Here is a 41,195-nt window from a genome sequence, read left to right on the forward strand (position 1 = left end):
AGCTTTACAACCAAGTACTTACTCTAATTCTGGGTTCCAGCATCGTATTTACAGCATTGCTTATACTTGCTTCAGGAGCTTTAGCTGATTATAAGGACTATACCCCGCAACAGCAGAACTACATCATCTGGCTAGCAATTATATTGGCTATCGATGCCATTGTAGCCATACCTTTTGCTTGGCTCCGACTGCAGAACAAGGCTATTAAATTTGCCTCGATTAAGCTGGCAAACATCCTCATCACCGTGGGCGCCAACCTGATTTTTTTAGTTGTTTTCCAAAACATCTATGAGGGGGAATACCTACAGGGTCTCAGGCCGCTAGTGGCGCAGATCTATAACCCCGACCTAGGTATAGGCTACATCTTCCTGATTAACCTAGTGGCCAATGCTATGCTCATACCTATGCTTTGGCGCGAATTCAGCATCTTCCGTTATGAGTTTAACAAGGAGCTAATTGGCCCGATGTTTACTTATGCTTACCCCCTCCTATTTATGGGGCTGGCAGGCGTGGTAAACGAGGTCGTAGACCGTATACTATTGGAGGAGTGGCTACCAGAGAGCTTCTACCCGCAGCATAGCAACGAGGCAGTGGTTGGTATCTACAGTGCCTGCTACAAACTTGCCATTTTCATGACACTGGCCATACAGGCTTTCCGCTATGCCGCCGAGCCCTTCTTCTTCTCCCAAGCTGATAACAAAGACTCGCCGCAAGCCTTTGCCCTCATCATGAAGTGGTTCGTCATCACCTGTGCCTTTATCTTCCTCTTCATATCGGCTAACCTAGAGGACTTTGCCTTATTCCTGCGAAATCCAGCGTACCGAGAGGGCATTATGATTGTGCCCGTGCTACTGCTGGCCAACCTGTTCTTAGGCGTATACTATAATCTATCGGTGTGGTATAAGCTGACCGACAAAACAAAGTACGGCACCTACATCAGCTTTGGCGGTGCGGCCATTACCATTGTTTTCAACCTGCTGCTTATACCTGTGCTCGGGTATATGGGCTCGGCCATTGCCACGTTTGTCTGCTACTTCAGCATGGCGCTTGCCTCTTACATTTTGGGCAATGTGCATTACCCGATTCCCTACCCTGTCAAGACCATTATGGGCTATATAGTTTTTGCCGCTGCGCTTGTCATAGCGGCGCTCTTCGTACCCATCGAAGACTTCTGGCTGCGCCATGTATACCATTTGGCAATATGCGCCGTTTTCCTGCTGGTGGTCTGGTTCAGGGAGCGGGCCTACTTCCTATCTAAAAAATAATCTTTATCTTTAATAGATGAACAACTCGACTTTACCGGTTAATGTGATTAACCAATCCAAGCATGCGCTTCCGTCATACCAAACCGAGCACTCGGCAGGTATGGATTTGCGCGCAAACCTAGAGGCACCTGTTACGCTGAAGCCACTACAGCGCGCCCTTATACCTACCGGGCTTTTTATTGCCCTTCCTGAAGGCCACGAAGCGCAGATCAGACCCCGCAGCGGACTGGCCTACAAGTACGGCATTTCCATCGTGAACAGCCCGGGCACCATCGACGCCGATTACCGCGGCGAGATCAAAGTGCTGCTGGTGAACTTGTCGGACCAAGACTTTGTGGTGGAGGATGGCGAGCGCGTGGCCCAGATGGTAGTGGCCCGCTATGAGCGCGTGGAGTGGTCAGAGGCGGAAGCGCTAACCGACACCGAGCGCGGAGCTGGCGGCTACGGCAGCACAGGCACCAAATAGCCTCTTGTCTGTCAGGTATAGCCTGTGCTTTCCTTCTTTTTTCAAGGGGCTAAAACCAAACATTCAAAATCCAGTATTAAACAAAACCAATTTTGCCGGGCAGCATGTCCGCGCAATATTTTTCAATCAATAAACAAATAGCTATGAGGATTATCGTACCTATGGCAGGTATGGGCAAGCGTATGCGCCCGCACACACTCACTGTTCCTAAACCACTTATACCTATCGCAGGCAAGCCAATCGTGCAGCGTTTAGTCGAAGACATCGCCAAAGTATGCCACGAGCCGATCGAAGAGGTGGCTTTCATTATCGGTCACTTCGGTGAAGCCGTTGAGCGCGACTTAAAGGCCATCGCCGAGTCAGTAGGCGCCAAGGGCAGCATTTACTATCAGGAAGAAGCACTGGGAACGGCACATGCCATTATGTGCGCACAGGACTCCTTGGAGGGTAAAGTAGTAGTCGCTTTCGCTGACACGCTTTTCAAAGCCGACTTCCAGCTCGACACCAACGCTGACGGTACCATCTGGGTGCAGCGTGTGGAAGACCCGCGTCCGTTTGGCGTGGTTAAGCTTAACGACAACGGCGAAATCACCGACTTTGTGGAGAAACCACAGGAGTTTGTTTCAGACATGGCGATCATCGGCATTTACTACTTTAAAGACGGCGCCTACCTGCGCAGCGAACTGCAGTACCTGCTCGACAACGACATCAAAGACAAGGGCGAGTACCAGTTGACGAACGCGCTGGAGAACATGAAAAACAAAGGCACGAAATTTATTCCTGCCGTTATCTCAGAATGGCTCGATTGTGGCAACAAAAACGCAACTGTTTTCACCAATCAACGCTATTTAGAGTATATAAAAGATGAGAAGGATCTGGTAGCCGCTTCAGCCAATATCCAGAACTCTGTTATCATTCCGCCGGTGTATATCGGAGAGAATGCTGTTATCCACAATTCGGTAGTAGGACCGCACGTTTCCATTGGAGACAACACAAGCGTAAACGACTCTATTTTGAGCAATTCCATCGTTCAGAAGGACTCGGCCATTAAAAACGGGAACATAGCAAACTCAATGATAGGTAATTTTGTTTCCTATGAAGGACGCCAGTCGGACCTGAGCCTTGGCGACTACAATACGCTTACAGAATAGCATACCCCATTTTATGACCCGATTCAGAAACATTGTTCTCGCCACCTGCTGCCTTGCCTTGGTTGCCACCGGCGAAAGCCAAGCGCAGTCTAAGAAAAAGAAGGCCAAGGCTAAGAGTGAGGCGGCGCAGGTAGCGGCACCCACTCCGCAGCCCGAGCCTACCGAGCAGGAAAAGCAGTTGAGCGAAGCATTGTTTCTGGACGGCATGAAATATTTTATGTTGGAAGACTACAAGCAAGCGCTCAGTCAGTTCCAGAAGGCATATACCGTTACCCCTAACAATGCAGCGCTGAATTTTAAGCTGGCCGAAACCCACCTGCTGCTTGAAAATCCACAGGCAGGGCTTTCTTTTGCCAAGGCCGCCATCGCACAGGATCCAAAGAACGCTTACTATTATCTGATACTGGCGCAACTGCATACTGAACAAAAGCAGTATACCGAAGCAGCTCAGGTATATAACGACCTGATGCGCAACGTGCCGGACACGGAGCAGTACCTGTTCAATTTGGCGGATCTATACCTTTCGCAGTCCAAGTACGATGATGCGCTCAAAACTTATGACCGCATCGAGAAAAAATACGGGGTGCTGGAGCAACTCTCCATGAACCGGCAGCAGATATACCTGCGCCAGAAGAACATCGGCAAAGCCATAGCCGAAGGAGAGAAACTGATCGCCACCAATCCAACTGAGATTCGCTATCTGCTAGCGCAGGCCGAGCTGTACAACGCCAGCAAGAAGCCTGATACGGCGATTGAAACCATCAACCGTGCGCTGCGCATAGAGCCGAACAATCCATTTGCACGCCTGATGCTCTCCGATCTGCATCGTCAGAAAGGTGAACTGACTGAATCTGAAGAACAGGTAAAAATTGCTTTCGCCAGTACCGATCTGGACATCGACACCAAGGTGCGCATACTAGTGGACTTCATCCGCCAGATGCCCAACCCGGCTATAGAGGATATAGCACTGGAACTGGCTGACCTGACTATAGCGTCGCACCCTGAGGAGGCCAAGGCCTACGCAGTAGCCGGCGACCTGCAAACCATAACAGGCAAAAAGGAAACAGCCCGAGGCAACTACCTGAAAGCCGTAAAATTAGATGATTCGCATTTTAAGATCTGGCAGCAGATTGTGCTGCTTGACGCCGAACTGGGAGAGTCTGCCGATTTGGTTAAACATTCAGAGGAGGCACTGGAGCTATTCCCGAACCAAGCAGTGTTTTGGTTCTACAACGGAACCGGCCACTTAATTGAGAAAAACTTCGACAGGGCCGTGAAATCATTGGAGCATGGCAAGCGCCTATCGGCCAGTGAGCCGGAACTGATTGCGCAGTTCAATGCCCAGTTGGGTGATGGGTACAACTCTCTGAAAGAATACAAAAAGTCAGACGAAGCCTACGAAGAGGTACTGACGCATGACCCTGATAATGAGCATGTGCTCAACAACTACAGCTACTTTCTGTCGTTGCGCGGGGAACAGCTGCCTAAAGCAAAAGCCATGGCCAAACGCCTAGTAGATCGTCACCCGGACAATCCAACTTATCTAGATACCTACGCTTGGGTTCTCTACAAGATGGAAGACTACAACGGGGCGCTAACTTATTTGGAGCGGGCTATTGCCTTTTCAGAGGAAGCCACCATTGTAGAGCACTATGGCGATGTCTTGTTTAAGCTAGGAAAACGTGATGAGGCTGTCAGACAGTGGCAAAAGGCGAAGCTCAAAGGTGAGGCTTCCGCTTTTATCGACAGAAAAATAAAAGAACAAAAACTTTATGAATAAACAGCTCCTGCTTTGCCTGCTGGGCATGCTCCTGTTTTCTGCGTGTAAAAAAGAAACCATCCCTTCTGCCGCCTCCACTACTAACGAAACTGTCGGCAACGTTACTGTCCAAAATCTGGAATTTACTTACCTGAATGCTCGAGGCCAACTCAAGCTGGAGGACAAAGGCGAAACTACCTCGTCCGGATATGCCCTGCGTATGAAAAAAGACAGCATCATCTGGGTATCAGTTCTGCCTGGGCTAGGCATAGAGGCCGCCCGTTTCAAGATGACGCCGGACTCCGTGTATGTGATGAACCGTATTCACAAAGAATACACCGCTACCACTTACGAATTCCTGAGCAGTCGTTTTAACGTAGACCTTAATTTCGAAGTGGTGCAGGCCATCCTGCTCGGCAACTACCAAGCCAATGGTTCTGAAAAGGCCACCACCCAAGGTCAGATGCAGCATGTGCAACAGCTTCGCGAAAATCTGCTGTTCGACTACTTCATCAGCGACCAAAACCTTAAGCTGCAGCAACTCAACGTAAAAGACCAAGGCAGCGGCAATAGCATTACGGTGCAGTACAACAGTTTTCAGCCAATCGGAAAAGTGCCTTTCGCGCACGAACTGGTTGCTCAAGTGCTACAGGCCGGCCAAGTTTCCGACTTCAGTCTGAACCATAGCAAAGTGGTTGTTTCTGATGAGGTGCTGGAGTTTCCTTTCGGCATTCCTTCTGGTTACAAGCGCCTTTAGCCGAATAAAATCCACGGGGTTCTGGTTCCGGCCATTTAGTTTTGCCATATTTGTAGGCTAAGAAGTGTAGTAGAACCCGTTACTGATGAAGGCCCTTTACAAATCCGCCTTTTTCTTTCTTATCCTGATACTGCCGCTGGCAACGCTCGCCCAAAAACAAAAGTCTAAGGCGCAGCTCGAGAAGGAAAAAAAGGAAAACCTGAACCGTATTAAAGAAGCAAACCGCATTCTGCAACAGACCAAGGTGCAGAAGGAGGCTTCTATTGGCCAACTTAACGCTATACAGGAAAAAATAGCAGTACAGAAAGGTGTTATCAATACCATTTCGCGCGAAATACAGCTACTCGAGTCGGGTATGAAGGAGACCGAGGGTATAGTGGGTGAACTGCAGTCCGACCTCGAGAACCTGAAAGCAGAGTATGCTACTATGGTATACGCCGCCTCTAAAACCGCCAACAGCTACAACAAACTCATGTTCGTGTTTGCGGCCGACTCTTTTAACCAGATGGTGCGCCGCTTGCGCTACCTGCAGCAGTACTCCGAAGCCCGCAAAAAGCAGGTAGAGCAGATCAACAAAGTACAGGTTGCTCTCACCGGCCAGTTGCGCACGCTCGAGTCGCAGCGTGAAGAGAAAAGAAGCCTGCTAGACAAACAGGTGCTCGAGAACAAGAACCTGCTTTCGCTACGTTCGCAGCAGGATAGCATGATCCAGAAACTGAGCAAGCAGGAGCAAACACTGAAAAAAGAGGTGGCCCAGCGCCAGCAGGCGATTAAAAAACTCGACAACCTGATTGCCGACATTGTAAAAGAAGAAATGGCTCGCGCGGCCCGTGAGGCACGTAAAGCAGGCCGAGCCACCAGTGGAAGCGCCAATAAGATCACCCTCACCCCAGAGGCGGCGCTCATTTCATCATCGTTTGCCGGTAACCGGGGCCGCTTGGCGTGGCCAGTGGACCGCGGCTTTATCTCACAGAAGTTCGGCCGACACAACCACCCGGTACTGAAAGGCGTTGTGATCGAGAACCGCGGTATAGACATACAGACGAGCCAAGGGGAGGCAGCCCGAGCTATTTTTGAAGGCAAGGTGCTTACCGTAGCCAGCGTGCCGGGTATGAACAACATTGTGATGGTTCAGCATGGTGAGTACTTTGTGGTATACGCCAAGCTGCGTACGGTCAATGTTAAAGAGGGACAGGATGTGAAGCAGAAGGACGTGATCGGGACGGTGTATACAGATGCGAATGGCACTACAGAGCTTCAGTTCCAAATCTGGAAAAACAACAACAACCTCAACCCGGAAAGCTGGATCAGGCCAAAGTAAGTCTCTTGTTATTTCGGTTATCAAAAAGAGCAGGCTGCACCTTACGACGCAGCCTGCTCTTTTTGATTAATGCCTCTGCCTTAGCTGTTCCCATACCCACTTAGGGCCCATACAGAACCTAAACCCCTATAAAAGAAAAAACACCCTACAAAGCAGGGTGCCTTTCCAAGCTATGAAAACAAACTTAAAATTATATTTATACACTTGCTCCGGTGTAGGAGTGCTGTGTTAAATTTCTAGGATTAAATTACAACGTTTTAATGAGACTTGCAAATAGAAGATTAAAAAAACTGAATATTTATTTTATCTCTATCTTTGCGATTTGCCTGACAAATCTCTCAGGCTTCTTAGCCTCATTCGGCTGTATATGGCATATTACAAGTAGCTTGCCAAAAATATAGAAAGAACCAACACACTGATTATCAATACAAAAATCAACAAGAGGTACATGTATTTTTCCCTATATTGGAAACTTTTTTTCCATTTTGGGAAAACATCAAAAAAAATCAGTTATTCAATCGCTAACCTACTTAGCTCGCGGCTCAAGTACTAAAGGGGGGCCTTTGCGCTACTATACGCCACCCATACTACGAAGTTACACCCCATGCGTGCCAATTCAAGAGCCTAGCGACTAAGTTTGTCCTTTTGGTCTGGAACTGCTTTGCGAACATAATATTCACCCATTAAACTAAAGTGACCAAATGTGGGTTTTATTAAAATATAAGCTTTATTTTTGCAGCAATTCATCTTAAAATTTTAAGACTATGGTACTTACCAACACACTAGCATTTATCCAGAACATTGGGGGCGGTTCGCTTATCCTAATCCTTGTGGTAATTCTGCTTCTTTTTGGAGCGAAGCGCATTCCAGAGCTTGCAAGAGGTCTGGGCCGTGGTATTCGTGAATTCAAAGATGCCACCAACGAGATCAAAGACGATCTGGAAAAGTCAACAAAGGATACTCCTGTAAAGTAATTCCCGGCATAACGTTCTATGATACTTAGTGCAATTCTCCTCTTCCTGGCAGACCTGGGAGGAGGAGAAATTCTTGTTGTACTAACCGCAGTACTCCTGCTTTTTGGTGCCGATAAACTCCCTAGCATGGCACGTTCTGCCGGCCGAGGCCTCCGTAGCTTTAACGATGCCAAAAACGAAATCCAGAACGAGCTTGAGCGTTCCATCAAGGACATAAAAAAGCCTGAATAGTTTGAAACCATACCATTCGCTTCGTGACATTCGAGCCGACATCGCCTCCGGGCAGTTGTCGTGCAGACAATTGGTAGAGCACTACCTGTATAATATTAAGCAAAAGCCTGAGTTGAACGCTTTCTTGGAAACGTTTGACAAGGAAGCGCTGGCCCAAGCCGAAGCCGTTGATAAAAAACTGGCTTCTGGCCATGCTGGCAAACTAGCAGGCATGGTGATCGGTTTGAAAGATGTGCTGGCTTATGAGGGGCATCACCTGCAGGCGTCGAGCCAAATCCTAAATGGCTTTGAGTCACTTTACACGGCCACTGCCGTGCAGCGCCTGCTTGCTGAGGATGCCATTATCATCGGCCGTCAGAACTGTGACGAATTTGCGATGGGAGCTTCCAATGAAAACTCCTCCATGGGTCCTGTACTCAACGCAGATGACTCTACCCGCGTACCGGGTGGTTCTTCCGGCGGATCGGCGGTAGCCGTGCAGGCTGACCTGTGCCTTGCCTCTATCGGCTCCGATACGGGCGGCTCTGTGCGCCAGCCAGCCTCTTTCTGCGGCGTGGTGGGACTCAAGCCAACTTATTCGCGCATTTCCCGCTACGGCCTTATCGCCTATGCCTCTTCATTTGACCAAATCGGTGTTCTCTCTAAAAGCGTAGAAGATGCGGCCCTCTTGTTAGAGGTAATGGCCGGCAGCGACGAGTACGACAGCACCGTGAGCCATCGACCTGTGCCGGCTTACAGCCAGATGCTGCAGACCGATAAAAAGTACAAAATTGGCTATATCCGCGACTGCTTTGAGAGCGAAGGCTTGGATTCTGAGGTGAAAGAAAGCATCCTCGGTGTAAAAGACATGCTTAAATCTGCCGGCCATGAGGTGGAAGCTGTGGAGTTCCCATATCTGGACTACATGGTGCCTACCTATTATATCCTCACCACGGCGGAGGCTAGTTCCAACTTGGGCCGCTTTGATGGCGTGAAATACGGTTTCCGCAGCGAAAACGCTACCGACCTGACCTCGCTTTACAAAAAAACGCGTGCTGAGGGCTTTGGTCCGGAAGTGCAGCGCCGCATTATGCTGGGCACCTTCGTGCTGAGCGCCGACTACTACGACGCCTACTATACTAAGGCACAGCGCGTTCGCCGTCTCATAAAAGAGAAGACAGATGAGTTGCTACAACATTATGATTTTCTTATATTGCCTACCGCTCCCACTACAGCCTTTAAGCTAGGGGAGAATACGGCGAATCCGTTGGCCATGTATTTGGCCGACATCTTTACGGTTCAGGCCTCGCTTGCAGGTGTTCCAGCTATTTCTATTCCGGTTGGGCGTGATGCGAACGGCCTTTCCATCGGGTTACAGTTAATGACCCGCTCATTTGAGGAGCCGCAATTGCTCGCTTTCTCGAATTACATACTGGACAAGCTAACCGTTGAAGCATAAATTATAATGACGCACTTTAGACTCTTTACAGTACTTGCAGCACTGGTTGGAAGTATATGGGCAATCCACGCCCAAGCTTCTGACTTTAGTTTCTCGCTCGACAGACTGGCAACACTGGAGGACTCCCTTAAAAAACCGAAGGCAGACACTACTTTTCTTTCAGAAGAGGAGCTTGCCTTAATGGTGGAGTACATCCCTTACGAGCCGGACGAGGTGATCCAAGACAGACTGAGCTGTATAGAGGCCGACATTCCGCTTGTGTTCAACAAGTTTGTGCGCAATCACATCGACTATTTCACGGTTCGTAACAGGAAGTACACTCGTACAATGATTTCCCGTGAGAACGTATACTTCCCCATTTATGAGAAGTATCTGAAGAAGTATAACATGCCGCAGGACATTAAGTACCTCTCCATTGTGGAGTCAGGGCTTAATCCGAAGGCAGCCTCGTGGGCGGGCGCTGTTGGTCCTTGGCAGTTCATCAAGTCAACCGGTAAGGAGTATGGCTTGAGCCAAGACAACTACATTGATGAGCGCATGGACGTAGAAAAGTCGACAGACGCCGCTATGCGATTCCTAAGTCGTTTGTACCGCTCTTATGGCGACTGGGAACTGGCAATGGCTGCCTACAACTGCGGCCCGGGCAATGTGAACAAGGCGATCAGAAGAGCAGGTGGTGGCAAAAAGACTTTCTGGGAGATTTACCCCTACCTGCCAAGGGAAACCCGCAACTACATACCTTCTATGACGGCAGTAATCTACGCCATGAAGTATGCTCCGGATCACAACATTTTCTCTGACTCGATCCTATACGCAGCTGATTATACCCACTTGGAGGTTAACCAAGCGCTGGATCTAAACAAACTAGCCGCCGAGCTGCATGTGGACACACTGGCCCTTTTGGCACTTAACCCGGAGATCAAACAGGCCAAGCTGCCAGAAAGCACCCGAAATTATAAACTGCGTGTACCTGCGCGCACGGCTGGCCTGCTAGCTGTAGACCAAAGCTGCATTTTATTGGCAGCCGCCCCTACACTGCCACCTGCCAAACAACCTATACCTACCGAGTCTCCTGTTATGCTGGCTGCTAACACCACTGTTACCAAAGACAGCCTGACGCAAAAAACTTACATCGTGCAGCGTGGTGACAACCTGTTTGGCATTGCTCGCAAGTTCGGAGTAAGCGTTGATGATATAAAGGAATGGAACCAACTGGCAAGTTCTGATATCAGAATACAGGACAAACTTCTTGTCTGGCAGGCTGCTCCGGAGGCGGCTCCAGTTCTGTTGGCATCTGCTCAAAGCACTACTTCTAAGGCTGGCGGCACGCCAACTAAAAAAACTACGCCTGTTCAAAGCAAGATTCAGCAGGAAAAGGTGTACCATGTACAACCGGGCGACACGCTCTGGACAATTTCCCAACGCCACGAAGGGATGACGGTTGAAAAGATAAAGAAGCTGAACAAACTCAAGAACAGCGCAATTAAGCCGGGCCAGCAGCTCATCCTTGGATAAGTTGCAGCCAACAAACAACGAAGCACTCTTTCCTCAAGGAGTGCTTCGTTGTTTTAGATGAAATTGATTTATATGATTATTACTATACTTTACCGCTTCAAGTGCATCCATCTTCCCTGCCAAATAAAAAACGGAATATTCTGTCACAACTAGAATTACATGCGTGTATCTTTGTCGGTTACGACTTTGATAAACCATAAAATCTTATCAAATTGGCTTTTATCTTCATGAGGCAACACATATTGACAAAAGCGTAGCGAAACACTACACCTGATTTAACACAACATCGCATACAATGATTAAAGTAAACAAAGAAGACGCACTTAACTATCACATGCAGGGGCAGCCCGGCAAGATTGAAGTAGTGCCGACTAAAATGCTGAGCACACAGCATGACTTGGCCTTGGCTTACTCTCCTGGAGTGGCCGAACCCTGCAAAGAAATAGCCGCTGACAAAGAGAACGTATATAAATACACTGCCAAAGGAAACCTCGTAGGTGTTATCTCAAACGGAACTGCCGTACTCGGCCTTGGCAATATCGGGCCGGATGCATCTAAGCCTGTAATGGAAGGGAAAGGCGTCCTTTTCAAGAAATTCGCAGGTATAGACGTATTCGACATTGAGATCGACTGCACCGACCCAGAGGAATTCATCCGCATCGTAAAATCACTGGAGCCTACCTTTGGTGGCATCAACCTAGAAGACATCAAAGCCCCGGAGAGCTTCAAGATTGAGAATGCACTGAAAGAGCAGATGAATATTCCACTCATGCACGACGACCAGCATGGCACGGCTATCATTTCGGCTGCCGCGCTGCTCAATGCACTGGAGTTAGCTCATAAGAGAATTGACGAAGTAAAAATTGTGATGAACGGTGCTGGTGCCGCCGCCATTGCCTGTGCTAAGCTTTATGTGGCATTAGGTGCCAAGATGGACAACATCGTCATGTTTGACAAGGAGGGCATCATTCGCCCGGAGCGCAACGATTTGGATATCTACAGAGCTCAGTTCGTGACCTTGCGCAAAATCAACACACTGGCCGAGGCCATGGAAGGTGCTGATGTGTTCATCGGCCTATCTGCAGGCAATGTGCTTAATCCTGATTTTGTGAAGCTCATGGCGGCAGACCCGATTATTTTCGCGTTGGCCAATCCGGATCCGGAAATCCCTTATGCCGTGGCGATGGAAACGCGCGAAGACCTGATCATGGCAACCGGCCGCTCAGATCATCCTAACCAAGTAAACAATGTGCTTGGTTTCCCTTACATTTTCAGAGGAGCACTTGACGTGCGTGCCACGGAGATAAACGAAGCCATGAAGCTAGCCGCGGTGCATGCATTGGCTAAACTTGCGAAAGACACAGTGCCGGATATTGTGCACAAAGCCTATGGCGATAACACCATTACTTTCGGCCGTACCTACCTCATTCCGAAGCCGCTTGACCCACGTTTGATCACAACAATATCACCGGCCGTGGCGAAGGCTGCCATGGAGAGTGGCGTAGCCAAATACCCGATCACCAATTGGGAGGCATATGAGCAAGAGCTGCAGGAGCGCATCGGCATCGACCAAAAGTTGATGACTCGTATCACGAACCAAGCGAAGAAGAATCCGAAAACGGTAGTGTTTGCTGAGGCAGACCATTACAAGATTCTGAAAGCAGCCCAGATCGTAAAAGAGCAGCGTATCGCGAACCCTATCCTGTTGGGTAACAAAGCACGCATCGCCGCCATCATCGAAGAGACCAACCTCGATTTGCAGGACTGTGTGATCATTGACCCATACGAGGAGGATGCCAAGCGCGAGGAGTTTGCCCAGTTGCTGTATAAGAAACGTCAGCGCAAAGGCCTTACCTTGTTTGATAGTCGCCGACAGATGCGCGACCGCAACTACTTCGGCAGCATGATGCTCGAAACCGGCGAAGCGGATGCATTAATCTCCGGCCTGACCCGCGACTACTCTAAAACCATTCTACCTTCGCTCCAGATAATCGGTGTGGAAGAAGGCATCAACAAGGTGGCGGGTATGTACATCATTCTGAACAAAAAAGAACCTTATTTCTTTGCTGACACGACTGTTAACGTAAATCCGACCGCCGACGAATTGGTGGATATCATTGGCCTGACCGCCCGTGCCGTTCGCTTCTTCGACACAGAGCCACGTATGGCAGTGCTCTCCTACTCCAACTTCGGTTCGGTGCAGGGCGATATACCTAACAAGGGAGCCGAGGCAGTGCGCAAAGCCAAGGAGCGTTATCCTAACTTATTGATAGACGGCGAGATGCAGGCCAACACCGCCATGAACCGCCACCTACTGCGTGAGCATTACCCATTTAGCGAGTTGGCGGACAAAGGGGCGAACACGCTCATATTCCCTACCCTGACCTCCGGTAACATCGCCTATAAGCTGCTGCAGGAGATAGGCGGAGCCGAGGCAATCGGTCCGGTACTGATGGGTATGCGCAAGCCAGTGCATATCCTGCAGTTGGGTAGCTCTATTCGAGAAATTGTTAACATGGTAGCCATTGCTGTCGTAGATGCACAAAACTATAACAATCAACATATATAGATGATCGCATACATTGACGGTAAGCTGGCCGTGAAGGATCCGACCTATGTCATTGTAGACGTCAATGGCATAGGTTACCAGATCAGGATATCGCTGAGCACGTATTCGACGCTGCCCGACGGGGAGCGCTGTAAGCTGCATACCTACCTGCACATCAAGGAAGATGCCCATACTTTGTATGGCTTCACAACGGCGGCTGAGAAAGAGACTTTCCTGCACTTGATCTCTATTTCGGGGGTTGGACCTAATACCGGGCTCATGATTTTGTCGTCGCTTTCAGTGGACGAGATTCAACAGGCTATTGTGCGGGAGGATGTGCGCACAATACAGCATGTGAAAGGTATAGGAGCCAAAACCGCCCAGCGCATCATATTGGAATTAAAAGATAAAATAAAGAAAGAAACAATGCTTGCTGGTAGCACCGCAGTTCCTGTTTCTGCGCACAATACGGCACGTGCAGAAGCGTTATCAGCATTAGTTACACTAGGCTTTGCCAAGAATGTGGCAGAGAAAACGCTTGATGCCATCATTAAGCGGGAGGACAGAAGCCTTAGCGTAGAGGAACTTATAAAATTTGCCTTAAAGTCTTCTTAATCGGTAGAGCCCAACTTGATCTGGAAAAGTAAAAAAAACAGCCTGCTGTTTGCAACGGTTGCTGCTATCACTATGCTGGCATGGTGGTCGCAAGCTGCAGCATTGCGCTCGGGCGGCAGATTTTACCAGATCATCCTTCCGGGGCTTCTGGCGCAGGATACCATTCCGCAGGACACTGCCAAACTGCAGCCTTATATTCCTAGCCGACGTCCCACTTTCACGCCAAGCGATAGGCTCGGAAGCCCTTTTGGCACCCGTTCCAGTTCATCCCCGCTCCTGTTAGGCCAGCCATCGAATGTCGAGCTGGAAATACAGCTCGACGACAGCCTGCAACAGTACAATATCAATGAGCGCATCGGTGGCATCGACTACCGCTTGCCTTCGACTATGTCGTGGGAAGAGTACTCCCGCTACCAACGCCAAGAAGCCATACGCGATTACTGGCGAAGCAAGTCTGCCGGGTTAGATGGCGAGAGTGTGGTGAGCGGCCGCCGCTTGGTGCCTAAAATCTACATCAGTCCGATGTTCGACCGCGTATTCGGCGGCAACTTCGTAGACATCCAGCCAAACGGCAATGTCAACTTGAAATTCGGAGCACGCTTCAACCGAAACGAAAACCCCTCTATACCGCTTCGTCAGCAGCGTACCGGCGACTTCGACTTTGACCAGAACATCTCCCTCAACCTAGTGGGCAAGATCGGAGAGAAAATGCGCCTGAACTTTAACTGGGACAACAACGCCAACTTCGAGTTCGAGAACAACATGAAGCTGGACTATACCGGCTTTGAGGAGGAAATCATCCGTAAGATAGAGGCCGGTAATGTGAGCCTGCCGCTCAACAACTCCCTTATCACTGGTGCCCAGAACCTGTTTGGCGTGAAAACCCAGCTGCAGTTCGGCCGACTGGGTGTTACGACTATTGCCGCCAACGTGCGCGGCCGCAACGATGAGGTAGTGATTCAGAATGGTGCGCAGAACAAGCCTTTTGAGATCCGGGTAGACAACTACGACCGCGACCGTCACTTCTTCCTGTCACAGTTCTTCCGGGGCCGCTATGACCGTACGCTCCAGAACCTGCCGTTGGTAAACTCTGGCATCGTAATCCGTCGACTGGAGCTATACGTGACCAACAATAACCGCGACACCGAGAACCTGCGCAACATGGTGGCCTACATGGACTTGGGTGAGGCCGACCCGTATAGAGACCAGTTTGAGCGCAACCCGCTGGCTCCTGCCGCTAATAATGCAAACGCACTCTACAGCCTGATTTCCAGTAACCCTCAAGCCCGTAACAACGACCAAGTAGACTCCTATCTCAGAAGTCTGGGTCTGCAGAAGGCTATTGACTTTGAGCATGTGCGTGCCCGCCGACTGGACCCGCGCGAGTATAAGTTCAACCCGCAACTGGGCTATATATCCCTCACCACGGCCCTGTTGCCGGACCAAGTGCTGGGTGTGGCTTTTGAGTATACCTACAATGGCCAGACTTACAAGGTAGGTGAGCTAATGGAGGACTACCAGAACCTGCGCGACGATCAGGTAATCCACATGAAGTTGCTAAAGGCAACCAACCCGGCACTTGAATACCCGACGTGGGACCTGATGATGAAAAACGTGTATAGCTTGGATGCGACGCAGGTGAATCGTCAGAATTTCCAGATGCAGATCGTTTACAAAGACGATGAAACAGGCGTCGACATCACGAGCTTAAAAGAGCCTAGTCCGATCCAGAACATTCCGCTGATCGAGGTATTCAACCTCGACAACGTAAACACCAACAACGACAAACCGCGCGACGGCAACTTTGACTTCTTAGAGGGCCTCACCATCGACCCGGAGACGGGGCGCATCATCTTCCCGGTGGTGGAACCATTCGGCTCCTACCTAGCCGACAAATTTGAGGGCCGACAGGATTTGATCGAGCGCTATGTGTTCCAAGAGCTCTACGAACAGACCCAAACCGACGCACAGCAAAACACACTGAAGGCCAAGTTCTACCTGAAAGGGCGTTTTCAAGCCAGTTCGACGGACGAGATTATGCTACCGGGCTTCCGGATTGCGGAAGGCTCTGTAGCGGTATATTCGGGTGGCACCCGTTTGGAAGAGGGCACGGACTACCAAGTGTTCTATGACTTGGGCCGCATCAAAATACTAAACCCAAGCTACATCGCCTCGGCAAGCGACCTGCGCGTGACTTATGAAAAGGCCGAGCTTCTCAACATACAGCCCCGCTCCCTGTTAGGCGCCCGCTTCGACTACCAAGTGAACAACGACCTTGTCCTCGGAGGTACAGTGCTGCACCTGAACGAGCGACCGTACATCAACCGCGTGAGCATCGGCGACGAACCTACCAACAACACCATCTACGGTCTGGACGTGAACTTTAACCGTGAGTCGCGCTTCCTGACCAAAATGACGGACATGATTCCGTTCATCCAGACTAAAGTACCTTCCAGCGTTACCTTCAATGGCGAGTTTGCGCACCTAGTGCCAGCCAATTCCAAATCGCCGGTGAATGAGGATGGCACCTCTTACCTCGATGACTTTGAGGGAGCTGAGACACCATTCAGTCTGGGTGGCTTTAACAACACGACGTGGCGCTTAGCGGCCACTCCTGCCCCACTGGCTCAAGGTGATGACCTGAGCTACGGCTACAACCGCGCTCGGGTGGCATGGTACACCATTGATCAAATCTTCTACCGCGACAGCGAGGGGCTTCGACCGAGCAATATCACCAGCGAGGAACTAGAGAACCACTATGTGCGGCCTGTCCCAAGGTATGAGGTGTTTCCGGGACGTGATCGCGAGATCGCCAACGCTTTTGAGTATACCTTCGACATGGCTTACTACCCGCGTGATCGTGGGCAGTACAACTACAATACGAACCTCGATACAGAAGGCAAATTGCAGGGCGACCCGCGTAAGAACTGGGGCGGTATTAGCCGAGAAATCACGTTTGACACAGACTTTGACAATGCTAACGTAGAGTATGTGGAGTTCTGGCTGATGGACCCATTCCTGCCCGGTCCCAACGGTCGCAAGGACGAGTTCGGCAACCAGATCGTGAGCAATGAGGGCGGTGAACTGGTGATTAACCTAGGTAACGTGTCAGAGGACCTCCTGAAGGACAACCGTTACTCTTTTGAGAATGGCTTGCCCACATCGGCCACCGACAACCAGAACCTACAGACAACTGAGTGGGGGCGCGTAACAACCCAGCAATTTCTGACCGATGCCTTCTCGGCGGTACCGGGAGCCCGTGCTTTCCAAGACATTGGCTTGGATGGGTTGGGGGATGCAGCCGAGCGGGAATTTTTCCAGCGCGATTTTCTGAGCCGCATACCCGGCGGTGCGCCGCAGACTGTACTGTCCGACCCATCGGCTGACAACTTCCTGCACCACCTAGATGAGTCATACGATCAACAAAGTGCAGGTATACTGGCCCGCTACAAGCGTTTCAACGGCATGGAGAATAACTCTCCTGAGCAAAGCCGCTTCTCTAACTATGCCTTCCCGGACAAAGAAGACCTGAACCGCGACAACGTGATCAGCGATCTGGAGCAATACTACGAGTACAAGATCAAGCTGGAGCCGGACATGGGCGTGGGCCAGAACTACATCGTGGACAAGATTGTGGACAACAGAACCGGCGAGAACGTGACGTGGTACCAGTTCCGGGTGCCGGTTCGCCAGCCGACGGGTAATGTGGGCAACATCAACGGTTTCAAGTCTATCCGTTTCATGCGTATGTACATGACCGAGTTCGCCGATCCGGTCGTGCTCCGTTTCGTACAGTTCCAGTTTGTGGCCAACCAGTGGCGCACCTTCCTGCAGCCGCTCACCGACGGCAACCCTTGCCTGAACTGTACCGACGACGCCCGCGCCTTTACCGTATCTACGGTGAACGTGGAGGAGAACGGCGAGACTGGTGATGACGAAACGATTATACCTTATGTGATGCCGCCGGGCATTGAGCGTCTTCGTGACTACGCCGCCACCAACAACCGCCGCCAGAACGAGCAAGCGCTGCAGCTGTGCGTGGACGATCTGAAAGATTCCTTCTCGAAGGCCGTCTATAAGAACCTGTCCATTGACATGCTCATTTACAAGCGTCTGAAGCTCTTCCTGCACGCGCAGTCCCGCGACCCGAATACCCGTGATGACGATGTGCAGGCCTTCATCCGCATTGGCACCGACTATACCCAGAACTACTACGAGTACGTGGTGCCCCTCAAACTCACGCCACTGGGCACGACCAGCCAAGATGGTATATGGCTGGCCGAAAACCAAGTGGACGTGGCGCTCGAAGACTTTGTGAATGCCAAGGTGGCGCGTAACAAAATCGTGGGCTATGACAACCGCCGTCCTTTCGAGATGATGGTGGAGGGCGGCAAAATGATACGCGTGGTCGGAAACCCCGATTTCAGTGAGGTGCAGAGTGTGATGATCGGTCTGCGCAACCCTTCGGTGCCGGGCGAAGACGCCAGACCGCAATCTGTCTGCGTGTGGGTGAATGAATTGCGCGTAACCGACTTCCGGAACAGCTCCGGTTGGGCCGGCAACGCCCGCCTGAACACCAAACTCGCTGACTTTGCCAACATCACGGCTACGGGTAGCTATGCCACCATTGGTTTCGGAGCGCTACAACAGAAGATCGCGCAGCGAGCCCGTGAGAACACCGCTGTGTTCGACGTGAGCGCCAACATCGTGGCTGACAAATTCCTGCCCGAGAAGCTAGGTATAAAAGTGCCGGTGTCGGTGCAGTATGGCACCATGAACAGTGCCCCGCAATTTGATCCGCTTGACAAAGACGTACCGTTGGAACAGTCGATCACAAGGTATGAGACCAACGATGCGCAGCGGGAGTACCGAAATGAAGTGAGTACCCGGGAAACCCGGAAGAGTGTGAGCTTGCTCAATGTACGCAAAGAACGGACGAACCCGGAGGCCAAGGTGCGCCCTTACGATGTGGAGAACCTATCCTTCTCCTATTCCTATGCTGAGCGCCTGTTCACTAACATCGAAACCGACCGCGACTTTACCCGCTCCTATACCGGGGCTGTGGCCTATACCTATAACACCACGCCGCGCAACTACGAGTTCTTCGCCAAAAGCGAGCGACTCAAGTCGCCGTACATGCGTCTGATCAAAGACCTGAACGTGACACCGCTCCCAAGCCGCTTTGCTTTCCGCGCCGACTTGGACCGCAGGTATAACGAGACCTTCCTGCAGCGCCGTGATCCGGGTTCGGGGCTTATCACCTCCAGAGGTATAGAGCCTGTGTTCCAAAAGTATTTCTTCTTTAACCGCATCTACGACCTCAAGTGGGACATCAGCAAGAGTCTTTCGCTGGATTACACCGCCACCAACCGCGCCGTGGTGGACGAGCCTGACTACCGTATCAACCGCGATATCGACTCCTTGCGCTACAAAAACGAGGTAATCTGGAACAACCTGCGTCGATTCGGCCGAAACACTAACTTCAATCAGCTGATTGCCGCCAACTACAAAGTGCCGTTCGACAAGTTTCCGATCACCGACTGGCTGGGTGCCGAAACCCGCTATGCAGTCACCTACATCTGGACGGCCGGCTCCACCGCTTTGAACCAAGACGCTACCTTCAGGCTAGGTAACACCGCCGAGAACAGCACCGAGTTCAGCGTGAACGGCCGCGTGGACATGGTGAAGCTCTACAATAAGGTGAAGTTCCTGAAAGACGTGAACAGCCCGGCTGCACCACAGGGTAGACCACCCGTACCAGCCCCGGGAGACACTGTTGTACAGAAGCGTTCGGAGATGAAAGTGGCCAAAGGGATTGCCCGCTTCCTGATGATGACGCGTTCGGTTAACTTCACATACCTGCAAAACCGGGGCACCATGATGCCGGGTTACCTGCCGCGCACCAAGATGTTTGGCTTCGATGACGGCTTCGATGCGCCGGGTCTGCCGTTTATCATGGGCCGCCAGTATGATTTGGACAACCTGTATAACCGTGCCTTTACTAACGGCTGGTATACCGACAGTAGCCAGTATCTGAATACGCCTTTCAGCGGCATCGAAACAGAGACATTCACGGCGCGGGCCAACTTGGAGCCGTTCCGAAACTTCAATTTGCAGTTGGATGCGCGCCGCAATATGTCGGAGATCGAGGAAGTGTTCTACCGCAAACAGTTCGATGACTTCGGCAACATCGGTACTATAAACGAGCGGCAAAACCCGATCAACACCGGTTCGTTCAGCACCTCGTTCTTCGCGCTGGGCACCATGTTCGAGTCGACGTCTCGCGGTACTTCAGCCGCCTTCAACGACTTTATCCGTAACCGCTATGAGATACGCGACCGACTGACCAACGCCAATGCCGCCGCCAGCGACTCGGGCTATACCCTGAACTCGCAGGACGTACTGTTGAAGTCCTTCCTGTACGCCTATCAAGGTCGGGATGCCAGCGGTTTCCAAGCCAAGGGCGGCAATCCGTTTAAGCGCCTGCCTATACCTAACTGGCGCGTGGACTACAACGGTCTGTCGCAGCTCGCGTTCTTTAAGCGCTGGTTCAGCCAAGTAAACCTGACCCACTCCTACAACGCAACTTACAATGTGACGAGCTTCACAACCTCGCTGGCCTACGAAAACTATCCGGGAGACTTCCCAACACAAACCAATGAGTTTGGGCAGCTGATCCCATACTACATCGTAAACCAGTTGACGGTATCAGAGCGATTAGAGCTACTGGGTATAAACTTCCGGACCAACACCAATCTGACCGGACGACTGGGCTATAAGTTGGAGCGAAACCTGTCGCTGAACCTGACCAACGCGCAGGTGACCGAGACGAATGTGAAGGACTATACCTTCGGTTTCGGGTACAGCACCACCAACTTCCGCATACCTTTCCGGATAGCCGGGGAGAGACGCACGCTGGAGAATGAGCTGACCATGCGCATGGACATGTCGCTGCGTGACAATCAGACTGTGCAGCGGGCCATCGCGCAGGATGAGCAAGGCAATGAGATCAGCCAGAACCAGATTACGAACGGCACTATGCAAATGCAGCTGCGCCCGACCGTGGACTACGTGCTGAGCCAGCGCGTGAACATCCAGTTCTACCTGCTGCGCACCGTGTCTGATCCGAAAATTTCTACCTCATTCCGTAACAGTGTGTCGGAAGGTGGAGTACAGTTACGAGTTAGTTTGCAATAATATTTTGGCATTGCGAAAAAGGCCGTATTTTTGGACTCCATTAAAAACAAGCAAGAAATGAATTTACCTGAGAACCTAAAGTATACGAAAGACCACGAGTGGGTGCGCGTGGAAGGCGATGTAGCCTTTGTAGGAATTACTGACTTCGCGCAGAGCGAGCTAGGTGACATTGTGTATGTTGACATCGACACAGTGGACAAGCAGGTTGGCCAGAACGACGTGTTCGGAACGGTAGAGGCTGTGAAGACAGTGTCTGACCTGTTCAGCCCATTGAGCGGCACAGTGCAGGAGTTCAACGAAAAGCTGGACGGCAGCCCGGAGCTGGTAAACTCTGATCCTTACGGCGACGGCTGGATCATCAAAATGTCTATCGACGACCAGAGCGAAGTAGAAGGCTTGCTTTCTGCTGAGGCTTACCGCGAACTAATCGGTCAGTAATCTGAACGTGTAGAAGCAGGTTTGATAATAAGGTATAACTTCTTTACCATATTGTGGGCAGTAGTGATCATGGTCTTGACACTACTGCCCTCCGCTTCTATGCCGGCACTCTCGATCTGGGAGCTCTTCTCGTTCGATTCGTTTGCGCATGCCTTTATGTTTGCGGTGCTCACCTATCTGATGGTGGTGGGGCTTAAAAAACAGTACACTTTCCCTCAGCTGCAACATTACGCCATCCGCACCTCGCTTTTTGTCAGCACCCTGTTCGGCATTGGCATTGAGTTGATGCAGCACTTTTTCATTCCCGGCCGCCAAGGCGACATCATCGACGTACTCAGCAATACCATTGGTTGTATGCTAGGCGTCCTGATTTTTAAGTGGATTTATAAGCAATAGGGTATAGCTGTACCCGCCCCCTGTTCTGCTTTTAGATATTCCCGTTATACCTTCCGGATCTTCAGTAAATCCTCATTCCCAACCTATTGCCATAATGGCGGCAATTGCTTAGCTTTAATGCTATTTTCTGTGTAAGCTTTTACCCTTAAAGCTGCGTTCTATGCCGCCTCTCTACAAACTTAAACATGCGCACTGGGTATCCCTGCTCTGGCTCATAGCCCTCGCCCTACCTTGCCGTCTGCAAGCGCAACAGCCGGGAAAATCCGAAGCACAGCAACTACAGGCCCGAAAGTTGGCCCCGCACCTACAGCATGTCACGCGAGTGGCCCTCGAGGCCGCTTACCGGGTACAGGTGCGGGACAAACAGGCGTTCTATACTTGGCTAAAACAGCAAAAGCTGCAAGTGAAAGTAAAGGTCACGCCCCACGATAGAAACACCCTGCTTCTGTCAGGTATAAACGCCACACAACTTCAATTGCTGCTCTCCTCCCCTGCAGTGCTTTACATTGATAAACCCAACCGCAGGGCCATAGAGGAACTGGAACTGAAAGACGCAGACTTTGTAGCCAACAATATTTACGCGGCACAGGCGGCCTTCCTCGGGCTCGCAGGGCAAGGCATGGGGGTGTCTGTCAAGGAAAATGCGTTCAACGCAACTGATATCGACTTGTTGGGCCGTGTGCTCTCTCCTGAATCGATTGGTGATAACCGCAGCCAGCATGCGACCACCATGGCTACCCTGATAGCCGGTGCCGGCAACTCCGGCCCAAACGGCAAAGGCGTAACGCAGCACACGCTTATCGCCCACTCCAGTTTTGAAGAGCTGTACCCAGACAACAGTCAAAATCTCCTAAGCCAAGGTATAAGTGTACAGAACCATTCCTATGGTGTGGGGGTGGAAAACTACTACGGACTGGAAGCGCAGGCCTACGACCGGCAAAGTCACCAGCATCCTGAGATGCTCCACGTGTTCTCTTCCGGTAATAGCGGTGACAAGGCCGAAACCACTGGTGCCTATGCCAACCTGTTAGGTATAGCCAACCTGACCGGGCAATTCAAGACCTCTAAAAACTCGATTAGTGTAGGTGCGCTGGAGCCTAGCGGCGAAGTAGGTATACGCAGCTCCAGAGGCCCTGCCTATGATGGCCGCATCAAGCCCGAACTGGTGGCACATGGCACCGGAGGCACCTCTGAAGCCGCTGCTGTGGTGTCAGGTATAGCACTGCTGGTACAACAGGCTTACAAAGAAAGTTATGACAAGCTACCCCCCGCTTCTTTGGTGAAGGCGGCCATGATCAACAGTGCTGAGGATGTTGGCCGCCCCGGCCCCGATTTTGAGTCCGGCTACGGAAGCACGGATGCACTCGGTGCCATCAGCACGATAGAAAACCAGCGTTTTGTGTTGAGCTCCCTATTGCAAGGCGAAACGCAAACCATTCAACTGAGTGTTCCTACCGGCACACATTTACTCAAAGCTACCCTTGTATGGCACGACCTGGAAGCGGAACCCAATGCAGAAAAAGCCCTCCTCAACGACCTTGACCTGAAGCTGCAGCGTAATGCTTCCGCCCAAAGTTGGCTGCCTTGGGTGCTTAGCACCTATCCGCACGCCGATTCGCTGAGGCTGCCCGCCCGCCGTGGCACAGACCGCCTCAATAACATTGAACAGATAACCGTTGCACAGCCATCTGCTGGCAGCTATACCTTGACCGTAAGCGGCCACAGGGTGCAGCAAGGTCCGCAGGCTTTTAGTCTGGTGTATGAGTTGGAGCGAGGCATGCAGTGGCTATACCCGACCGCTGGCGCTACACTGCTAAGCGGCCAGCCTGCTCTGCTCAGCTGGCAAGGTATTCTCCCGAATGGAACAGGTCGTCTGGAGTACCGTTTGGCTGGAAGTGAGGGATGGCAGACAATTTCAGAAAACCTGACACTGCGTGAGCAGCGCTATACCTGGGCAATACCCGACACGGTAGCCGTGGCGCAACTGCGACTAAGCAGCGGGACCACGGAAATCGTATCAGAAGAATTTATGCTGAGTTGCCCAATAAGTCCGCAGGTAGGCTTTAATTGCGACAATCAGGTGATGCTGCATTGGCCAAGCCTACCCAACGTGCAACAGTTCCAGCTATACCGCTTAGGCGAAACACACCTCGAGCCGTTGCTTACAACCATGGACACCTTGGCCCTCCTCGATAAAAGCATGTTACAAGGTGGGTATATAGCCCTTGCTCCGGTCCTGCAGGGCAGGCAGGCGCAATACGGCCGTTCCATACAGCTTCAGGAAGGAGGTTTAGGTTGTTATGTTACCAGCTTTTTGCCACGGCAGTTCGTGATGGACACAGTAAGGCTAGACCTTGAAATCAGTACGCTCTACCAACTCGCCTCCCTCAGTTTGGAACGGCTGGAAAGCGGCGGATTTAAAACGGTGAATACCCTCTTTCCCGTCACTCAGCGGCAGCTCACATTCTCGGACAGCCGGCCACAGCCGGGCAGGAACATCTATCGTGTGAAAGTTGAGACAACCACGGGCAAAACGTTTTATAGCCAGCAAGAGGACGTAATCTATGCTTCTCAGGATTTTATGCAGGTATACCCAAGCCCTGTGGCAGCTGGGCAACCTTTTTTTGTAGCTATCAATGGAGATGCCGCCCATATTCAACTTTACGATCAGGTAGGCAGACTGAAATTGGAAACATCTGTGACCGGCGTGCTAAAAGAAGTCCAAACCAAAGGCCTGACTAAAGGCCTTTACATCATCCGGGCAAAGACTGAAACGGGTTATCTCCTCTCAGGAAAAGTACTGCTTTTGTAGGCTTATTCATCATGTTGCCGATGTACGCCCTATCAACAAGTTGTAATTCATCTGTTTACCTTGCTCCGCTACGAATAGGTGTTTATACTCTTATCAAGCCTAGGCTTTCCTGTCTGCCAGAAATAAAAAAAGCACAGCTTCCTTTGGGAAGCTGTGCTTTTTTGAAGGCTTTGCGACTCCTGATGTTAGTACAGGTATCTTAAAGCAGTTTTGTCGTTTGAGTTAAAGTAGCGGTTCACACCCGTACCGATACAAGCCAGCATCCAAGAGTTAGGATCGGCACCTGTTGGCGTGCCCGGGATGTGCACGGCACCTACAGTAGAGGCACCCTCGTTGTAGTAAGAACCACCGCAGCTGTACGCTCTGTTCATGTAGTCTGTGTGGCGGAAACCGATGGTGTGGCCAATCTCATGGGCCAAGATAGTGGCCAAGTAGTTGGTACCCGGGTTAGAGCCAAGGTAATCGGAGTTCACCTTAACACTATTGTAAGGGTTACCACCAGATGGGAAACCAGCGGAAGCCAAGTAGCTTGATCCGCTTGGCGCCTTTGACACGAGGATGTTATACCCCGAAGACACACGACGGAACTTCAAAAGCAGGTTCTCGGCATTGAAGCGGCGGATCGCCTCGTCCAATGCGGATACATAAGAAGAAGGTAGGCTGGTAGTGATCGCCACGTTGATGGTGCGACCGGAGCCTACGCTTACCAAGTTGTTAGTGCGGTACTGCTCCTCTTCACCAACACGAAGCGCCGTAGTTTCCGCTGACACATTCAAGTCGCTGTCAGAGAAGAAGATGTCACCTTCCACAATGTAACCGCCTTCGGTGCGCTGCACATTGTCAGTGTTAAAGCCCATTTCTGAGATCTTTGCCATAGTAAGGGGTGAAATCTCATTGGCAGTTACTTCTCCTTCTGCATCTTTCTGGCATGAGGAAAAGCCGAACATAGCTACCATAGCTATGAGGGTGAGTAAACGTGTTGTTTTCATTAATTTTATTATTTATAGTTAAACATGACGAAATATAGATGAATAACATATACCGCGCAATAGGCTATATATAACTATAAATCAGTGTTTTAACCACAAACAACACACCTAGATAAAGTTGCGTAAATAAGAAATATAAACTATAACTAATATAAGAAAATTTGCATACTATCGCCATAAGGTTGCATAAACACGACCACAACAAGGCGAAAAAAAATTAAAAAAATTTTACTCCCCTACCCGATTCCAGAGCAAGACAACCTAATTAGGGAGAGCGAATAGGTCCATAAAAAAAGGCAGCTCCAGAGAGCTGCCTTTAAGTTTTAGAATCAATAAGTTGGGATAACTATAGAATATTGTTAATCTGCTCTTTTATTTTCTCCAATTCTTCTTTCATTTCCACTACATGGTGCTGTATAGTCGCATCATTGGCTTTAGAACCGATCGTGTTGATTTCGCGGCCAATCTCCTGAGAGATAAAGCCGAGCTTCTTGCCTGTCGGCTCTGGCAGGTATACCGTTTCGGTGAAATAGTGCAGGTGGTTAACTAAACGCACCTTTTCCTCAGCTATGTCAAGTTTCTCCATATAATAGATCATCTCCTGCTCGAAGCGGTTCTCATCGTAGTGATCAGCACCTGATATCTCCGCAATGTGGCCTCTAATACGATTACGGATATGTTCCATACGCACGGGGTCTTGTTTCTCTACTTCGGCCAACAGTATGCGGATGCGATCGATGTAAGCCATGATCTCAGCTGTAAGGGCCTTTCCCTCGTCGGCCCGGAAAGAATTGATGCTATCTAGCGCTTCCTGTACGAGCGGCTGCACCACTTCCCAGTCTGCCTCCCCTGATTCTTCTTCACCCTGCTCCTGCTGCAGCACGTCAGGCATGTGTAGTGCCAAACGGAACAGATCGGTCTTAGAGCCTCCCACCAAATCAGCTGCGGCGTTCAGTTCCTCATAATAGGCTTTGAGCAACTCCTTGTTGATATTGCTTTTGGCCTTTTGGGCTTTATTTTTAGAATAGTCGATGCAGATGCTCACCTTGCCGCGCACGAGGGCCTTCGTCAGCATAGTCCGTACTTCATACTCCCGGTCGGATAAGAAGCGGGGAAGGCGTACGGTCAGATCCATCCCTTTGGAGTTGAGTGATCGTATTTCGACGTTAATAGAATACTGGTCAGTATCGAGGCGGGCACTGCCATAGCCTGTCATGGACTGCAACATAGGCACTATAATGTATGATGGTTTGGCAAATTAGGCAAATTTCCTCACTATTACGAAGTTGTAGACTCAAAAGCTGCTTTTAACACAAATCGCCCGACATGCTCATGCCGGGCGATTCCGCTTTTTGGCTAATATGAATTACGCCTAGGAGTTGCGTGATATCAGGCTCTGCCTATACCTTACGGCACTATCTTATTTACCGCATCAATCATCGCCATGACTTCGCTTGGATGATTGTTGATGCGCTCTCCCCGCTTCTTGCCCAGCCGCACAATCACGAGCTCCTTCTCAGGTATAACAATGATATATTGCCCCAGTATACCGCGGGCATAGAAGACATACTGTTTTTTGTAATCAGGAAGCAGCCACCACTGGTAACCATAGTGGTCAGAGGTTTCGTTTGTCAGAGCGTCGGTAAGGCCGTTAGGTGTAATCGAGGCCTGCACATATTCCGGCGACACAAGTGTGTCACCCTGCCATACTCCCTGCTGCAGGTATAGCTGCCCGATGCGGGCGAAGTCGCGGGCGTTGGAGAAGAAACAGCAGTATGCCTTTTCACTGCCTCGGGGACGGTCTATACTCCACTCGGCTTTGCGCTCAGCACCCAAAGGCCGCCACAGTTTCTCTTCTGCATAGTCAGCCAAGTTTTTTCCGGTAGCAGCTTCCAACACGAAACCCAGCACCTGCGTATCGCCGCTTTTGTACTCGAACTTCTGCCCCGGCTCCTCCACCGCCTCCAACCGCTTGATAATTTTTTTTAAGTTAGAGCCGTAGTAGGCCTCGGTTGTCATGGAAAGCGGGTTGCTGTACGATTCGTCCCAGTTCAGCCCGGAACTCATCCAGAGTAGGTGCCTGAGTGTGATGTTGGCTTTACGCCCTTCTTTAAACTCCGGCAGAAAATCTCCCACCGGCTGGTCTATACTTTGAATGGCCCCTTCCTGCAGGGCTACACCCAGCAACACGCTCACGATGCTTTTGGCCATCGAAAACGAATTGCTCAGCGACTCTTCGGAATAACCATCCCAGTACTGCTCATACAGCAGCGAGTCCTGATGTATGACAACAAACGCAATTGACTCTAAATCTTGGTGCAGGCGCTGCAGATCGGTGGGTAGCCGTAGGTTATTATATTCGGAAGCCAAGGGCCAAGGCTGCGCACTTTCGGGCGCCTCTATTTTTCGCTGATGGAAAATGAGGTGATCGTCTATGTCAGCAAAGTTGTGATACAGTGCTTTGTACACATAGTTCTTGTCAGCCATGTGCAGCCATGCGGCTGCAAGCCCCAGTACCAGTATAGCGCCAAGACCGAATCGTTTGGTTTTCCGGTTCATCCAAAAGTTTAGAAGTCGTAGCCCAGTGTGACGTAAAACTTAGGCCCTTTGCGTGCATCATCCTCTTCACTCCAAGCCATGTCCAGTTTCCCGTACACTCCAAATAAAGTGGTACGTGCACCCACGCCATAGCCTAGCAGGAAAGGATTGCGGTAATTGATTACAGTGATCTCGAAAGGACTGACATTCGTTTGGTCGATGCGGCCGCCTATCACACGCGTGTTGATAGAGTTATTTCCTGTAAAAGGGTTGGTACCGTTATAGGCAGAGCCGGCGTCAGCGAAAGCCGTGAACTGCAGGTTGCGGAAGAAGCCTGATGGGATAGGCGCATCATAAAGATACTGCACGATTGGAACACGTAGCTCGACATTGGCTAGCAGGTACTTAGATCCGCGTCGCGCATTAAAATTAAAGCCTCGCAGTGGTGTCACGTAGTCCAAGTAGAACAAATCGGCTGGTGCGCGCACGGTAATGGCATTGGGGTCTCCCGGTTCATCCTCCGATGCAAAAAGCCAGTTGTCCATGCCGCCTATCAGGAAATTTTTAGGGGCGTTTCCAAAGAAAGCGCCATACCCGATGCGGGCTGCCAAGATAATCTGCCGGTGCACCTTCTGGTAATGGCGCACATCCAAGTAAAACTTGTTGAAGTTACCGGCACCGTCCCCGAAGCTTTTGAGCGTGAGTAAGCCCGCCTTCATGCGCGTGCCCTCCAACATGTTCACGCCACGCACAACGGAGTTATCGAACACAAGCTCTACATTGCCGCCACCGAAATTAGCGACACTATCGGGTGTGATAAAGCTGTTGACATACGTAAAGCGGGTGTTGACAAACTTAGGCTGCACGCGAATGCTAGTGCTGTAGGTGAGCGGATACACTAAGGTAGGTGAAAACTCATGCTTACCAAATCGTGCGACATGCCCCGGCAATTCGGGAATCTGTCCTACTATCACATCACGCCGGTACTGCATACCAATGTCAAAGCGGTTTTTCAGGTTCATGTACTCGGCGAACATGCGGCTCGTTTTGAGATCGGTTCGCAGAAAAGCACTGCCTCTGATGTGGTGGTTTTCGAAGAGGTCGCTCATATTAACCCCGCCCACAAGGCCAAATCCTAACTGAGGATCTGCATACACGGATGTGATAACCTCGTGCACACTAAAGCGCAGGTCATAATCGATCGGGCCGGCGATGGGGATACCTCCCTCGGTGGTGCGGGCGCGCGGTGCGGCTGCCTGTGCCTTGGCCTGAGCCTCCTGCTGCTGTTGCTCCTTCAGGTCACTTTCAAACTGGTAGTTTTCAATGTCAACTTCCCCCTGTCGCTGTGGTTTCTTGCGTGTGCTGCTCTCTAGGAGCTTACGGGTTGTAGCCGCCACGCTGGCAGAGCTGCGCGCCCGAGTCTCCAGTATGATCTGGCGAGAGGATTTTGGCAGCGAGTCTGGTGCCGTTGAACTGTACTCCGGGAACAGGTATACGAAACTGCGGGCATTGTCGAAGGCTGTTAGAGCAAGCAAGTTTGTGCCGCTCTTATAGTCATAGCTCTCAATGTCCTGCACAAAGTTGCTGATCGGTCTTTTTCTGCCTGTCGCCACCTCATAGCGATAGAGGCTCCGCACGCCCGACTCCTCACTTAGGTATACAAAGTTACCGTCTTCGGTAGCGCGGGGCATTATTTCGCTGGAAATGGAGAAAGTAACCTGACGAGCGTTGGCTCCCGTACCGTCACGAGGCATCAGAAAAATATCGTAGTTGTTCACCACACTCGAAAAGGTGCCCGAGGCAGTCTCTCCGGTTGTGTCAACAAAGCGGTTGGAGCTAAAGGCGATCGTGTTGTTCCCAGCAAGGAATACGGGCTGTATATCGTCGTAAATATCGTTGGTGAGCTGCTGCTGCACACGCCCACCGCTCGAGAGCAGGTATAGGTCTGTCTGCCCATCGCGCACGGCACTCATCACAATCGTGCTGCCGTCGTCGGAGTAGCTCATATCACGTACCTGCGAAAACTGTTTAAGTGCGACTGCCGGTGTCCTGACGTCGTCAAAAACCGGGACGCGTGAGCGTCGACGGGTCGAATTTATCTGTCGCAACACCATCTCTCCGCGTCGCGCCTCTACAAAGCCCAACTGGGTATTAGTGCGCCACGCTAGCACCGGCAGTCTGTAATCAATGCGCTGGTCCACTGTTCTATAGCCGCCTTTCCATACCACACGGCTGCGGTTGCTACGCACATCCTTCACTATAATCTGGTAACTGCCATTCTCGTTTTCGGCATAGGCCAGCAAAGTGCCCGCCGGGTTAAGCACTGGTTCTGTATAGCGGATGTCTTTTTTATTCTTCTCGAACAGTTTATTATTAACAGGGAGCCCCACCAGCGGGTTGTCTGTGCGGGTGTTGATTTGGAGGTAGTAATTATGGCAGTCCTGCAGGAAACGCTTGTATGGGATGTTGAGACTGCTCGTGATGCCTATTTCCGTGTCACGGGTAATACGGGTAAGATTGAGAATGTTTTGAATGGAGGTATAGCCATAGCGCTCAGCTATGTAATTCCAGATGGCCTGTCCGGCAAGTTCCTGATTGCGGGCCAACAAATCCTCCATACGGGCTTTATTGTTCACCAGCAGCATGTCGCGCATGTAGTTGTCCATGCGCAGGCTCCAGCCCTCGGCGGTATAGGCCGCCACACCGCTGATAAACCAGTCTGGCAGGCGCAGCAGGTAGCTGCTCTGCAGCGCCTCCTTCAAACTGCCGCCATACATCATGTCATTGAGCAGTAGCTCGGTCAATTGGTAGCTCAGGTCACGCTTGAAGTCGGTTTGGGTACCGTCGTAGGCCAGTTCCAGCTTGTTTTTGAGGAAGAGCGTTTCGCCGCCTGTCTGGAACTGATCGCGCTGCTGTCCAATGTTACTCTGCTTCAGGTCCGTCATCGAGTTATAGACGATGAGCGTGATTTTGGAGTAAGGATAGTAACCGATGAAACTGGTGATGCGCTTGAGCTCACGCTCCGCGTACTCGGCGGCGTTGCGGGCCGCTTGGTCACCGCCGGCGTAGAAGTATATGTTGAAGTTCTGGGTGCTGTAGAGCTTCCAATCGAAGTTCTTATACTGTATCCTGCTGCGGCCGAATGTCTGCACATTGGGCTGGGCAAAAGCCTCTTGGCCTGCCGTGACACAGAGCAGAAACAGCAACAATAACCTTATAGTAAAACGCATGCGCTTAGAGTTCTTGGTTATGGTGTTTTATGTAGTCGTAATATAACGAAAAATATCTCGAAATCTGTACGTCGGGTAGTATTTCCGCATCTGCTTTTACCAGTGCCTTCGCAAACATATCGGCTAGGTATGGCGCCATCAACACCCCTTTAGAGCCCATGCCGTTGAACACACTCAGCTGCGCATGCTCCGGATGCCGCCCTATGAGTGGGCGACGGTCGCGCACGGCAGGCCGTATGCCGGCCCAGTGGTTTCTGAGTTGGTATGGTATAGCGGTAATTTGCTCGAACCGCTCGCTCAGTTCCGCCTTTCCCTCTGCTGTTGGCAGTTCGTCTGCCTCCCGCCAGTTGTAGGTAGCCCCAATCTTAAAGCGGCCCTCACCTACCGGAACAACGTAAACGGCTTTATTATAGATACACTCCGGGTTAAAATCCTCCGTTTTCACCTCCAGCACCTCGCCTTTTGTAGGCTGCAGCGGCAGCCACTTAAAATAAGGATTGTGCACGGCCTGCCATCCTTCACAGAAAACCATATGCTTGGCCTGAATGTTTTTGTAGGACACCCCCTGTTTTGTAAGTTGCAGTTGGTTTACATCAAATCGCTCTGGCAAAAGCGCATCATCTTTCTGCAAGTTCTGCAGCAATAGATCCAGCGTATCGGCTACTAACAGATAGCCGCCCTGCTTGATCGTAATGCCGCCGTACTGGTCATGCACAGCTTCCGCACCGGTGCTTTGGGTATAAGTAGCCCCAATGTATTCGCTCCACGTGTCCCCGGCACTTTTAGCCATCCAGTTGTTCTGCTCCTCAATGGTGGAAAATACTTTATAGATAGGCTTATGGAAGAATAACTGCTTTTGGAAGTGGGCCTCCAGTTCGTCATAGAAGACATCGGCGAAGGGCAGCAGGGTGTCTACCAGCCATGACTTGGCGAAGCGCTTGCCGGCCACCGGGTTTACCAGACCTGCGGCCACCCGGGAAGCGGAGTTGGCTTTGGGCTCGTCGATCACCAGCACCTGCTGGCCCTGCTTTCGTAAGGTATAGGCTAGAGTGGCGCCGGCAATTCCATGCCCCACTACTATAAAGTCATAATTCATACAGGCAATTTACGACTTACGCCTGAAGTTCGTAACTTAGAAGCCGAATTTGTGGGCCCGCGCCCTGTGAACGAGAACAACATGAACGTTACCTGTCTTACATTTAATCCTTTTCAGGAAAACACCTACCTGCTGCACGACGACACCAAGGAGTGCATAGTGGTAGACCCGGGCTGCTATGAGCAAGCCGAACAGCAAGAACTGAAGCGCTACATCGAGGAAAACGACTTGAAAGTGGTGCGCCTGCTCAACACCCATTGCCACATCGATCATGTACTGGGTAACAAGTTCGTAGCCGACACCTATGGTGTGGAATTGGAAATTCACGAAGATGATCTGCAGACCCTGCGCTCAGTGCCGGTATACGCCCCGAACTATGGCTTTCAAATGTATAATGGCGTAGAGGCCTCGACTAAGTATCTAAAGGAAGGCGACACCGTCAAGTTTGGAAACACCGAACTGCAGATTCTTTTTGCCCCCGGTCACGCTCCCGGCCATGTGGTGTTCTACAGCGAGTTTGACAAGGTATGCATCGGTGGCGACGTGCTTTTCAAAGGCAGCATCGGCCGAACCGACCTTCCCGGCGGTGACTTCGACACACTCATCAATAGCATCAGAACCAAACTATTCACGTTGCCGGACGACACGGTGGTATACCCGGGCCACGGACCTGAAACCACCATCGCATACGAAAAGAAGTATAACCCATTCCTGCGCTAAGCCCTCCGGATGAAAAAACACATACCTAATGCCGTTACCTGCATCAACCTGTTCTGCGGCTGTCTGGCACTCTACTTCGCTTTCAATTTCCGGCTAGAGTATGCAGCCTATTTGATTGGTATCGCAGCTATCTTCGACTTTCTGGACGGTATGCTGGCACGCGTGCTGAAGGCTTACTCCGAGATAGGCAAGCAACTCGACTCACTGGCGGACATGGTTTCGTTTGGGGCTGTTCCGGGTGCCATCATGTTTGCGCTCTTGTGGCAGGCAGAGGCTTCTGTGCTAGGTATACCGGCTAACATATTGCCTTTTTTTGGCTTTCTGATCACAATCTTCTCAGCGCTTCGTCTGGCCAAGTTTAACATCGACACAAGACAGGCGGAGTCCTTTATTGGGGTACCGACGCCAGCCTGCTCCATGTTCATAGGTTCGCTGCCGCTTATACTGGCCACCTCCGGCAACCTCTACGATAACATTATTCTGAACCCTTACTTCCTGCTGGCGGTAACGGTCATTTTCTCCTACCTGTTGGTGGCTGAACTGCCTTTGTTCGCGCTCAAATTCAAGAATCTGACTTGGAAAGATAACGCAACCCGCTTTATTTTCTTGGGGATTTCAGTGATCCTGCTGGCTCTTGTTAAGTTCGCAGCCATACCGCTTATCATAGTTCTCTATGTACTTTTGTCCGTTATCCGAAAGGCCTCCACTTCATGAGGTTAACTCCTTCAGTAAATCTCCTGATGCGCCTAGAGGCGTTAGACTATTAGAGTAGAGCGGTGCTGTTGGTCCTTCATTTAAAGGATTTGCGCGCTATTGAGCATAATGTCCTGTAACCTGAGGCTGCTTGCTGCCGAAGCAGCAATTATCGCATTTTTATTTAGTTGAAAGGATAATGTTCTGTAAATTTATACTGCGCATTATGCCTTACTTTTACTCACGCCTGTTTATGCGGCCTTTTCAGCTCCTGTATACCTGCCTGCTGCTTTATGTGGGCATGCTCGCGCCGCAAGCAAGAGCGCAGGAAAACACGACGGCCGTCACGCTGCAGTGGCAGGGCTATGCCAAGGTGCTACCGGCGACAGGTATAAGCGACAACAAGGTCCCAGTGTTTGCAGGCGCCTCTTTAGACTATACCAAGCGACTCCCCTATCTCCGGCTTGCCATACCGGGTACACACATTGGCAGTCTGCAGTTGAAGGACACCCGCTACGAAGCCTTCAGCTCCGAAGACCAGAAGCTGTTTCCTAAAAAGGAGATTGGGGCGGAACCGCTTGTCTCCATCAACAATGGCACGCAAAACAAACGTCCGCAGGCAATTGTCTCTATACTCCCTGTCCGACTGAATCCTCAGAGCAGCCAACTCGAGAGATTGGTTAGCTTTAGCTATACCTATACCTCCGACCACACCACTTTCCAAGGCACACAAGACGCAAAGTCCGACAATGCCACCACATCAGTCCTGAGTTCAGGCAACTGGTATAAGATCGGCGTGATAAACTCGGGTATTTACCGCATAGACAAGGCCCTTTTGCAAACGCTCGGTATCAACACCCAGCAACTAGACCCGCGCGCACTGCAGCTCTACGGCAACGGGGGCGGCATGCTTCCACAGCCTAACAGTGCTTCTCGCCCCGACGATCTTGTAGAGAATGCCATCTGGGTATCAGGTGAGGCGGACGGCCGTTTTGATGATGCGGACTATGCCCTATTTTATGCGCAGGGTCCTCACACGTGGCAGTATACCGGCGGCACGCAGGTCTTTCAGCATACCCAAAACATCTATACCGACACGGCTTACTACTTCATTCGAGTAGGGGCCGCCAGCGGTGCCCGCATCACTTCCCGCGGACAAGAGGCCGACGCGGGACAAACGATTACCAGCTACAACGAGCGCCTTTACCATGAGCGAGACCTCAAGAACATGGTTTACTCCGGGCGCGAGTGGTATGGCGAGGACTTCAGCACGTTTAATACATCCCGCGAGGTCAGTTTTCCGGTATCAGACCTTGTGCCCGGATCAGCCGTTCGATTGACGGCTTTCCTGATGGCCAATTCATCAGTGGAGAGCACCTATACCTTGCGCATGAACGGGCATCCCTTGGGCACACAGACCATCAGCGGGCGCGGCACTTTCCCCTACCACCCCGAGGGCGTGAACAGCATCAGCACCTATACCTTAGGCCAACAGACATTGGGCCAGCCGAATGAACTGAAAATTGGTATCAACTTCAGCACAGGTAGTAACTCAACCGCTCTGGGCTTTCTGAACTATCTGGAGCTCAACTACGAGCGACAACTTAAGCTCTACGGCGATCAGACCAGTTTCCGGTCAGTACTTAGCATGTCCAATCCGGTGAGCACGTTCCGCTTGGCAGGCACACCAGCCACTGCTCAAGTCTGGGACGTCACCAACCCGCATCGCCCCATAGCGCAACAAGCACAGGCTACCGGCATCGACCTCACGTTCAGCGCACCTACCGATCTACTCCGTGAATTTGTGGTGTTCCGCAACAATTCCGGCCTGAAGCCCGCGCCGCTTGGTCAAGTAGCGAACCAAGACCTGCACAGCCACAACCTCGACGGACGGCTCGATATGGTGATACTGACCCATCCCCGTTTTCTGCCCGAAGCCAACAGATTGGCTGCACACCGCCGGCAGCATAGCAACATGGAGGTGGCGGTTGTCACCACCGGGCAGGTATACAATGAGTTCTCGTCCGGGGCGCAGGATGTAACCGCTATACGCGACTACATGCGCATGCTCTACAGACGCAGCAACAAGAGCGGTGATGATGTGATCTACCTGTTGCTCTTCGGGGACACTTCTTACGACTACAAAAACCGCCTGCCCAACAACACCAACTTTGTGCCGGTATACCAGTCGCGGCAGTCCCTACATCCCATCTCCAGCTACTCTTCCGAAGACTATTATGGCTTTCTGGATGAGGAGGAAGGCGAATGGGCGGAGAACAGCGCCGGTGACCACTTGCTCGATATAGGTATAGGCAGACTGCCTGTCAAAACCCCGATGGAGGCCGCTACGGTTGTCGACAAGATCATTGCCTACGACAGTCCCGAGCACTTTGGAAAATGGCGAAGTCAGGTGACGTTCGTGGCCGATGATGGGGATTACAACGAACACCAGAACGATGCAGAATTCTTAGCTGATTATTTGGAAAGCCGACATATCAACTACAACCCGAACAAGGTATACCTCGACCTGTATCCACAGGAAGCCGTAGCAAACGGTCAGCGCTCGCCAAAGGCCGCTGCCGCCCTCGACAAAGCAGTGGAGCAAGGCTCGCTTATCGTGAACTACACTGGCCACGGCAATGAAGTCAGTTGGGCATGGGAACAGATCCTGACCACATCCCAGATAAACAACTGGCGCAACAAAGACCGGCTCACTTTCCTGCTGACAGCCACCTGCGAGTTTGGCCGCTACGATGACCCGCGCCGTGCCTCCGGTGCAGAGCAGTCCCTCTTGAGCCCATTGGGCGGCGCTGTAGGTCTGCTCACCACTACCCGACCCGTATACTCCAGTGATAACCGTGTCTTAAACCGCAACTTCTACCGTACAGCTTTCACGCCCATCAACGGTCGCATGCCACGCCTCGGGGATGTGATGCGGCTTACCAAAAACAACAGCCTCACCGATAGTCAGAGCGGGTCGCGCGGGGTAAACAACCGTAACTTTACTTTGCTGGCAGACCCTTCGCAACAGCTGGCCTACCCCCAGTTACAGGCAAAAATAACCCAAGTTAATGGGCAGGAAGCCGTCCGTGATACACTCGGTGCTCTCGGAAAAGTTAACATGAAAGGTATTGTGACGGGCTCCAATGGAGTGGTGCAGTCTGACTTCGATGGTAATCTGCATATCACGGTATACGAAAAGCCGGTAAGCCGCCGTACATTAGGAGACAACACCCCCGAGCGCATAGGCGAAACCGGAGGCTTGCCGGGATCAGGCAGCCAACAAGTCCCTATCAACCTTCGCGAAAATATTGTGTATGACGGTCAGGCTACCGTGAAAGCCGGTGCTTTTGAGTTGGGTTTTGTTGTGCCGAAAGATATTGATTACCGTTTTGGCGCAGCTAAAATCGCTTTGTATGCCAGCAATAATCTGCATGATGCCATGGGTGCCGATACAACTATCGTTATCGGCGGCACTGCTACAGGTGTAGCTGCTGATAACACGCCTCCCACTATTCGCCTGTACATGGACGATGAGTCATTTGTTTTCGGTGGCAGCACAGGACAGAGCCCGGTTCTTTTGGCTAAACTTTTTGACGAGAACGGGGTTAACACCGCTGGGATCGGGTCAGGCCATGAAATTATTGCGGTGCTAGATGAAGGCACTGAGAACGCCATTGTCCTGAACGATTACTATACTTCAGACCGTGACGCCTATCAATCAGGTAGTATACGCTATCCTTTTAAGGACTTGAAAGAAGGGCCGCATTCTCTGAAATTAAAGGCTTGGGACACACACAATAACTCAACTGAAGAATTTCTGGAATTTATAGTATCAAAAGATGAAAAATTAGCGTTATCTCATATATTGAATTACCCGAACCCTTTTTCAACGAACACTACGTTCCGTTTCGATCATAACAGAGCAGGCGAAAATCTGGATATCCATATACAGGTATTTACCGTATCAGGAAAATTAGTAAAAACGCTGCAAGCCACAAGTTATAGTAGCAAAGCTCACATATCGGACTTAACTTGGGATGGGAAAGATGAATTTAACGATACGCTGGCACGTGGCGTATACGTTTACCGAATTACAGTACGTTCTCAATATGACGGAGCATCGGCTACAAGATATGAGAAACTTGTGCTATTGAATTAGTAAAATCCTACAATATTTCTATATTTGATTTTGCATCAACACCCTTTATATGTATAAGAAAAATTTACTTGTGAAAGCCACTGCCTTTGTGGCCGCATTCTTTACAATGCAGTATGCATCGGCTCAAACCACAACCATCGGTCAAGACTCAAGAACAGTGACCACCGCCGTACCTATTTTAACTGTAGCGCCTGATGCACGCTCTGCAGCCTTAGGCGATGCCGGTGTTGCCATTAGCCCTGATGCCAACACACCGCACTGGAATCCGGCCAAGTTAGGCTTTGTGCAAAACGACATGGCTGTGAGTTTTTCATACTCCCCTTGGCTGCGTAACATCGTGGACGATATGTCTTTGAGCTATCTGTCTGGTTACAAGAAGCTATCTGAGACTTCTGCCATTTCGGCTTCGCTCCTTTATTTTGACTTGGGTGATATTCAGTTTATAGATGCCAATGGCAATGACATTACAGAATTTTCGCCTAAAGAGTATGCTTTGTCTGTGGCATATGGTCAGGCACTGAGCGAGTATTTCAGCTTAGGTATAGGCGCCCGTTTTATCCGCTCCAACCTAGCTGGTAACGTAACCATTGGAGGCCCTGGTGCTCCTTTCGAATCCAAGCCGGGTAATACTGCTGCGGTAGACGTAGGTGTTTACTACAACCGGGATCTTTCCCAGAACCTGAACCTCGGGTTGGGTGCTAACATTTCTAACATTGGTGGTAAAATCGCCTATACCAATGGCGACCAAAAAGACTTCCTGCCTACAAACCTGAAACTTGGAACGGCCATTACGTATAACCTAGACCAGTACAACAGCCTGACATTCGTATTGGATGCCAATAAACTGTTGGTACCGTCTCCAGGAGCTGATAGCACCCAGACTGTAATCAGCGGCATCTTCACCTCATTCGGTGATGCTGAGGGTGGCTTTAGCGAAGAACTGAAAGAGATCAACTTCTCAGGTGGCGTTGAATACTGGTACAATAACTTGTTCGCCGCCAGACTTGGTTATTTCTATGAGAACCCAGAAAAAGGAAACAGAAAATATATCTCTACAGGCTTAGGGCTTCGCTACCAAAAGTTTGGGATTGATGCGGCATACCTTATACCAAGTGAGAGAGGCAATCCCTTAGCCGAAACGATACGTTTCAGTTTATCGCTTAACTTAGATTAAAACCTACTATTACAGAATGCTTGATAGAAACAAAGCACCAGAAATACATGAAATAGAAGCAGTCACACTCCAAATAGCTGAAGTTAGTCACTTAAGCAATGGTGCCAGATTGCATTATATAAAAAGCGAAACCCAGCCTGTTATCAGGCTGGATTTTGTTTTTAAGGCGGGTAAGTGGTATGAAGATAGAGCGGGGGTAGCTGATTTGGCAGGTAAAATGCTGTTTGAGGGCACTACTAACCATACTGCAAAGCAAATAGCGGAGAAGATAGCTTATTACGGGGCTTCCTTTGAAAACAACCATGGTTACGACCGATCCGAGTTTACGCTTTATTGTCTCAGCAAATACTTGCCAGAACTGTTGCCATTAGTGCTGGATGTTCTGCAGAACCCTACTTTTCCAGAGGAAGAGTTTAACCTACTGCTCCGGCGGAATCAGCAGAACTTGAAAGTGCAGCGACAGAAGAACAGCTACCTTGCTACGCATAGTTTCACCAAATTGGTGTATGGTGCCACCCACCCTTATGTTTTTGGCTTAGATGAAAACTCACTTGATGGAATTTCACGTGAAGAAGCCATCGCTTATTACCGATCTAGGTTCAGCACTAAGCACCTTGAAGTATTTGCATGTGGTGCAATAGATGTGGAGTTGGAAAAGCTGTTAGAAAAGAAAATAGAAACCCTTCAATTAACTGCTGAACTTAACGAGCCTACAGTTGCTGCAGCGTTTATTGCGAAAACAGAAGATTTTGTATCAATGCCTGACAGCCTACAGTCTTCCATCAGAATTGGCACAACTTTTCCTTTGATCGGCCATCCTGATTACCATAAGCTAGTGGTACTAAATGAAATACTAGGAGGCTATTTTGGTTCTAGACTGATGCGAAACATTCGCGAGGATAAAGGTTATACCTATGGGATTTATTCAGCCATCTCTCCCAAAGAACAGGATAGCCTTTTCTTTGTAGGCACTGACGTTAACTATCAAGTTACTGATAAAACGATAGACGAGATCAGAAAAGAGATTAAAATCCTTCAGACGGAGGATGTTCCTGAGGATGAACTACAGACAGTAAAAAGCTATATGCTTGGCAAGTTCTTAAATGATATAGCTACTATCTTCGAGCAATGCGATAGGTATAAACGCATCATACTGCAGAAACTACCTTATGAACATTATAATAACTACATCAGCACCATACGGGGTGTAACTGCAGAAGAACTAAAAGAATTGGCCCAACAATACTTAGTTGTTGAAAACCTAAAAACAGCTATTGCTGGTAAAAGACCAGACTAGTAAACATGCTGTAAACCAATAACAAAAAAGCGGCACCCCCTTGAAAAGGGGTGCCGCTTTTTTGTTTCATGCTGCTCTACTCAATATATTGATTCGGCACTAATTGCAGTTCCAAACTATTATATATACACTTTGAGACCTGTGCTGAGTGTAGTCAGACAATAAACGATATGCCTTGCCAAGAAAATTTCTAGCTTCTCAATTAAAACCATTAGTTGGCATAACATTTAAGATAATTCCCTTGACCGAGTCTGTGTGCTTACGCCGAGCCTGTAGGCGCTAGCCTATTTGCTCCCGAGCCATTGTTAGAGGACCCTCTTCGGGGAGTTGTGGGTATAAACGCGGAACGGCCCCCGTCTCTTTCGAAACGGGGGCCGTCCTTGTTGGGGTTGGCGGCCACCTACTCTCCCGGG

Annotated in this window: 26 protein-coding genes (1 of these 26 only partly in view); 21 read left to right on the plus strand and 5 right to left on the minus strand. The window is 50.5% G+C overall.

Features of this window, described 5'->3' with window-relative positions; translation table 11 throughout:
• From Q1A04_RS07805 to Q1A04_RS07880, 16 genes are all read left to right on the plus strand, one after another.
• Nucleotides 1–1,265, plus strand: the 3' portion of a protein-coding gene (locus tag Q1A04_RS07805) for a polysaccharide biosynthesis C-terminal domain-containing protein (RefSeq protein ID WP_299703522.1). The gene continues 235 nt to the left of window position 1, outside the view; the window shows 1,265 of its 1,500 coding nt (coding positions 236–1,500); its start codon lies off the left edge, out of view; its stop codon occupies nucleotides 1,263–1,265.
• Between the two features lie 16 nt (nucleotides 1,266–1,281).
• Entirely contained in the window at nucleotides 1,282–1,731 is a 450-nt protein-coding gene (dut, locus tag Q1A04_RS07810; RefSeq protein WP_299703525.1) for a dUTP diphosphatase, read from the plus strand.
• Between the two features lie 143 nt (nucleotides 1,732–1,874).
• On the plus strand, nucleotides 1,875–2,882 hold the full coding sequence (locus Q1A04_RS07815; RefSeq protein ID WP_299703528.1) for a sugar phosphate nucleotidyltransferase: 1,008 nt from the start codon (nucleotides 1,875–1,877) through the stop codon (nucleotides 2,880–2,882).
• 13 nt (nucleotides 2,883–2,895) lie between these two features.
• Nucleotides 2,896–4,662 carry a tetratricopeptide repeat protein gene (locus tag Q1A04_RS07820; RefSeq protein WP_299703531.1) on the plus strand — a complete coding sequence of 589 codons (1,767 nt, stop codon included), beginning with the start codon at nucleotides 2,896–2,898 and terminating at the stop codon, nucleotides 4,660–4,662.
• Nucleotides 4,655–5,398, plus strand: a complete 744-nt coding sequence (locus Q1A04_RS07825) for a DUF4292 domain-containing protein (RefSeq protein ID WP_299703536.1) — start codon at nucleotides 4,655–4,657, stop codon at nucleotides 5,396–5,398. The genes Q1A04_RS07820 and Q1A04_RS07825 overlap by 8 nt, the downstream gene beginning before the upstream one ends.
• Before the next feature lie 85 nt (nucleotides 5,399–5,483).
• Nucleotides 5,484–6,719: a peptidoglycan DD-metalloendopeptidase family protein gene (locus Q1A04_RS07830; protein WP_299703539.1), complete on the plus strand. Its 1,236-nt coding sequence runs from the start codon at nucleotides 5,484–5,486 to the stop codon at nucleotides 6,717–6,719.
• Nucleotides 6,720–7,483: 764 nt separating this feature from the next.
• Entirely contained in the window at nucleotides 7,484–7,693 is a 210-nt protein-coding gene (tatA, locus tag Q1A04_RS07835; protein ID WP_101446552.1) for a twin-arginine translocase TatA/TatE family subunit, read from the plus strand.
• Between the two features lie 18 nt (nucleotides 7,694–7,711).
• On the plus strand, nucleotides 7,712–7,924 hold the full coding sequence (locus tag Q1A04_RS07840; RefSeq protein WP_299703558.1) for a twin-arginine translocase TatA/TatE family subunit: 213 nt from the start codon (nucleotides 7,712–7,714) through the stop codon (nucleotides 7,922–7,924).
• Nucleotide 7,925: 1 nt separating this feature from the next.
• Nucleotides 7,926–9,362 (plus strand): Asp-tRNA(Asn)/Glu-tRNA(Gln) amidotransferase subunit GatA, encoded by a 1,437-nt coding sequence (gatA, locus tag Q1A04_RS07845; RefSeq protein WP_299703561.1) that lies wholly within the window; start codon nucleotides 7,926–7,928, stop codon nucleotides 9,360–9,362.
• Between the two features lie 6 nt (nucleotides 9,363–9,368).
• Entirely contained in the window at nucleotides 9,369–10,877 is a 1,509-nt protein-coding gene (locus Q1A04_RS07850; RefSeq protein WP_299703564.1) for a lytic transglycosylase domain-containing protein, read from the plus strand.
• 295 nt (nucleotides 10,878–11,172) lie between these two features.
• Nucleotides 11,173–13,446 (plus strand): NADP-dependent malic enzyme, encoded by a 2,274-nt coding sequence (locus Q1A04_RS07855; protein ID WP_299703567.1) that lies wholly within the window; start codon nucleotides 11,173–11,175, stop codon nucleotides 13,444–13,446.
• Nucleotides 13,447–14,040 (plus strand): Holliday junction branch migration protein RuvA, encoded by a 594-nt coding sequence (gene ruvA / locus Q1A04_RS07860; protein WP_299703570.1) that lies wholly within the window; start codon nucleotides 13,447–13,449, stop codon nucleotides 14,038–14,040.
• 72 nt (nucleotides 14,041–14,112) lie between these two features.
• On the plus strand, nucleotides 14,113–21,237 hold the full coding sequence (sprA, locus tag Q1A04_RS07865; RefSeq protein ID WP_299703573.1) for a cell surface protein SprA: 7,125 nt from the start codon (nucleotides 14,113–14,115) through the stop codon (nucleotides 21,235–21,237).
• Between the two features lie 57 nt (nucleotides 21,238–21,294).
• Nucleotides 21,295–21,675: a glycine cleavage system protein GcvH gene (gene gcvH, locus Q1A04_RS07870; protein WP_299703576.1), complete on the plus strand. Its 381-nt coding sequence runs from the start codon at nucleotides 21,295–21,297 to the stop codon at nucleotides 21,673–21,675.
• Between the two features lie 69 nt (nucleotides 21,676–21,744).
• Nucleotides 21,745–22,071 carry a VanZ family protein gene (locus Q1A04_RS07875; protein ID WP_366943817.1) on the plus strand — a complete coding sequence of 109 codons (327 nt, stop codon included), beginning with the start codon at nucleotides 21,745–21,747 and terminating at the stop codon, nucleotides 22,069–22,071.
• Between the two features lie 160 nt (nucleotides 22,072–22,231).
• Nucleotides 22,232–24,883, plus strand: a complete 2,652-nt coding sequence (locus Q1A04_RS07880) for a S8 family serine peptidase (protein WP_299703579.1) — start codon at nucleotides 22,232–22,234, stop codon at nucleotides 24,881–24,883.
• 185 nt (nucleotides 24,884–25,068) lie between these two features.
• Here Q1A04_RS07880 and Q1A04_RS07885 read toward each other — a convergent pair whose 3' ends face one another.
• The 5 genes from Q1A04_RS07885 to Q1A04_RS07905 all read right to left on the minus strand — a co-directional run bounded on the left by Q1A04_RS07885 (nucleotide 25,069) and on the right by Q1A04_RS07905 (nucleotide 32,736).
• A complete protein-coding gene (locus Q1A04_RS07885; protein ID WP_299703582.1) occupies nucleotides 25,069–25,758 on the minus strand; it encodes a M57 family metalloprotease in 690 nt (229 codons plus the stop codon).
• A 460-nt stretch (nucleotides 25,759–26,218) separates the two neighbouring features.
• Nucleotides 26,219–27,100, minus strand: coding sequence for a YicC/YloC family endoribonuclease (locus Q1A04_RS07890; RefSeq protein ID WP_299703585.1), 882 nt, complete (start codon nucleotides 27,098–27,100; stop codon nucleotides 26,219–26,221).
• Nucleotides 27,101–27,279: 179 nt separating this feature from the next.
• Nucleotides 27,280–28,431: a serine hydrolase gene (locus Q1A04_RS07895; protein WP_299703588.1), complete on the minus strand. Its 1,152-nt coding sequence runs from the start codon at nucleotides 28,429–28,431 to the stop codon at nucleotides 27,280–27,282.
• An 8-nt stretch (nucleotides 28,432–28,439) separates the two neighbouring features.
• A complete protein-coding gene (locus Q1A04_RS07900; protein WP_299703591.1) occupies nucleotides 28,440–31,640 on the minus strand; it encodes a hypothetical protein in 3,201 nt (1,066 codons plus the stop codon).
• 4 nt (nucleotides 31,641–31,644) lie between these two features.
• Nucleotides 31,645–32,736, minus strand: coding sequence for an FAD-binding oxidoreductase (locus Q1A04_RS07905; RefSeq protein WP_299703594.1), 1,092 nt, complete (start codon nucleotides 32,734–32,736; stop codon nucleotides 31,645–31,647).
• Between the two features lie 81 nt (nucleotides 32,737–32,817).
• Here Q1A04_RS07905 and Q1A04_RS07910 point away from each other — a divergent pair, with 81 nt between their 5' ends.
• From Q1A04_RS07910 to Q1A04_RS07930, 5 genes are all read left to right on the plus strand, one after another.
• Nucleotides 32,818–33,456, plus strand: a complete 639-nt coding sequence (locus Q1A04_RS07910) for an MBL fold metallo-hydrolase (RefSeq protein ID WP_299703597.1) — start codon at nucleotides 32,818–32,820, stop codon at nucleotides 33,454–33,456.
• A 9-nt stretch (nucleotides 33,457–33,465) separates the two neighbouring features.
• On the plus strand, nucleotides 33,466–34,170 hold the full coding sequence (locus Q1A04_RS07915; RefSeq protein ID WP_299703600.1) for a CDP-alcohol phosphatidyltransferase family protein: 705 nt from the start codon (nucleotides 33,466–33,468) through the stop codon (nucleotides 34,168–34,170).
• A gap of 205 nt (nucleotides 34,171–34,375) precedes the next feature.
• Nucleotides 34,376–38,311: a type IX secretion system sortase PorU gene (gene porU / locus Q1A04_RS07920; RefSeq protein ID WP_299703603.1), complete on the plus strand. Its 3,936-nt coding sequence runs from the start codon at nucleotides 34,376–34,378 to the stop codon at nucleotides 38,309–38,311.
• A 49-nt stretch (nucleotides 38,312–38,360) separates the two neighbouring features.
• Nucleotides 38,361–39,485, plus strand: a complete 1,125-nt coding sequence (gene porV / locus Q1A04_RS07925; protein ID WP_299703606.1) for a type IX secretion system outer membrane channel protein PorV — start codon at nucleotides 38,361–38,363, stop codon at nucleotides 39,483–39,485.
• A 16-nt stretch (nucleotides 39,486–39,501) separates the two neighbouring features.
• Entirely contained in the window at nucleotides 39,502–40,782 is a 1,281-nt protein-coding gene (locus Q1A04_RS07930) for a pitrilysin family protein (RefSeq protein ID WP_299703609.1), read from the plus strand.
• Nucleotides 40,783–41,195: the final 413 nt, after the last annotated feature.

The organism is uncultured Pontibacter sp. (assembly GCF_947499215.1).
GTDB lineage: Bacteria > Bacteroidota > Bacteroidia > Cytophagales > Hymenobacteraceae > Pontibacter.

What these genes read in the sequence shown, in the direction of transcription:
- dut (WP_299703525.1), top strand. Translation starts at nt 1,282, where the DNA reads ATGAACAACTCGACTTTACCGGTTAATGTGATTAACCAATCCAAGCAT.
- Q1A04_RS07890 (WP_299703585.1), bottom strand. Translation starts at nt 27,100, where the DNA reads ATGTTGCAGTCCATGACAGGCTATGGCAGTGCCCGCCTCGATACTGAC.
- sprA (WP_299703573.1), top strand. Translation starts at nt 14,113, where the DNA reads ATGCTGGCATGGTGGTCGCAAGCTGCAGCATTGCGCTCGGGCGGCAGA.
- Q1A04_RS07895 (WP_299703588.1), bottom strand. Translation starts at nt 28,431, where the DNA reads ATGAACCGGAAAACCAAACGATTCGGTCTTGGCGCTATACTGGTACTG.
- gcvH (WP_299703576.1), top strand. Translation starts at nt 21,295, where the DNA reads ATGAATTTACCTGAGAACCTAAAGTATACGAAAGACCACGAGTGGGTG.
- Q1A04_RS07815 (WP_299703528.1), top strand. Translation starts at nt 1,875, where the DNA reads ATGAGGATTATCGTACCTATGGCAGGTATGGGCAAGCGTATGCGCCCG.
- Q1A04_RS07875 (WP_366943817.1), top strand. Translation starts at nt 21,745, where the DNA reads ATGGTCTTGACACTACTGCCCTCCGCTTCTATGCCGGCACTCTCGATC.
- Q1A04_RS07850 (WP_299703564.1), top strand. Translation starts at nt 9,369, where the DNA reads ATGACGCACTTTAGACTCTTTACAGTACTTGCAGCACTGGTTGGAAGT.
- porU (WP_299703603.1), top strand. Translation starts at nt 34,376, where the DNA reads ATGCCTTACTTTTACTCACGCCTGTTTATGCGGCCTTTTCAGCTCCTG.
- Q1A04_RS07855 (WP_299703567.1), top strand. Translation starts at nt 11,173, where the DNA reads ATGATTAAAGTAAACAAAGAAGACGCACTTAACTATCACATGCAGGGG.
- Q1A04_RS07885 (WP_299703582.1), bottom strand. Translation starts at nt 25,758, where the DNA reads ATGGCAAAGATCTCAGAAATGGGCTTTAACACTGACAATGTGCAGCGC.
- Q1A04_RS07820 (WP_299703531.1), top strand. Translation starts at nt 2,896, where the DNA reads ATGACCCGATTCAGAAACATTGTTCTCGCCACCTGCTGCCTTGCCTTG.
- tatA (WP_101446552.1), top strand. Translation starts at nt 7,484, where the DNA reads ATGGTACTTACCAACACACTAGCATTTATCCAGAACATTGGGGGCGGT.
- Q1A04_RS07905 (WP_299703594.1), bottom strand. Translation starts at nt 32,736, where the DNA reads ATGAATTATGACTTTATAGTAGTGGGGCATGGAATTGCCGGCGCCACT.
- Q1A04_RS07910 (WP_299703597.1), top strand. Translation starts at nt 32,818, where the DNA reads ATGAACGTTACCTGTCTTACATTTAATCCTTTTCAGGAAAACACCTAC.
- Q1A04_RS07880 (WP_299703579.1), top strand. Translation starts at nt 22,232, where the DNA reads ATGCCGCCTCTCTACAAACTTAAACATGCGCACTGGGTATCCCTGCTC.
- Q1A04_RS07825 (WP_299703536.1), top strand. Translation starts at nt 4,655, where the DNA reads ATGAATAAACAGCTCCTGCTTTGCCTGCTGGGCATGCTCCTGTTTTCT.
- porV (WP_299703606.1), top strand. Translation starts at nt 38,361, where the DNA reads ATGTATAAGAAAAATTTACTTGTGAAAGCCACTGCCTTTGTGGCCGCA.
- Q1A04_RS07930 (WP_299703609.1), top strand. Translation starts at nt 39,502, where the DNA reads ATGCTTGATAGAAACAAAGCACCAGAAATACATGAAATAGAAGCAGTC.
- Q1A04_RS07830 (WP_299703539.1), top strand. Translation starts at nt 5,484, where the DNA reads ATGAAGGCCCTTTACAAATCCGCCTTTTTCTTTCTTATCCTGATACTG.
- Q1A04_RS07915 (WP_299703600.1), top strand. Translation starts at nt 33,466, where the DNA reads ATGAAAAAACACATACCTAATGCCGTTACCTGCATCAACCTGTTCTGC.
- Q1A04_RS07840 (WP_299703558.1), top strand. Translation starts at nt 7,712, where the DNA reads ATGATACTTAGTGCAATTCTCCTCTTCCTGGCAGACCTGGGAGGAGGA.
- ruvA (WP_299703570.1), top strand. Translation starts at nt 13,447, where the DNA reads ATGATCGCATACATTGACGGTAAGCTGGCCGTGAAGGATCCGACCTAT.
- Q1A04_RS07900 (WP_299703591.1), bottom strand. Translation starts at nt 31,640, where the DNA reads ATGCGTTTTACTATAAGGTTATTGTTGCTGTTTCTGCTCTGTGTCACG.